General features: G+C 74.5%; 59 protein-coding genes and 1 pseudogene (1 of these 60 running past the window's edge). 32 read left to right on the top strand and 28 right to left on the bottom strand.

All coding sequences use genetic code 11. The annotated features are described in order from the left end of the window. Positions 1–302, bottom strand: partial view of a DUF4230 domain-containing protein gene (locus tag Sya03_RS15850; RefSeq protein WP_203939071.1) — the 5' portion only. It extends 466 nt beyond the left edge of the window; 302 of the gene's 768 nt are visible here — the first part of the coding sequence; it begins with the start codon at positions 300–302; its stop codon lies beyond the left edge, outside the window. A gap of 157 nt (positions 303–459) precedes the next feature. Between Sya03_RS15850 and Sya03_RS15845 the strand changes: the two genes are divergently transcribed. Beyond that, positions 460–1452: a CDP-alcohol phosphatidyltransferase family protein gene (locus tag Sya03_RS15845; RefSeq protein WP_203939070.1), complete on the top strand. Its 993-nt coding sequence runs from the start codon at positions 460–462 to the stop codon at positions 1450–1452. On the opposite strand, the gene Sya03_RS15840 is transcribed toward Sya03_RS15845, so the two are convergent. The 6 genes from Sya03_RS15840 to pdxH all read right to left on the bottom strand — a co-directional run bounded on the left by Sya03_RS15840 (position 1419) and on the right by pdxH (position 6475). Beyond that, complete coding sequence (locus Sya03_RS15840) at positions 1419–2585, bottom strand: acyl-CoA dehydrogenase family protein (RefSeq protein ID WP_203939069.1); 1167 nt, start codon at positions 2583–2585, stop codon at positions 1419–1421. The two genes, Sya03_RS15845 and Sya03_RS15840, sit on opposite strands and share 34 nt — an antisense overlap. 14 nt (positions 2586–2599) lie before the next feature. Continuing rightward, complete coding sequence (locus Sya03_RS15835; protein ID WP_203939068.1) at positions 2600–2890, bottom strand: type II toxin-antitoxin system VapB family antitoxin; 291 nt, start codon at positions 2888–2890, stop codon at positions 2600–2602. Positions 2891–2973: 83 nt separating this feature from the next. Continuing rightward, positions 2974–3591: a nitroreductase family protein gene (locus tag Sya03_RS15830; RefSeq protein WP_203939067.1), complete on the bottom strand. Its 618-nt coding sequence runs from the start codon at positions 3589–3591 to the stop codon at positions 2974–2976. Then, complete coding sequence (locus Sya03_RS15825; RefSeq protein WP_203939066.1) at positions 3592–4521, bottom strand: aldose 1-epimerase family protein; 930 nt, start codon at positions 4519–4521, stop codon at positions 3592–3594. 10 nt (positions 4522–4531) lie between these two features. Continuing rightward, entirely contained in the window at positions 4532–5815 is a 1284-nt protein-coding gene (locus tag Sya03_RS15820; RefSeq protein ID WP_203939246.1) for an MFS transporter, read from the bottom strand. 12 nt (positions 5816–5827) lie between these two features. After that, positions 5828–6475, bottom strand: a complete 648-nt coding sequence (gene pdxH, locus Sya03_RS15815) for a pyridoxamine 5'-phosphate oxidase (protein WP_239107569.1) — start codon at positions 6473–6475, stop codon at positions 5828–5830. A gap of 158 nt (positions 6476–6633) precedes the next feature. On the opposite strand from pdxH, the gene Sya03_RS15810 reads away from it, so the two are divergent. Together Sya03_RS15810 and serC are read left to right on the top strand one after the other, a co-directional pair. Next, the gene (locus Sya03_RS15810; protein WP_203939065.1) at positions 6634–7740 is read left to right on the top strand and encodes a citrate synthase 2; all 1107 of its coding nucleotides are present in this window, start codon (positions 6634–6636) and stop codon (positions 7738–7740) included. Between the two features lie 110 nt (positions 7741–7850). Continuing rightward, positions 7851–8978 carry a phosphoserine transaminase gene (serC, locus tag Sya03_RS15805; protein WP_203939064.1) on the top strand — a complete coding sequence of 376 codons (1128 nt, stop codon included), beginning with the start codon at positions 7851–7853 and terminating at the stop codon, positions 8976–8978. Between the two features lie 25 nt (positions 8979–9003). Here the strand turns inward: serC and Sya03_RS15800 are convergent, their stop codons facing one another. Further along, positions 9004–9591: a suppressor of fused domain protein gene (locus Sya03_RS15800; RefSeq protein ID WP_203939063.1), complete on the bottom strand. Its 588-nt coding sequence runs from the start codon at positions 9589–9591 to the stop codon at positions 9004–9006. A 113-nt stretch (positions 9592–9704) separates the two neighbouring features. Here Sya03_RS15800 and Sya03_RS15795 point away from each other — a divergent pair, with 113 nt between their 5' ends. The 3 genes from Sya03_RS15795 (at position 9705) to sepH (ending at position 12510) form a co-directional block, all read left to right on the top strand. After that, complete coding sequence (locus Sya03_RS15795) at positions 9705–10205, top strand: SigE family RNA polymerase sigma factor (RefSeq protein ID WP_239107568.1); 501 nt, start codon at positions 9705–9707, stop codon at positions 10203–10205. Further along, the gene (locus Sya03_RS15790) at positions 10202–11293 is read left to right on the top strand and encodes a hypothetical protein (RefSeq protein ID WP_203939061.1); all 1092 of its coding nucleotides are present in this window, start codon (positions 10202–10204) and stop codon (positions 11291–11293) included. The genes Sya03_RS15795 and Sya03_RS15790 overlap by 4 nt, the downstream gene beginning before the upstream one ends. Positions 11294–11427: 134 nt before the next feature. Further along, positions 11428–12510 (top strand): septation protein SepH, encoded by a 1083-nt coding sequence (sepH, locus tag Sya03_RS15785; RefSeq protein WP_203939060.1) that lies wholly within the window; start codon positions 11428–11430, stop codon positions 12508–12510. On the opposite strand, the gene thpR is transcribed toward sepH, so the two are convergent. Then, positions 12507–13052 (bottom strand): RNA 2',3'-cyclic phosphodiesterase, encoded by a 546-nt coding sequence (gene thpR, locus Sya03_RS15780; protein WP_203939059.1) that lies wholly within the window; start codon positions 13050–13052, stop codon positions 12507–12509. The two genes, sepH and thpR, sit on opposite strands and share 4 nt — an antisense overlap. Before the next feature lie 10 nt (positions 13053–13062). Continuing rightward, positions 13063–14106: a TetR/AcrR family transcriptional regulator gene (locus tag Sya03_RS15775; RefSeq protein ID WP_239107566.1), complete on the bottom strand. Its 1044-nt coding sequence runs from the start codon at positions 14104–14106 to the stop codon at positions 13063–13065. 50 nt (positions 14107–14156) lie between these two features. On the opposite strand from Sya03_RS15775, the gene Sya03_RS15770 reads away from it, so the two are divergent. Continuing rightward, complete coding sequence (locus tag Sya03_RS15770; protein WP_203939058.1) at positions 14157–15107, top strand: ATP-binding cassette domain-containing protein; 951 nt, start codon at positions 14157–14159, stop codon at positions 15105–15107. Further along, positions 15104–15865 carry an ABC transporter permease gene (locus Sya03_RS15765; RefSeq protein ID WP_203939057.1) on the top strand — a complete coding sequence of 254 codons (762 nt, stop codon included), beginning with the start codon at positions 15104–15106 and terminating at the stop codon, positions 15863–15865. Before Sya03_RS15770 ends, Sya03_RS15765 begins: the two co-directional genes overlap by 4 nt. 2 nt (positions 15866–15867) lie before the next feature. On the opposite strand, the gene Sya03_RS15760 is transcribed toward Sya03_RS15765, so the two are convergent. After that, positions 15868–16500, bottom strand: a complete 633-nt coding sequence (locus tag Sya03_RS15760) for a hypothetical protein (RefSeq protein WP_203939056.1) — start codon at positions 16498–16500, stop codon at positions 15868–15870. Between the two features lie 254 nt (positions 16501–16754). Between Sya03_RS15760 and Sya03_RS15755 the strand changes: the two genes are divergently transcribed. Next, positions 16755–17201 (top strand): MarR family winged helix-turn-helix transcriptional regulator, encoded by a 447-nt coding sequence (locus Sya03_RS15755; protein ID WP_203939055.1) that lies wholly within the window; start codon positions 16755–16757, stop codon positions 17199–17201. A gap of 73 nt (positions 17202–17274) precedes the next feature. Next, positions 17275–18627, top strand: coding sequence for an MFS transporter (locus tag Sya03_RS15750; RefSeq protein ID WP_203939054.1), 1353 nt, complete (start codon positions 17275–17277; stop codon positions 18625–18627). A gap of 25 nt (positions 18628–18652) precedes the next feature. On the opposite strand, the gene Sya03_RS15745 is transcribed toward Sya03_RS15750, so the two are convergent. After that, positions 18653–20098 carry an NCS2 family permease gene (locus Sya03_RS15745; protein WP_203939053.1) on the bottom strand — a complete coding sequence of 482 codons (1446 nt, stop codon included), beginning with the start codon at positions 20096–20098 and terminating at the stop codon, positions 18653–18655. A 215-nt stretch (positions 20099–20313) separates the two neighbouring features. Here Sya03_RS15745 and Sya03_RS15740 point away from each other — a divergent pair, with 215 nt between their 5' ends. Next, positions 20314–20511 carry a DUF2530 domain-containing protein gene (locus Sya03_RS15740; RefSeq protein ID WP_203939243.1) on the top strand — a complete coding sequence of 66 codons (198 nt, stop codon included), beginning with the start codon at positions 20314–20316 and terminating at the stop codon, positions 20509–20511. Between the two features lie 22 nt (positions 20512–20533). Here the strand turns inward: Sya03_RS15740 and Sya03_RS31985 are convergent, their stop codons facing one another. After that, on the bottom strand, positions 20534–22156 hold the full coding sequence (locus Sya03_RS31985) for a glycosyltransferase family 39 protein (protein WP_503167689.1): 1623 nt from the start codon (positions 22154–22156) through the stop codon (positions 20534–20536). Positions 22157–22536: 380 nt separating this feature from the next. Then, positions 22537–23373: a DUF3027 domain-containing protein gene (locus tag Sya03_RS15730; protein WP_203939051.1), complete on the bottom strand. Its 837-nt coding sequence runs from the start codon at positions 23371–23373 to the stop codon at positions 22537–22539. Between the two features lie 175 nt (positions 23374–23548). On the opposite strand from Sya03_RS15730, the gene Sya03_RS15725 reads away from it, so the two are divergent. The 3 genes from Sya03_RS15725 to Sya03_RS15715 all read left to right on the top strand — a co-directional run bounded on the left by Sya03_RS15725 (position 23549) and on the right by Sya03_RS15715 (position 27198). Further along, positions 23549–25135, top strand: coding sequence for an MFS transporter (locus Sya03_RS15725; protein ID WP_203939050.1), 1587 nt, complete (start codon positions 23549–23551; stop codon positions 25133–25135). Further along, positions 25132–25761: a futalosine hydrolase gene (locus Sya03_RS15720; protein ID WP_203939049.1), complete on the top strand. Its 630-nt coding sequence runs from the start codon at positions 25132–25134 to the stop codon at positions 25759–25761. The genes Sya03_RS15725 and Sya03_RS15720 overlap by 4 nt, the downstream gene beginning before the upstream one ends. 633 nt (positions 25762–26394) lie before the next feature. Beyond that, the gene (locus Sya03_RS15715; RefSeq protein WP_203939048.1) at positions 26395–27198 is read left to right on the top strand and encodes a 1,4-dihydroxy-6-naphtoate synthase; all 804 of its coding nucleotides are present in this window, start codon (positions 26395–26397) and stop codon (positions 27196–27198) included. Positions 27199–27371: 173 nt separating this feature from the next. On the opposite strand, the gene Sya03_RS15710 is transcribed toward Sya03_RS15715, so the two are convergent. From Sya03_RS15710 to Sya03_RS15700, 3 genes are read right to left on the bottom strand one after another with little or no spacing between them, the layout of a single operon-like run. Then, positions 27372–27758 (bottom strand): cold-shock protein, encoded by a 387-nt coding sequence (locus tag Sya03_RS15710; RefSeq protein WP_203939047.1) that lies wholly within the window; start codon positions 27756–27758, stop codon positions 27372–27374. A gap of 57 nt (positions 27759–27815) precedes the next feature. Next, positions 27816–28445, bottom strand: a complete 630-nt coding sequence (locus Sya03_RS15705) for an HAD family hydrolase (RefSeq protein ID WP_275411453.1) — start codon at positions 28443–28445, stop codon at positions 27816–27818. Further along, positions 28442–28690: a hypothetical protein gene (locus Sya03_RS15700; protein WP_203939046.1), complete on the bottom strand. Its 249-nt coding sequence runs from the start codon at positions 28688–28690 to the stop codon at positions 28442–28444. The genes Sya03_RS15705 and Sya03_RS15700 overlap by 4 nt, the downstream gene beginning before the upstream one ends. A gap of 233 nt (positions 28691–28923) precedes the next feature. Here Sya03_RS15700 and Sya03_RS15695 point away from each other — a divergent pair, with 233 nt between their 5' ends. Further along, positions 28924–31347 carry a helicase-associated domain-containing protein gene (locus Sya03_RS15695; protein WP_203939045.1) on the top strand — a complete coding sequence of 808 codons (2424 nt, stop codon included), beginning with the start codon at positions 28924–28926 and terminating at the stop codon, positions 31345–31347. 47 nt (positions 31348–31394) lie between these two features. Beyond that, complete coding sequence (locus Sya03_RS15690; RefSeq protein WP_203939044.1) at positions 31395–33035, top strand: DNA repair helicase XPB; 1641 nt, start codon at positions 31395–31397, stop codon at positions 33033–33035. 19 nt (positions 33036–33054) lie between these two features. On the opposite strand, the gene Sya03_RS15685 is transcribed toward Sya03_RS15690, so the two are convergent. Continuing rightward, positions 33055–33465: a hypothetical protein gene (locus Sya03_RS15685; RefSeq protein ID WP_203939043.1), complete on the bottom strand. Its 411-nt coding sequence runs from the start codon at positions 33463–33465 to the stop codon at positions 33055–33057. 127 nt (positions 33466–33592) lie between these two features. Here Sya03_RS15685 and Sya03_RS15680 point away from each other — a divergent pair, with 127 nt between their 5' ends. Further along, the gene (locus Sya03_RS15680) at positions 33593–33955 is read left to right on the top strand and encodes a nuclear transport factor 2 family protein (RefSeq protein WP_203939042.1); all 363 of its coding nucleotides are present in this window, start codon (positions 33593–33595) and stop codon (positions 33953–33955) included. Here the strand turns inward: Sya03_RS15680 and Sya03_RS15675 are convergent. From Sya03_RS15675 to ligD (Sya03_RS15660), 4 genes are read right to left on the bottom strand one after another with little or no spacing between them, the layout of a single operon-like run. Next, positions 33949–34482, bottom strand: a complete 534-nt coding sequence (locus Sya03_RS15675; RefSeq protein WP_203939041.1) for an HAAS signaling domain-containing protein — start codon at positions 34480–34482, stop codon at positions 33949–33951. The two genes, Sya03_RS15680 and Sya03_RS15675, sit on opposite strands and share 7 nt — an antisense overlap. Then, positions 34479–34817: a PadR family transcriptional regulator gene (locus Sya03_RS15670; protein ID WP_203939040.1), complete on the bottom strand. Its 339-nt coding sequence runs from the start codon at positions 34815–34817 to the stop codon at positions 34479–34481. The genes Sya03_RS15675 and Sya03_RS15670 overlap by 4 nt, the downstream gene beginning before the upstream one ends. Positions 34818–34850: 33 nt before the next feature. After that, on the bottom strand, positions 34851–35759 hold the full coding sequence (ligD, locus tag Sya03_RS15665; RefSeq protein ID WP_203939039.1) for a non-homologous end-joining DNA ligase: 909 nt from the start codon (positions 35757–35759) through the stop codon (positions 34851–34853). Beyond that, positions 35746–36681, bottom strand: coding sequence for a non-homologous end-joining DNA ligase (gene ligD, locus Sya03_RS15660; RefSeq protein WP_203939038.1), 936 nt, complete (start codon positions 36679–36681; stop codon positions 35746–35748). Before ligD (Sya03_RS15660) ends, ligD (Sya03_RS15665) begins: the two co-directional genes overlap by 14 nt. A gap of 91 nt (positions 36682–36772) precedes the next feature. On the opposite strand from ligD (Sya03_RS15660), the gene ku reads away from it, so the two are divergent. Genes ku through Sya03_RS15645 form a run of 3 tightly spaced genes read left to right on the top strand, consistent with a single transcriptional unit; the run spans position 36773 to position 39591 of the window. Then, positions 36773–37771, top strand: coding sequence for a non-homologous end joining protein Ku (gene ku, locus Sya03_RS15655; RefSeq protein WP_203939037.1), 999 nt, complete (start codon positions 36773–36775; stop codon positions 37769–37771). A 42-nt stretch (positions 37772–37813) separates the two neighbouring features. After that, on the top strand, positions 37814–38302 hold the full coding sequence (locus tag Sya03_RS15650; protein WP_203939036.1) for an NUDIX domain-containing protein: 489 nt from the start codon (positions 37814–37816) through the stop codon (positions 38300–38302). Further along, on the top strand, positions 38299–39591 hold the full coding sequence (locus Sya03_RS15645) for an MFS transporter (RefSeq protein WP_239107557.1): 1293 nt from the start codon (positions 38299–38301) through the stop codon (positions 39589–39591). The genes Sya03_RS15650 and Sya03_RS15645 overlap by 4 nt, the downstream gene beginning before the upstream one ends. A gap of 4 nt (positions 39592–39595) precedes the next feature. On the opposite strand, the gene Sya03_RS15640 is transcribed toward Sya03_RS15645, so the two are convergent. Both Sya03_RS15640 and Sya03_RS15635 read right to left on the bottom strand, forming a co-directional pair. Continuing rightward, on the bottom strand, positions 39596–40159 hold the full coding sequence (locus tag Sya03_RS15640) for a type 1 glutamine amidotransferase domain-containing protein (protein ID WP_203939035.1): 564 nt from the start codon (positions 40157–40159) through the stop codon (positions 39596–39598). A gap of 57 nt (positions 40160–40216) precedes the next feature. Continuing rightward, on the bottom strand, positions 40217–40759 hold the full coding sequence (locus tag Sya03_RS15635) for a DUF2231 domain-containing protein (protein WP_203939034.1): 543 nt from the start codon (positions 40757–40759) through the stop codon (positions 40217–40219). A gap of 291 nt (positions 40760–41050) precedes the next feature. Between Sya03_RS15635 and Sya03_RS15630 the strand changes: the two are divergent. The 10 genes and pseudogenes from Sya03_RS15630 to rox all read left to right on the top strand — a co-directional run. After that, positions 41051–41989, top strand: a pseudogene (locus Sya03_RS15630) (glycoside hydrolase family 16 protein); the annotation flags it as partial. A 63-nt stretch (positions 41990–42052) separates the two neighbouring features. Next, on the top strand, positions 42053–42403 hold the full coding sequence (locus Sya03_RS15625; protein WP_203939032.1) for a DUF1304 domain-containing protein: 351 nt from the start codon (positions 42053–42055) through the stop codon (positions 42401–42403). A 209-nt stretch (positions 42404–42612) separates the two neighbouring features. Then, on the top strand, positions 42613–43062 hold the full coding sequence (locus Sya03_RS15620; protein WP_203939031.1) for a DUF6232 family protein: 450 nt from the start codon (positions 42613–42615) through the stop codon (positions 43060–43062). A gap of 245 nt (positions 43063–43307) precedes the next feature. Beyond that, entirely contained in the window at positions 43308–43748 is a 441-nt protein-coding gene (locus tag Sya03_RS15615) for a DUF6232 family protein (protein WP_203939030.1), read from the top strand. A gap of 142 nt (positions 43749–43890) precedes the next feature. After that, positions 43891–44796 (top strand): helix-turn-helix domain-containing protein, encoded by a 906-nt coding sequence (locus Sya03_RS15610; protein ID WP_203939029.1) that lies wholly within the window; start codon positions 43891–43893, stop codon positions 44794–44796. A gap of 65 nt (positions 44797–44861) precedes the next feature. Further along, a complete protein-coding gene (locus tag Sya03_RS15605) occupies positions 44862–45071 on the top strand; it encodes a DUF397 domain-containing protein (protein ID WP_239107554.1) in 210 nt (69 codons plus the stop codon). A gap of 106 nt (positions 45072–45177) precedes the next feature. After that, on the top strand, positions 45178–45378 hold the full coding sequence (locus Sya03_RS15600) for a DUF397 domain-containing protein (protein WP_203939028.1): 201 nt from the start codon (positions 45178–45180) through the stop codon (positions 45376–45378). Positions 45379–45517: 139 nt separating this feature from the next. Further along, the gene (locus tag Sya03_RS15595; protein ID WP_203939027.1) at positions 45518–45748 is read left to right on the top strand and encodes a hypothetical protein; all 231 of its coding nucleotides are present in this window, start codon (positions 45518–45520) and stop codon (positions 45746–45748) included. Between the two features lie 20 nt (positions 45749–45768). Then, positions 45769–47382: a methyl-accepting chemotaxis protein gene (locus tag Sya03_RS15590; protein ID WP_203939026.1), complete on the top strand. Its 1614-nt coding sequence runs from the start codon at positions 45769–45771 to the stop codon at positions 47380–47382. Between the two features lie 119 nt (positions 47383–47501). Next, the gene (gene rox, locus Sya03_RS15585) at positions 47502–48941 is read left to right on the top strand and encodes a rifampin monooxygenase (protein ID WP_203939025.1); all 1440 of its coding nucleotides are present in this window, start codon (positions 47502–47504) and stop codon (positions 48939–48941) included. Here the strand turns inward: rox and Sya03_RS15580 are convergent. From Sya03_RS15580 to Sya03_RS15565, 4 genes are read right to left on the bottom strand one after another with little or no spacing between them, the layout of a single operon-like run. Beyond that, on the bottom strand, positions 48919–49710 hold the full coding sequence (locus Sya03_RS15580) for an ABC transporter permease (RefSeq protein WP_203939024.1): 792 nt from the start codon (positions 49708–49710) through the stop codon (positions 48919–48921). The genes rox and Sya03_RS15580 overlap by 23 nt on opposite strands. After that, complete coding sequence (locus Sya03_RS15575; protein ID WP_203939023.1) at positions 49707–50675, bottom strand: ATP-binding cassette domain-containing protein; 969 nt, start codon at positions 50673–50675, stop codon at positions 49707–49709. The genes Sya03_RS15580 and Sya03_RS15575 overlap by 4 nt, the downstream gene beginning before the upstream one ends. Before the next feature lie 26 nt (positions 50676–50701). Then, complete coding sequence (locus Sya03_RS15570; RefSeq protein WP_203939022.1) at positions 50702–51547, bottom strand: DUF4097 family beta strand repeat-containing protein; 846 nt, start codon at positions 51545–51547, stop codon at positions 50702–50704. 44 nt (positions 51548–51591) lie between these two features. After that, positions 51592–52104, bottom strand: coding sequence for a ribbon-helix-helix protein, CopG family (locus Sya03_RS15565; RefSeq protein WP_203939021.1), 513 nt, complete (start codon positions 52102–52104; stop codon positions 51592–51594). Positions 52105–52258: 154 nt separating this feature from the next. Here Sya03_RS15565 and Sya03_RS15560 point away from each other — a divergent pair, with 154 nt between their 5' ends. Beyond that, the gene (locus Sya03_RS15560) at positions 52259–52777 is read left to right on the top strand and encodes a SigE family RNA polymerase sigma factor (RefSeq protein WP_203939020.1); all 519 of its coding nucleotides are present in this window, start codon (positions 52259–52261) and stop codon (positions 52775–52777) included. Further along, a complete protein-coding gene (locus Sya03_RS15555; RefSeq protein WP_203939019.1) occupies positions 52770–53927 on the top strand; it encodes a hypothetical protein in 1158 nt (385 codons plus the stop codon). Before Sya03_RS15560 ends, Sya03_RS15555 begins: the two co-directional genes overlap by 8 nt. Positions 53928–54014: the final 87 nt, after the last annotated feature.

The raw sequence follows: 54014 nt of genomic DNA, 5'->3' as shown, positions 1-54014 counted from the left end.
AACCGGCTCAGGTCGCGCATCGACTGCAGCAGCACGGGCTGGCTGCGGTCGGTGCGTTCCGACGAGAACGGGTTGTCGAAGTTCGGCACGATCAGCCGGAAGCCGACCACGGCGGCCGCGATCAGCGCGGCGACCAGGCCGAGCGCGACGAGCAGGCGCACCGGGCCGGAGCGGCCGGGCGGCGGTGGCGCGACGGCGTCCTCGGGCGGGTCGGCGGGTTCCGGCGCGCTCGCACCGGCGCGGCCCGGCGCGTACGCGGGCCACTCCTTGGTCGGGTCGTCGACGTCCCCGGGCTTGGTCATCGCCGCTCACCTCTTCACCGACGTCGTTACCCACCACCGTACGGACCGCAAACGACCGCCGCCCGCCACGCGCGGGTCCTTGGCGCGGCCTGTGCCCCTACCGGTACCCTCGGCGGACGCCGGAAGGCTTCTGCATGAACTAGAGGTGGGACCGTTGGTGACACGTACGCCGATCGCCGAGATCCGCGAGCGCACCTACAAGAGCCGTGACGCCTGGTGGACGGTCGTCGTCGTCGACCCGATGGCGGTGCACCTGGTCCGCTGGGTGGCGCCGTACCGGGCGATCACGCCGAACCGGATCAGCCTGTTCGCGTTCGTGCTCGGCCTGGGCGCCGCCGCGTGCTTCGTCGCCGCCGACCCGCTGTGGCTGGTGGTCGGGGCGCTGCTGTTCCACATCGCGTTCGTCGCCGACTGCGTCGACGGCAAGGTGGCCCGGCTCAACGGCAGCGGCACGGCGTTCGGCGCGTGGCTCGACTACATGCTCGACCGCATCCGCGTGGTCACCTGCACCGTCGCCCTCGTCGGCACCCAGTGGGTGCTGACCGGCGAGGACTACTGGCTGGTGCTGGGCGGCGTCATCGCGTTCCTCGAGATGTTCCACAACCTCAACGCGCTGGAGATCGCCCGGGTCAAGGGCGGCATGCGGCGCAAGCTGGCCGCCGCGCACAAGCGCGCCGCCGAGGCGGACGGCCGCCAGGTCGGCCTGGGCCCGCGCTTCGTCGAGGAGGTCATGAAGGAGGTCCCCAAGGGGGAGGCCACCGAGGAGCACCTCGCCGACGTCAACCGCACGGTCGTCGACCTGAACGAGGAGTTCCGCTCGAAGTTCGGCGCGTTCGTGCACTTCCGCAACGCGCTGCGGCGCAGCCGCATCCGGCCGAACCTGGTCAGCACGATCGAGTTCGCGATGGGCTGCTTCATCTTCGCGCCGATCGCCGGGGCGATCTTCGGCAGCGGGGCGATGGCGCTGACCATCGTCATCACGTCGGTGCTGATGCTGGTCTTCGACCTGGCGATCATCTACAAGCTCTACCTGTCGACCAAGGGCTTCGAGAAGCAGTACGCGAAGGCCCTGGCGAAGGCGGAGGAGGCCGAGGCGCGCGCCGCCGAGCGCGACGCTCAGGCGAACGCGGACACCCCGGTCAGCGCCTGACCCAGCACCAGCTGGTGGATCTCCGAGGTGCCCTCGTAGGTCAGCACGCTCTCCAGGTTGTTGGCGTGCCGCATGATCGGGTACTCGGCGCTGACCCCGTTGGCGCCGAGGATCGTGCGGCACTGCCGGGCGATGGCGATGGCCTCCCGCACGTTGTTCAGCTTGCCCGCACTGACCTGTTCGGGCCGCAGCCCGGCGGCGTCGTGCCGGCGGCCCAGGTGCAGGGCGAGCAGCCAGCCCTTCTGCAGTTCGAGCGCCATGTCGGCGAGCTTGGCCTGGGTCAGCTGGAAGCCGGCGATGGGCCGGCCGAACTGCTCGCGGCTGGTCGCGTACGCGATGGCGGTGTGCAGGCAGTCGCGGGCGGCGCCGAGCGAGCCCCACACGATGCCGAACCGGGCCTCCGTCAGGCAGGACAGCGGGGCGCGCAGCCCGCGCGCCTCCGGTAACCGGGCGTCGTCGCCGACGCGCACCTCGTCGAGCGTGATCTCGCCGGTGGCGGAGGCGCGCAGCGACATCTTGTTGCGCACCTCCCGCGCGGTGAAGCCGGGGGTGCCGGTGGGCACCGCGAACCCGACGACGCCCTCCTCGGCCCGCGCCCAGATGACCGCCACGTCGGCCACCGGCGCGTTGGTGATCCACATCTTGCCGCCGGTCAGCACCCAGCCGTCGCCGTCGCGGCGGGCCCGGGTGGCCATGCCGGCGGGGTCGGAGCCGTGGTCGGGCTCGGTCAGGCCGAAGCAGCCGATCAGCTCGCCCGCGGCCATGCCGGGCAGCCAGCGCTGCTTCTGCTCCTCGGAGCCGTAGCGCCAGATCGCGTACATGGCCAGCGAGCCCTGCACGCTGACCAGCGAGCGCACCCCCGAGTCGGCGGCCTCCAGCTCCAGGCACGCCAGCCCGTACGCGACCGCGGAGGCGCCCGCGCAGCCGTAGCCGGTGAGGTGCATGCCGAGCAGGCCGACCTCGCCGAAGGTGCGGGTCAGGTCGCGGACGGGGGCCTCGCCGCGCTCGTACCAGCCGGCGACGTGCGGGCGGACGGCGTCGTCGGCGACCCGGCGGACCAGGTCGCGCATCGCGCGCTCCTCGTCGGTCAGCAGGTCGTCGAGGTCGAGGAGGTCGAGCGGGGCGACGGGCATGCCGCCCAATCTAGCTAGAGCGTCAGCACCCGGGCGTGGATCTGGTTGCGCTGCTGCAGGGCGGCGCGCAGCGCCCGGTGCAGCCCGTCCTCCAGGTAGAAGTAGCCCTGGTACTCCACGACGTGCGGGAACAGGTCGCCGTAGAACGTCGAGTCCTCGGCGAGCAGCTTGTCCAGCGCGAGCTCGCGTTTCGTGGTGATCAGGTCGGCGAGCCGGATGGGCCGGGGCGGGATCTCGGCCCACTGCTTGAGCGTCGTGTGGTGATCGGGGTACGGCCGACCGTCCCGAACGCCCTTGAAGATCACGACGGCACGCTCCCCTCCCGCTGGCTGCCGCTGGACCGTGCCAGCCTAGCGACCCGGGCCAACCGGCCGCCCGTCACCCTTGGTCATGCTCCGGGGGCGGTGCGCCATCGGCCGCGGTGCACGACGTCGTCGACGGGCCGCCGGCCGCGGCGCAGCGACGGCGAGCGCCGGTCCGGGGCCGGGTACCCGACCGTGATCGCGCCGACCGGGGTGAACGCCGCCGGCACCCCGAACGCCGCCCGGTAGTCGCCCAGCCGCTGCGGCGGGATGCCGAAGAAGCACGCGCCCAGCCCGGCGTCGACGGCGGTCAGCAGCATCAGCAGCGCCGCGAACCCGGCGTCGACGTGCCAGTACGGCACCGGCCAGCGCGCGGCGTCCCGGTCGGTCCAGCCCTTGTCCGGCTCGGCGTAGCGGTCCAGGTACGCCTCCCGGTTGCCGTGCGGGACGACGATCAGCGGCGCCCGGCGCATGCCGTCCAGCCACGCCGAGCCGCCCGCCCCGGCCGGGGTGGTCGCCGACCAGAACAGCTCCCGGTCGGCGGCCGACTCCAGCACCAGGAAGCCCCAGCCCTGGGTGAACCCGGCCGACGGGGCCCGGGTGGCGTGGTCGAGCAGCCGCTCGACGGCGGCGGCGGGCACGGGCCGGGTCTCGTCGTAGGCGCGGACCATGCGCCGCCGGCGGACGACCGAGTCGAAGTCCATCTACAGCGACGGGCGGATGCCCCAGGTGCCGGTCCAGGTCTGGCCCGGCTCCAGCACGATCAGGTCCCGGCCGGAGCGGAACGCGTCCGGCGGGCAGGTCATCGGCTCGATGGCGACCGAGCGGCGGCGGCGCTCCCCGCCGAGGGTGTCGGCGCTGAACACCTGCCAGTAGGAGAACTGGCCGTCGGCCCACACGTCGAGCGACGGCCCGCCCGGCGCGGCCAGGGTGACGGCCGAGCCGCCGTCCGGGCCGGCCACGACGTCGCCGAACGTGGTGTCGAGCACGGCGGCGCCGATCCGGCGGGGCTCGGCGTAGTCGTAGTCGGTGCCGGCGACCTTGACCGCGCCGATCGGCAGCAGCCGGCCGTCGAACAGCACCCGGCTGCGGGCCGGGACGGTCAGCTCGGCGTCGTCGACGGCCACGCCGGGCAGCCGCAGGTACGGGTGCACCGAGAACCCGAACGGGCACGCCTCGGTGTCGGTGTTGGTGGCGGTGTGCACGGCGCGCAGCCCGTCCGCCCCGACGGTCCAGGTGCTGCGGATCACCAGCGACCACGGGTAGCCCGGCATCGGCGGCAGGTCGTACTCGACGGTGACGGTGTCGGCGGCGTGCTCGACCAGCGTCCAGCGGCCCCACAGCACCAGGCCGTGCAGGGCGGTGCGGGAGGCCGCCTCGGTCAGCGGCAGCTGGTGGGCGGTGTCCCGGAACGTGTACTGCCCGTCGCGGATGCGGCTCGGCCACGGGGCGAGGATCGCGCCCGCCATCGCCGGCGCGATCTCGTCCTCGGCGAAGCCGTCGACGACGTCCCGCCCGCCCACGCTGTAGTGCCGCAGGTTGCCGCCCACCTCGACGACGACGGCCCGGTGGCCGTCGGCTTCGATGGTCCACTGGGTGCCCGACTTCGGTCGCGCGGCGGTGTCGAGGTTCATGCGCGCGACCCTATCGGGTGGCGGGACCGTCACTCTCCGGCCGGTAGCGCCACAGCGCGGGGAACACCGCGACCAGCGCGATCGCCACCGCGGCGGCCGCGAACCCGCCGCCCGCCCAGGACAGCGTGGGCCCGCCCCAGGCGGCGGTCGCGCCCGCGCGCAGGTCCCCCAGCCGCGGCCCGCCGACGACCACCACCGAGTGGACGCCCTGGAGCCGCCCGCGCAGCCGGTCGGGGGCGTACGTCTGCAGGATCGACTGCCGGTAGACGGCGCTGACCAGGTCGGCGGCCCCGGCGACGGCGAGCAGGGCGACGGCCAGCCACAGCGAGTGCGCGAGCCCGGCCACCCCGACGGCCACGCCCCACGCGACGACGGCGGCGGTGAGCGCGACGCCCTGCCGGCGGACCCGGCCGATCCAGCCGGACGTCAGGCCGCCCAGCACCGAGCCGATGGCGATGGCGGCGCTGAGCCAGCCGACGGCCGCGCCGCCGCCGAACCGCTCCGCCGCCACCTCGGGGAACAGCGCCCGCGGCATGGCCAGCACCATCGCGACGATGTCGATGCCGAACGACAGCAGCAGCACCGGCCGGGTGGCGAGGAAGCGCAGGCCGTCGAGCACGCCGCGCAGCCCGGCGGTCGGCCGGGGCCCGTCGTCGGACGGCAGCGGCGGCAGCGGGGGCAGCCGCCACGCCGTCCACAGCAGGACCGTGAACAGCACGGCGTCGACCGCGTACGCGATGGTCACGCCGGCGCCGGTGGACCACACGGCGAAGATCAGGCCGGCGGTCAGCGGCCCGAGCACGCCGCCCGCGGTCTGGGTGGTGTAGCCGAGGGTGTTGGCCGCCGGGACCAGCTCGGGGCCGACCAGGCGGGGGATGATCGCGTTGCGGGCGGGCGCGCCGGCCGCGAACCCGGCCGCCTGCACGGCCGTGATGGCCAGCAGCAGCGCCGGGCTGCGCACGTCGAGCAGCGCCTGGGCGAACAGCGCGCACGTCGCCACCCAGGCCAGCAGGCTGCTGGCCAGCAGCAGCCGGCGCCGGTCCAGCACGTCGGCGGCCGCGCCGCCCCACAGCCCGAAGATCAGCAGCGGGACCAGCGCCGCGACGCCGAGCAGGCCGACCCAGGCCGACGAGCCGGTCAGCTCGTACATCTCGACGGGCACGGCGACGGCGGTGAACTGGATGCCGTAGAACGAGACGCCGTTGCCGACCCACAGCCGCCGGTACGCGGGCACGCGCAGCGGGCGGGTGTCGATCACCCAGGAGCGCCGGGCCGTCTCGGTCACGGCCCGAATCTAGTGGGCTCCTTACGGCGCGAGCCGCTCCACCGACCAGTTCCCTGCATCACACACGTACCGCAGCCGGTCGTGCAGGCGGCTGGACCGGCCCTGCCAGAACTCCACGGTCACCGGCACGACCCGCAGGCCGCCCCAGTGCTCCGGCGTCGGCACGTCCTCGCCGAACCGCTCGGCGGCGCGCTCGTACGCGGCGTCCAGCTCCTCGCGGCCGGCGATCACCGCCGACTGCCGGCTCGCCCAGGCGCCCAGGCGCGAGCCCAGCGGCCGGCTCGCGAAGTACTCCTCCGTCTCGGCCCGGTCCACCCGCTCGACCGACCCGCACACCACCACCTGCCGCTGCATGGCGAACCACGGGAACACCAGGCTCGCCGCCGGGTTCGCCAGCGCCTCGGCGCCCTTGCGCGAGCCGTAGTTGGTGAAGAAGACCAGGCCGCGCTCGTCGTACCCCTTCAGCAGGACGGTGCGGGCACTCGGCCGCGCGTCGGGGGCCGCGGTGGCGACGATCATCGCGTTGGGTTCCGGCAGGCCGGAGGCGGCCGCGTCGGCGAACCAGCGCGCGAACTGCTCCACCCAGGTGGGCGCCAGGTCCGCGCGCCGCAGCTCGGCACGCCGGTAGTCCTCGCGCATCGCGGCCGGCGCCGGTGTGTCGGGCGTCACGGTGTGCCTCCTCGTGCCGCTTCGGGTCGACCTGTCGCTTACCCAACGGGCAAGATGACAAGACATCGCCTCTCGGCCCACGGGTCTTCTCGACAATGAACGGCAAGGCCGGACCGGGGCCCGTCAGTGCGGACGAACCATATCCAGGAGAGCGAGACATGTCCGACTTCAAACCGGGCCTGGAGGGCGTGGTCGCCTTCGAGACCGAGATCGCCGAACCCGACAAGGCCGGCGGGGCCCTGCGCTACCGCGGCGTCGACATCGAGGACCTGATCGGCCAGGTGTCCTTCGGCAACGTGTGGGCCCTGCTCGTCGACGGCCGCTTCGGCCCGGGGCTGCCCCCGGCGGAGCCGTTCCCCGTGCCGGTGCACTCCGGCGACATCCGCGTCGACGTCCAGTCCGCGGTGGCCATGCTCGCCCCGTACTGGGGCCTCGACCAGCTGCTCGACATCAGCGACGAGCAGTGCCGCAGCGACCTGGCCCGGGTGTCGGTCACCGCGCTGTCGTTCGTCGCGCAGGCCGCCCGCGGCCTCGGGCTGCCCGCCGTGCCGCAGAAGGACATCGACAAGGCCACCACCATCGTCGAGCGGTTCATGAAGCGCTGGCGCGGCGAGCCCGACCCGCGGCACGTCAAGGCCGTCGACGCGTACTTCATCTCGGCCGCCGAGCACGGCCTGAACGCCTCGACGTTCACCACCCGCATCGTCGCCTCCACCGGCGCCGACGCCGCGGCCTGCATCTCGTCCGGCATCGGCGCCCTGTCCGGCCCGCTGCACGGCGGCGCGCCGTCGCGCGTGCTGCACATGATCGAGGCCGTCGAGCGCAGCGGCGACGCCGAGGGCTACGTCAAGGGCGTCCTCGACCGCGGCGAGCGCCTGATGGGCTTCGGCCACCGGGTCTACCGCGCCGAGGACCCGCGCGCCCGCGTGCTGCGCCGCACCGCCAAGGAGCTGGGCGCGCCCCGCTTCGAGGTGGCCGAGGCGCTGGAGAAGGCCGCCCTGGCCGAGCTGCACGCCCGCAAGCCCGACCGGGTGCTCGCCACCAACGTCGAGTTCTGGTCCGCGGTCGTCCTCGACTTCGCCGAGGTCCCCGCGCACATGTTCACGTCGATGTTCACCTGCGCCCGCGTCGCCGGGTGGAGCGCGCACATCCTCGAGCAGAAGAAGCTCGGCCGCATCGTGCGCCCGTCGGCGCTCTACGTGGGGCCGCAGCCGCGCAAGCCGCAGGACGTGGAGGGCTGGGACGCCGTCCCGCACAACGTCTGATGTGTCGAGCCTGACAGGGGCCGATCGCTGCACTGATGGGAGGATGGGCGTCGGCAACGGCGCCCGTCCCCCGCCACGCCCCTGCGTCCCGGAAGGAACCACCGATCACCGTGGTCGACCCAACCAGCATCCGGATCCCCGACGAGCTCAAGCCCGCCGACGGCCGCTTCGGCGCCGGACCCAGCAAGGTCCGCCCCGAGTCCGTCGAGGCGCTCACCGCGGTCTCCAAGACCTTCCTGGGCACGTCCCACCGGCAGAAGACGGTGAAGGACCAGGTCGCCCGCCTGCGCCGCGGCATCGCCGAGTTCTACTCGCTGCCCGACGGCTACGAGGTGATCATCTCCAACGGCGGCACCACCGCGTTCTGGGACGCCGCCACGTTCGGTCTCGTCCGGCAGAAGGCCCTGTTCGCCTCGTTCGGCGAGTTCGGCGCCAAGTTCGTCAAGGCCGTCAAGGACGCCCCGTGGCTGGACGAGCCGTCGGTGCGCAAGGCCGACCCGGGCACCGCGCCCGAGCTGGTCGCCGAGGCCGGCGTCGACGTGTACGGCACCCCGCACAACGAGACCTCCACCGGTGTCAGCGTGCCGGTGAAGCGCGTCGCCGGCGCCGACGAGGGCGCGCTGCTCCTCGTCGACGCCACCAGCGCCGCGGGCGGCCTCGACGTCGACGTCGCCGAGACCGACGTCTACTACTTCGCCCCGCAGAAGGCGTTCGCCTCCGACGGCGGCCTGTGGATCGCGCTGTTCTCGCCCGCCGCGCTCGCCCGCGTCGAGGAGATCAAGGCGTCCGGCCGCTACATCCCGGCGTTCCTCGACCTGCAGACCGCCGTCGAGCAGTCGCGGCTGGAGCAGACGTACAACACCCCGGCCCTGGCGACGATCTTCCTGGCCGCCGAGTCCACCGACTGGATGAACGCCCAGGGCGGCCTCGCGTGGGCGGCCAAGCGCACCGCCGAGAGCGCCCAGGCCATCTACGGCTGGGCCGAGCGCTCCGCGGTCGCCACCCCGTTCGTGACCGACCCGGCGCTGCGCTCCAACATGGTCGCCACGATCGACTTCGCCGACAGCGTCGACGCCGCCGCGATCGCCAAGGTGCTGCGCGCCAACGGCATCGTCGACACCGAGCCGTACCGCAAGCTGGGCCGCAACCAGCTGCGCGTCGCGCTCTACCCGGCGGTGGACCCGTCGGACGTCGAGGCCCTCACCGGCTGCATCGACTACGTGCTCGGCCAGCTCTGACGCACGCTCCGCGGGGCGTCGCCGGTCACTCCGGCGGCGCCCCGTCGCGTACGGCGGCCAGCGAGGCGCGGCCCAGGTCGGTCAGGTCCGGGTCCTCGGCGACCAGTGCCCGCTCGAACGCCTGCCACCCGCGCGCCGCCACGAACGCCGCCTCCGCCGCCGTGATCGGCACCAGCCAGGTCAGCACCACGGTGCGCGCCGGCATGCGGCACACGCCGAAGCCGTCCGGCACGTAGCCGGGCGCCGCCGCGTACAGGGCGGTCACGGTGCCCGTGCCGAACACCGGCCCGTGCGGCCCCAGCACCTCGCCGCGCAGCAGCCCGCGCCCGGAGCGGACCAGCTGGCCCGCCACCTGGAACAGCACCGCGGCGGCGTTGCGGGGCGGGTCGGCCGCGGGCAGGTGCAGCACCAGCTCCTGGTGCAGCCCGGCGCCGCCCGGCTGGGCGAGGTGGTGGTTCGACAGGCCCAGCGTGGTCAGCGTGAGCGCGCCGTCGAACGGCCGGTCCGGCCCGTACCGCAGGACCTGCACGCCCTCGGGCGTGCGCTCGCCGCCCCCGCTGCCGGCCACGATCGGCCCGAGGTAGGACTCGAGGTGGACGACGAGATCACTCACCGGTCGATCCTGCCCCGGCGGCGGCCCCGCCGCTCGGCCGGGGTGCGCGACAATTCCCCCGCCCGCGTGCAGGGTCCGGGGCGTCCCCCGCCTCGACAGGGGTGGAGGTGGCCGTGAGACCGAGCACCGAGCAGGAGTTCCTGGCATTCGTCGCCGCCGCGACGCCGGCGCTGTTCCGGGTGGCGTATGCGCTGACCGGCCAGCAGCAGGCGGCGGAGGACCTGTTGCAGTCCGCGCTGGAACGGGTGGCGGCCCGCTGGCGCCGCATCGACGACCCCGGCGCGTACGCCCGCACGGTCATGTACCACGAACAGATCTCCTGGTGGCGGCGCTGGAAGCGGCGCGAGGTCGTGGTGGCGCGGCCGCCGGAGCGGGTCGCCGACGACCCGGCGGCGGGCGTGGCGCTGCGGCTGAGCCTGCGCGCCGCGCTGGACCGGCTGGGCCCGCGGCAGCGCGCCGTGCTGGTGCTGCGCTACCTGGAGGACCGGCCGGAGGCGGAGGTGGCCCGGCTGCTCGGCTGCTCGCCGAAGACGGTCGCCAGCCAGGCGTCGCGCGGCCTCGCCCGGCTCCGCGAGCTGTGCCCGGAACTCGGTTCCCTGGAGGAGGCGCGATGAACGACGTCCGTACCGCCCTGCGGGACCTCGCCGACGAGGGCCGCCCGGTCGACCTGGGCGCGGCGGCGCTGCGCGGGCTGCGCCGCCGGCGGCGCCGGAACGCGGCGCTCGGGGCGGCGGCGGTGGCCGTGCTGGTCGCCGTGGCGGCGCTGCCGTGGTCGGGCCTGCGCCGCCCGGCGCCCCCGCCCGCCGCCCCGGCGGCCGGTCAGCACGTGGCCGCCGCGTACGCCGACGCCGACGGCGCCTGGTGGGTGCTGGACCCGGCGACGGGCCGGCACCGGCGGACGGCCGCCGACGTCCTGGCCGTCTCCCCCACGCTGGACCGGGTGGCGGTGCGGCCGCCCGAGCGCGAGCGGACCCTGCTGGCGGTGGAGGCGACGGCGCTCACCGGGCCCGCGACCGTCCTGGTGCGGCTGCCCGCCGAGCCGCGGTCGGCGCAGTGGTCGCCGGACGGCTCCCGGCTGGTGGTGGCCCTGGAGCCGGGCCCGGTGGGCGACGAGTTCGTCGACCCGGGCTTCACCGACGTGGCCGTGGTGGACGCGGTGACCGGCGCGGTCGACCGGTTCGGCCTGGGCCTGGGCGAGCTGCGCCGCGCGCTGCGGGTCTGGTGGGGCGACGACGGCACCCTGCTCGCCGCGGTGGCCACGGTGGACGCGGTCGAGGTGCCGCGGGAGTTCGAGGTCTACTCCGCCGAGGGGTCGCTGCGGCGCCGCGACCCGGCCCCGCGCGGGCAGTCGTGCTCCGGCCGGCTGAGCGCCGCGGCCGTGCCGCCGGTGCTGGCGGGCCGCCCGCTGGCCTGCACCCGCGGCGCCACGGAGATCACCCTGTGGACCACCGGCGAGGGCGGCCCGGCGGTCGCCGGGCGGCTGCCGGTGGAACCCGGCCAGACCGTCGCGCCGGTCGGCTGGTCCGATCCGGACACCGTCGCGGTGCTGCGCGAGACGCCCGCCGGGGTGTCGCTGCACAGCGCCGACCTGCGCACCGGCCGCCTCGGCCCGGCGGCCCCCGGGCTGCCCGCGGATGCCACCGAGGTGGTCGTCGGACCCGCCGACGGCCTCTCGGCTGCGGCCGCGGACCTGGCGTTCTAGCCTGGACCGACGTTTGGACATTGACGGCGTGGCTTACCCCCATCGGGTGAGTCGTCAGCGTACGGTGGTTGGCAACGCGCCCGGGTGTGGCTCACTCTCGGGAGCACAGGCCAGCACGGGACGGAGGCACCGCGATGCGGCCAGTACGCTTCGTCGCCCTCTCCGAGGACGGCCAGGCCTTGGTGCTCGCCGACGAGGTCGGCCGGCTCCTCGCGCTCCCCATCGATGAACGCGTCAGCGGCGCCATGGGCGGTGACCACGCCGGCGCTCCGGCGAGTTCGCCCACGTCGCACGCCCACGACATGGTGCCGTCGCTGTCGCCCCGCGACATCCAGGCGCGCATCCGCTCCGGCGAGAGCGCGGAGGAGGTCGCCCGCATCGCGGGCGTGCCGGTCGACCGCGTGCTGCGCTACGCGGGCCCGGTGCTGCAGGAGCGCGCGATGCTCGCGCAGCACGCCCGCCGCACCCGGCTGAAGACGTCCGACACCGGCGCCCCGCTGGCCGAGGTCGTCGACAGCCGCCTCGCCCAGCACGGCATCGACACGGAGAAGATCTCCTGGGACGCGTTCCGCCGCGAGGACGGCACCTGGCGCATCGTCGCCACGTGGCCGTCCGGCAAGGCGACGGCGCAGGCCGCGTGGGATCTCGACAAGACCCGCCAGCTGGTGGCCCCGCACGACGACATGGCGCAGTACCTGTGCGCCGAGCGCCCCACGCCGATCCTCGGGCAGGAGCCGGTGGAGCCGCCGCGCGGGCACGGCCTGCCGGTGCGCGGCGAGCCCGCCCGCGGCGGCCACGGCCTGCCCGCGGCCGCGGCGGAGACGACCACGGCCCCGCGCCCGGGCCGCGACCCGATCCGCGCCGGGCGCGACGCGCTGCTGGCCTCGCTCGACCGGCCGCTCGGCCAGTCGTCCGGCCGCGGCCTCGACACCAACGAGCCGGTACGCCGCTCGCAGCCGGTCTCCGGGGGCGCCGCGGCGCTGCTGGGCGGCGGCGCCGGTTCCGCGTTCGACGACGACGCCGACCTGCCGAAGGAGGTGCCGGCGGTGCCGTCGCTCGCGGTCCTGCGCCCCCGGCGCACCCCGAGCAGCGGCGGCCAGGGTCAGCAGCAGGGCGCCGGCGAGGCGTCCGGCGACCCGGCGAAGGCCCGCAAGCGCCTGCCGAGCTGGGACGACGTCCTGTTCGGCGGGGGTCCCGCGGCCCGCGAGTCCAGCTAGCCCGACAGCCGTCCGACGGCCCGCACCTCGTAACCGGGGTGCGGGCCGTTGCGGCTCTCCACCAGGGCGATCTCGCCGGCCGTCCACGGCGGACCGGCGTAGCGGCCGAGCGCGTCGCGGTCGGCGTCGACCTGCTCGCGGGTGAGCCGGTCGCCGGGCCGGGCGAGGGTGAGGTGCGGCCGGAACGGCTTGCGGTCGAACGGCAGCCGGGCCCGGCGCAGCGCCGCCCGGACCGCGCCGGCGAGCGGGTCGAGGTCGCCGTCGACGCCGGCCCACAGCAGCGTGAACCGGCCGCGGCCGAACCGCCCGCCGCCGGCGATGCGCAGCTCCGGCGGCTCGACGGCCACCCCGGTCAGCGCGTCGGCCGCGGCGGGGAGCCGGTGCTCGTCGACCTCGCCGAGGAACGCCAGCGTGACGTGCCGGCGCTCCGGCGGGACGAGCCGGGTGTTGACCGCGGCGGTGGCCACGTGCAGGCCGGCGACGGCCCGGGCCAGGTCGTCCCGGGCCGCGGGCGGCGGGAACACGCCGACGAACAGCCGCACAGAGCGGACCCTACGCGGACGCGGCGGCGTGCGCGGCGCCGTAGCCGTCGGCGCGGGCGACGACCCGGCCGCCCGCGACCCGCACCGCGGTCTGGGTGCCGTCGCCGGCCGGGACGCCCGCCGCGGCGGCCACGGCCCCGGCGTCGTCGAGCACGACCGCGAGCCGGGGCCAGGCCCGGCGCGGGAACGCGGCCCGCACGCAGGCCATCAGGTCGTCCACGGCGAACCGGACCAGCCGGCCCAGTTCCCCGGGGTCGCCGGAGACGACGGCGACGGTGACGGCGTCGCCGGGGCGGGCGGCGCGCACGGCCTCCTCGGCGGCGCCGAGCCGGTGCGCGCCGAGGACGGCGACGACGCCGTCGCGGCCCAGGTCGGACGGCTCGCCGGTGACGGCGTCGTGGGCGGCGGGCGGCTCCCACGGCGCGTCGGCGGCGGTGGCGGGCGGCACGAACGGCAGGTGCGGCGGGTCCCAGGTGTCGCCGGGGTGGGCGGCGAGCGCCCGGCACACGCCCACCATGTCCCACGGGTCGGCGAAGCCGGGCGCGGCGGCGGCGAGCTGGCCGGCGCCGTGCAGCACGGTGAGCGCCTGCTCGGCGGCCCGGACCTGCCGGGTGGCGCTGAGCCCGACCTCCTCCAGGGCGAGCCCGAGCAGCACCGCGTCGAGCTGCATGGCCTGGGCGAACGCCTGCCGCAGCCGGTCGTCGGCGAGCGCCTCGGCGAGGACGAGTCCGCGCAGCCCGGCGGGGGTGCGGGACTCCTGCGACAGCGGCAGCCGGCCGATCCAGGCCCGGGCGAACGCGCCGAGCGCCGCGGCGGGCGTCTCGCCCGGCGGGCCCTGCGGCGGCTCGCCGGGCCGGTCGACGAGCACGGCCAGGAACAGCCCGAGCTTGCTCGGGAAGTTGGAGTAGACCGCGCCGCGGGTGAGGTCGGCGCGCTCGGCGATGCGGTCGACCTTGGCGTCGCGGAAGCCGAGCTCGGTGAACTCGTCCTGCGCGGCGGCGAGGACGCGCGCCCGGGTGAGGGCCTGCTGTTCGGCCCGGTTCAGTCTTGCCACGCGCTCACAATACTGGCTTGCCACGCGGGCGCGATACTGACAACATCCGAATGGTGACATCATCTGAGTTCGGTTTTGAGGCTTTCGGCCTCGTCAAACGGTTCGGGCGGACCACCGCCCTCGACGGCGTCGACCTCGCCGCCCCGGCCGGGACGGTCCTCGGCGTCCTCGGCCCGAACGGCGCCGGCAAGACCACCGCCGTGCGCGTCCTCGCCACCCTGCTGCGCCCCGACGCCGGGCGCGCGGCGGTCGGCGGCCACGACGTCGTGCGCGACGCCGCCCGCGTCCGCCGCCTCATCGCCCTGGCCGGCCAGCACGCCACCGTCGACGACGAGCTGACCGGCCTGGCCAACCTCGTCCTCGTCGGACGGCTGCTCGACCTGCGCCGCGCCGACGCCGTCGCCCGCGCCCGCGAGCTGCTCGACCGCTTCGACCTCACCGAGGCCGCCGGCCGCCGGGTCGCCACCTACTCGGGCGGCATGCGCCGGCGCCTCGACCTCGCCGCCAGCCTCGTCGGCCGCCCCCGCGTGCTGTTCCTCGACGAGCCGTCCGCCGGGCTCGACCCCGGCCGCCGCGACGAGCTGTGGCGCACCGTCCGCCGGCTGCGCGACGACGGCGTGACCGTCCTGCTCACCACCCAGTACCTGGAGGAGGCCGACGCGCTCGCCGACACCGTCGCGGTCGTCGACCGGGGCCGGGTCGTCGCCTGCGACACCCCCGCCGCCCTCAAGCGCGTCGTCGGCGGCCAGACCCTCGCGGTACGCCCCGCCGACCCGTCCGACGCGCCCGCGGTCGCCGACCTGCTGGCCCGCGTCGCCGGGCGCCCCGCCGACCGCGCCGGCGGCGAGCTCGTCGTCCCCGTCGACGGCGACGCCGTCCTGCTCGACGCCGCCCGGGCCCTGCGCGACCGCGACATCACCGTCGCCGAGTTCGCCCTGCGCCTGCCCAGCCTCGACGAGGTCTTCCACGCCCTCGTCGGCTCCACGAAGGAGGCCGCATGACCACCCTGGCCCGGCACGGCTGGGTGCTCGCGGGCCGCAGCCTGGCCAAGTCCGCCCGCAACCCCGGCCCCGCCGTCAACGCCATCGTCACGCCGACGCTGTTCCTGGTGCTGTTCCTGTACCTGTTCGGCGGCGCCGTCAGCGGCTCCACCGGCGACTACCTGCAGTACCTGTTCCCCGGCATCCTCGTCATGGGCGCCGGCCTGGCCGGGCTGCTGTCCACCGGCGCCGGCCTGGCCGCCGACCTGCGGAACGGCGTCACCGACCGGCTGCGCAGCATGCCGATCGCCCGGGTCGCGCCGCTGCTCGGCTCGGTGCTCGCCGACGTCGCCCGCTACCTGGTCGCCGTCGCCGCCCTGTTCGCCGTGGCGTCCCTGCTCGGGTTCCGCCCCCAGGGCGGGCCCGTCGCGGCGCTCGCGGCCGCCGGGCTCGCCGTCACCTTCGGCTTCGCGCTGAGCTGGGTGGCGGTCTGGATCGGCGCCCTGGCCCGCAACGAGAGCGCGGTCCTGGCGTTCAGCTTCATCGCCCTGCTGCCGCTGCAGCTCGGCACCAGCCTGGCCGCGCCCGTCGCCACCCTGCCCGGCTGGCTCGGCGCCTGGGCCGGCGTCAACCCGGTGACCCACGCGATGGACGCCTGCCGGGCCCTGCTCGCCGGCGCGCCCGCGGCCGCGCCGGTCACCGCCACGCTGCTGTGGTCCGCCGGGCTGGTCGCCGTGTTCTGCCCGCTGGCCGTGCTCGCCTACACCCGCGAGGGCTGACGCTACGGGGCCTGCCGGTCGGTGGCGGTGCGCAGCACCAGGCCGGCGGCCTCCAGCTCACCCTCGACCCGCACCCGTTCGATCTCGCGGTCCAGCCCGTCCAGCTCGTTCAGGTGCTCCGGCACCCCGAGGCACGAGCAGGCCAGGCACAGCCGGTCGTCGTACGCGCGGCGCACCGCCAGCAGCCACGCCGTCGACTCGGTGGTCGGGCCCGCCGACCGCTGCCGGTGCAGCCGCCGCAGGTCCGCGGCGATCTGCTCGATGGACGGGGTGCGCGCCGCCGCCGACCAGTCCTGGGTGTCGCCGGGCGTGCGCGGCTGCGGCGGCGTCCCGGTGATGCCGGGCACCACCACGCCGGTGATCTCCACCGTCGGCTCGTCACCGGACGGGGTCTCGGCGGCGGGTCCGGGCACCACGGGCGGCGCCGGCTCCTCGAAGCGGGGCAGCGGCACCGGGCGGTCGTTGTCGAGGTGCCGGTCCAGCCGCCGTAGCGCGCGCCGCGCCCGTCGCCCGTGCCAGCGGCGGGCGGCCCGCTCGAGCAGCTCGTCCGCGCAGAGGATGACGGCCACGACGCACGGCAGGCAGAGCAACGCGAAGAGCGTCACCGTCAGCACCACCACGTGCGAAAGGGCCATCACCCGACGCTAGGCCGTCCATGGCAGCGACCGCCACCTATTCGGCCCGTTCGGACGACCCCCAACCGGTCGGTGTGCCGACAGTGCCCGCGAGCGGCGGATGGCGGGGGTTCAACGCCTGCCCGAAGAGGCGCGCGATCCCGTCCGATCCGGCGGTCCTTGAGTGCGCCGCACGGATGCGGCACGGTAGCGGTGACCGTGGTCATACGGGATTCGAATGTCGTTAGCCAAGCTCATTAGTTAGGCTAAGGACCGTGACGGAGCGGACGGTGATGGAGTCGGCAACCGAGGCGCAGTTGGCCCACGTGCTGCGCGACGCCATCCTCCGGTTCAACCGGCGGGTCCGGCAGGCCCGCCCGGTCGGTGATCTCACCTTCAGTCAGCTCTCCGCCCTGACCAGCCTCCAGCTGGCCGGCGCGCTGACCCCCCGGGAGCTCGCCGACACCGAACGGGTGCAGCCCCCGACGATGACGAAGATCGTCGGGAAGCTCGAGGAGCGCGGCCTGGTGGCGCGCACCCCGCACCCCACGGACCGGCGCCAGGTGATCCTGGCGGCCACCGAGCAGGGCCGGGAGGTCTACGCCCAGTTCGAACGGGTGCGCGACGAGTGGATGGCCCAGCGGCTGGCCGCGTTGACGCCCGCCGAACGGGAGACCCTGCGGCAGGCCGCGGAGATCCTCCAGCAGCTCGCCCGGTCCTGAAGCGCCGCCCCGCCCGGGGTCCGCGTCGTCACGCGACGATGACGCGTACCACCGAATCGGAGGCGCAACCCGAGTGCGGGCGAGGCTGAGCACGACGTTCCGGTCCCTGACGGTCCCCAACTACCGGCGCTTCGCCGTCGGCCAGCTCGTGAAGCTGCTCGGCGTGTGGATGATGTTCACCGCGCAGGACTGGCTGGTCCTGGAGCTGTCCGGCAACTCGCCCGCCGCGCTCGGCATCGTCACCGCGCTGCAGTTCCTGCCGGTGCTGCTGCTGACGCTGTGGGGCGGCAAGCTCGCCGACCGGTACGACAAGCGGCTGCTGCTGATCATCTCGAACGCGGCGTTCGCCGTCACCGCCGTCGTGTTCGCCGGGCTGGTCGCCGCGGGCGTGGTGGAGCTGTGGCACGTGTTCCTGTTCGCCGGGCTGCTCGGCATCGCCAGCGCCATCGAGACGCCCGTGCGCCAGGCGTTCGTGTCGGAGCTGGTGGAGCTGCCGCTGCTGCCGAACGCGCTCGCGCTGTCCGCCGCCACGTTCAACACCGCCCGCATCGGCGGGCCCGCCCTGGCCGGCGTGGCGATGGCCACCCTGGACATGGGCCCGGTGTTCCTCATCGCGACCGCGCTCAGCGTGGCGCCGGTGGTCAGCTACTGGCGGATGCGCGCCGCCGAGCTGTACCGCGAGGACCGGGGCGCCCGCAACGCCGCCGACACCCGGGTCAGCGACGGCCTGCGGTACGTGTGGGCGCGCAACGACCTGCTGCTGCCCATCGCCCTGATGGCCGTCGTCGGCATGATCGGTTTCAACTTCCCGGTCACCCTGGCCGCGCTGGCGAAGATCGAGTTCGGGGCGGGGCCGTCGTCGTTCGGCCTGCTCACCACGGCGCTCGCGGCGGGCGCGCTCGGCGGGGCGCTGGCCGGCAGCGGGCGGCGCAAGCGGCCGTCGGCGTACGTGGTGCTGGGCGCGGCCGTCGTGTTCAGCGTCTTCGAGGTGGCGGTGGGCTTCGCGCCCACGTTCTGGGCGGCCATGCTGCTGCTCGTCCCCACCGGATTCTTCTCGATCTACCTCGCCCAGGCGGCCAACCACCGGGTGCAGATGGGCGTCGACGCCGCGTTCCGGGGCCGGGTGATGGCCCTGTACGTGCTGGTCTTCCTCGGCACCACGCCGATCGGGGCGACGCTGGCCGGCTGGTGGGGCGAGCACCACGGGGTGCCGTCGAGCATCTGGGCGGCCGGGCTGATCTGCCTGGCGGCCTCGGGCACCGCGCTGGTCTGGCAGCTGCGCCGCACCGGCTCGCGGCTGCGGCTCGCCGTGCGCCCGCGGGTGCGGCTGACCGTGGTCGCGGCGGCGGCTCCCGCGGCGGCCGCGGCCGGCGCGGCGGCCGCCACGGCCGCGGTGGGCCAGGACGAACCGCGGGTGGCGGCCTGAGCCGCGCCGCCACCCGCGTTCGCGCCTAGAACAGCACGGCCTCGATGGGGCCGCGCAGGAAGTAGATCAGGAACAGGACCGCCACCGCGTACAGCAGCGGGTGCACCTCGCGGGCCTTGCCCTTGACCAGCTTGATGAGCACGTACGTGATGACGCCGGCGCCGATGCCGTTCGAGATCGAGTACGTGAACGGCATCAGCACGATCGTCAGGAACGCCGGGACGGCGATCTCGTAGTCGTTCCAGTCGATCGTGCGCACCGCCGTCAGCATCAGGAAGCCGACGACCACCAGCGCGACGGACGCCGCCTCGAACGGCACGATCGTGACCAGCGGCGACAGGAACATCGCCAGCAGGAACAGCACCCCGGTGACGAGGTTCGCGACGCCGGTGCGCGCTCCCTCGGCCACCCCGGCCGCGCTCTCGATGTACGAGGTGTTGCTGGACACGCTGGCCGCACCACCGGCGGCCGCGGCGACCGAGTCGACGAGCAGGATCTCCCGCGTCCGCGGCGGCGTGCCCGACTCGTCGAGCAGCCCGCCCTCCTGGCCGACCGCGACCATCGTGCCCATCGTGTCGAAGAAGTCGGTCAGCAGCAGCGTGAACACGAACATGCCGGCGACCAGGACGCCCGCCCGCTGCCACGACCCGAGCAGGTCGAAGTTGCCCAGCAGCGACAGGTCGGGCGTGCCGACGATCGTGTCGGGCAGCGTCGGCACGTTCAGCGCCCAGCCCTTCGGGTCGGCGGTCGGGCCGCCGCCGGCCGGGCCGACGTTCGCGATGGCCTCGACGATGATGGCCAGCACCGTGGACGCCACGATGCCGATCAGGATGGCGCCCTTGACCCGGCGCACCACCAGCACGATCGTCAGCAGCAGGCCGAGCACGAACACCAGCGCCGGCCAGCTGACCAGCACCCCGCCGATGCCCAGCCCGACGGGCGGGCTGGCCGTGCCGCCGCGCACGAAGCCCGCGTCGACGAAGCCGATCAGCGCCAGGAACAGGCCGATGCCCACCCCGATCGCCGTCTTCAGCTGCGTCGGCACCGCCCGGAACACGGCCGTGCGCAGCCCGGTGAGCACCAGGATCGCGATGATCACACCCTCGATGACGACGAGGCCCATCGCGTCGGCCCACGTCATCTGCGGCGCGATCTCGTACGCGATGAGGGCGTTCACCCCGAGACCGGCGGCGAGCGCCAGCGGGAACCGGCCGACGACCCCCATCAGGATCGTCATCACGCCGGCCACCAGGGCGGTCGCGGCGGCGAGCGCGGCGACGGGCAGCTTCGCCCCGTCGGCGTCCGCGCCGCCGGCCAGGATCAGCGGGTTCAGCACGACGATGTACGCCATCGTGAAGAACGTCGCCAGGCCACCCCGGACCTCCCGGCCGACCGTGGACCCGCGGGCGGAGATCTCGAAGTACCGGTCGAACGAATTCCGGGCCTCCGTGGCGGCGGGGGCTGCGGTCATGTGCACACACCTCGATCAGTCGTAGCTGCGGGCATGGTGTCAGAGCAGGGGTTTCCGGCGGAAGATGTCCTGTGTAACAACCGTGCGGCCACCGCCGGGATGATCGCGGGTCGTACGCTGTCGAGGTGCCCGAGCCCGAGGAACCCGCCCTGAGCGGGGAGGTGTTGCGCGCCGGCGAACAGCCCGACCGGCGGCCGCGCCCGATCGACCCGCCGATGGTTCCCTTCGCGCTCGGCGGCATGCTCGGCTTCGCGATCGCCGGCCTGGTGCTGCTGCTCAACCGCGACACGCTCGCCGCCAACGGCCACGAGAACTGGCTGTGGATCTGCCTCGCCGGCTTCCTGCTCGGCTTCCCCGGCCTGGCGACGATGATCGTCCACGACCGCAACCGCCGCCGTCGCCGCGAGGGCTGACCCTTTTCGCCGCCACCCGGCGTCACCCGCCTGCGCGCTCCATCAGCGTGATGCTCAGCAGCGGAAAGGACCACCGCTGCACCGGCCGGTACGCCCCGCCGATCCTGGCCCGCTTGGCCGCCCCCATGTCCCGCAACGGGTCGGCGGCGTCGTCGGCGCGCACCACCCACACCCGCGCCGGCGCCCCCAGGCAGACCGCCCCCGGACACTCCCGCGCGAGCAACCGCCCGTCCACCCGCTGCGGGACGACCGCCAGCACGTCCGGCGGCCGCGGCGTCGGCAGGTACCGCTCGTAGATGTCGCGCGCCGCCCACGGGATGCTGCGATGGGTGTCGGGAAAGACCACCACGTCACCCGGCGCCCGCCGCGCCCCGATCACCTCGGCGATCCGCGCCGAATCCTGCGCATGCCCGGCCGGCCCGCGCAGCTCCACCTGCACCGGCCAGGACAGCAGCACGGCCAGGAGGACCACACCACCCGCCCGGGCCCTTGTTGCTCGGGCCCTTGTCGCTCCGGCCCTTGTCGCTCCCGCCGCGGCGAGCACGGCCAGCGCCGGCACCGCCACCAGCACGTACCGGCCCACCCACACCGGGACGACCGTGCCTGCGGCCAGCAGCAGGGTCGGCGGGACGAAGCCGGCGGCGGCCAGGCAGATGGCCGGTGAGGTGCGGCGCACGCCTGTTGCCGCCAGGGCCAGCACGATGCCGCCTATGGCCGCGGAGCCGAACACGTTCTGCGGCAGGCCCTGGAGGGTGTCCAGGTTGGCGAGGGGGATCCAGGCGACCTGGGCGGTCTGGTGCGCGCCGCGCAGGGCGAGCAGGACCGCGGGCATGCTGCCGACGACTGCGGCGAGGGCCCACAGCCGGGATGCCGCCCACCCTCTAGGCCACCGGCTCGGGCGGTCATCGTGCGGCCGGGCCGGCCTCGGCCGGGCCTCCGGCCCGTCTCCCGGCCCGTCCCCCAGCCCGTGTCCCGACCCGTCTTCCGGCCAGTCGCCCGGCCCGTCTCCCGGCCCGTCTCCCGGCTCGTCTCCCGCCCAGTCGCCCGGCCCGTCTCCCGGGTCGTCTCCCGGCCTGTCTCCCGGCCAGTCGCCTGGTCCGTTTCCCGGCCCGTTCCCTAACCCGTTCCCCGGCCCGCTGCCCGGCCCCCTCTCAGCCCCATTCCCGGGCCCGCTCGCGGCCCGGTTCCCCGCCCCGTTCTCCTGCCCCGGGCTTACTGCTTGCGCGTTACCGCCAGGTCGGCCATGTCCACTCCTGAATTGGAGTGCCATCGGCCCCACCGCCATCGCGACCCCATGGCCCCCGACCACCAGCAGGCCGCCGAGCGGGTGGCACCCACCCGCGAACGCCAGCGCCCCCGCATACCCCGCCGCCCGTCCCACTCCGGGCCGCTCGACCAGGCGCAGCAGGCACAGCACCGCCAGTGCGGCGCCCAGCATCGCCGGGGCGTACGGCCGGGCCTCCTGCGCGTATCGCGCGGTCGCCGGGATGACCGCGAAGATCAATCCCGCCACCAACCCGGTCGCCGGCCCGCCGACGCGGCGGCCGAGCGCCACCACTACCGCCGTCGTGGCGACGACGGCCAGCAGCGACGGCAGCCTCAGGGCGGCGGTGCCGGTGCCGGCCAGCGCGGTCCACACCTTCATGGCGGCGTAGTACGGCGTCAGCACCGCGTCGACCGAGCCGGACAGCCGCCACAGCTGCGCCCACGACAGCCGAACCACACCCCAGGTCGCCAGCTCGTCGGCCCACAACGCGGCCCCGGTCAGCCGCCACGCGCCCAGCCCCGCCGCGGTCAGCACCGGCAGCGCCCACACCAGCACCGGGCCCACAGGGAACCGCCGCGGCCCACCATCCCGAACCGTTACCGGCCCGGTGATTACCGCCCGGTCGAGGGTGTCCGGGCGCATGGCGGTGGCGGGCTCCTCGTCGGCGGGTGTCGCGGCAGACCGGGAAGCCTAGGCACCACGATGGGCACGCCCAAGGCCCAGCGGTCGAACACTGGGCGACGAGAAGGTTGCCGGGCCTAGCTGTGGCCGTACTCCTCGCCCGGCTCCGTGGTCTCGACGCTGCCGGGGGCGCGGCTGACCGCGACCTCCTCGACCTCCGAGTCGTCGTACACGGTGGGCAGCTCGTCGACGGGCGGCTCGGCCACCCCGACCAGGGCCTCCGAGTGCGCGCCGCACCCGTGGTCGGCGCTGACGGCGCGCCCGTCGTCGGGGGCGTAGAAGTTGCCGCACACCCCGAACATCTGGCGCAGCTGCCCGGCCAGCGGCAGGTAGAACCCGCAGCCGCCGCAGCGGGCGTTGCGCGGGGCCGCCGTCGAGATGGGCGCCTCGGGACCGTGGTCGCCGTCGTACCAGCGCTGCGCGGTGTCGGCCCGGCCCTCGCGGGACATCACCCGCGGCCGGCCCAGCCCGAGCTCCCACGACGTCTCCTCGACGGCGGGGTCGTCGCTGAGCACGTACCCCGGCGCGAGCCGCTCGTCGTCGGGCGAGGTGGCCAGCAGGTCGCCGACACCGAGGTCGCCGGCCTGCAGCCGCTCCGACCACGGCAGCCACCCGGGCGCCAGCAGCGCGTCGGGCCCGGGCAGCAGGACGGTCTCGCACACGGTGACGTGCCGCGACCGCGGCACCCGGGTGACGGTGACCGCCCAGCGCCAGCCGCGGTACCCCGCCAGCAGGCTCTCGAAGAAGTGCGTGACGACCCGGTCGCCCTCGGGCACGACCTCGAGGTGCTCGCCGATGTCGGCCGCGTCCACCTCCGTGATGGCGCCGCGCGCGACACCGATCGCGTCGGCACACACCTGATCGATCTTGGCGGCACGGGTGGTCGTCCTCGTCACCGTCCCATTCTCCCCCATGCGCCCCGTCCCGCGACGCCGAGGTCCACAAACCGCCTCTCCGCACCGCCCACCACGCCCATGTGGACCCACGAACCACCTCCCGCATCCCGTGTCGCGACCTCAGCACCTACCCTTTCGACCCGCCGCGGCGGGCGGGCTGCCACCGCGAGCGCCGATCCGTCAGGATGGGGGCATGCCGCTGCTGCCCACGCTCGGACGTGTCGTCGGCACCGGGGTGCGCTCGGTGCGGGCGCTGGCGCGCGGCTCGTGGCGCGGCAGCCGCTGGGTCACCCGCCAGGTCGGCGACGCCCGCACCCGCGGCGCCGCCGGCGAGACCGGCATGGTGCGCCTGTTCGACCTGCACGCCGCCTCCTGCGCGGGCGACACCCTCATCGCCATCGGCCTGTCCGGCACCATCTTCTTCGCCGCCACGCCGGGCGAGGCCCGCAGCAACGTCGCCCTCTACCTGCTCGTCACGATGGTGCCGTTCGCGCTGCTGGCGCCCATCGTCGGCCCGCTGCTCGACCACTTCCGCCACGGCCGCCGCTACGCCCTGGCCACCACCATGCTCGGCCGCGCCTTCCTGGCCTACCTCATCGCCGACAACCTGGGCGGCTGGGCGCTCTACCCGGCCGCGTTCGGCGTCCTGGCGCTGTCGCGTGCGTACGGCGTCGCCCGCTCCGCCGCCGTCCCCCGCCTGCTGCCCGAGGGCATCGGCCTGTCCCAGGCGGGCGCCCGCGCCAGCGTGTACGGCACCTTCGCCGGCGCCGTCGTCGCCCCGGTCGGCCTGGCCGCGTTCTGGTTCGGGCCGCAGTGGTCGCTGCGCGTCGCCGCCGTCATCTTCCTCATCGGCATGGTCATCTCGCTGCGCCTGCCGCCCCGCGCCGACTCGGACCCGCCGGAGACCGTCCCCACCCCCTTCCGCGCGATGCTGCGCCTGCGCCGCCCGCCCGAGGACCGCCCGATCACCGGCCGCCTCGTCGTCGCCACCCTCATCGGCAGCGCCGGCCTGCGCGCCATGTACGGCTTCCTCCTGCTCTTCCTCGCCTTCGCCATCAAGGCCGGCACCCTCAGCACCACGGTTCTCGGCTGGGACGCCGGCAGCCAGGGCGCCGTGGCCCTCGTCGGCGGCGCGCTCGTCGTCGGCACCTTCCTCGCCACCGCCATCGGCACCCGCCTGCGCATTCACCGCCCCGCCGCCGTGCAGGGCAGCGGCCTGCTCGTCGTCGCGCTCGTGGCCGTCGCCACCGCCGTCTTCTACTCGCTGCTCACCGTCGCCCTGCTCTGCCTCGTGACGGCCGTGGTCAGCGGCATCGCCAAGCTCGCCATCGACGCGTCCATCCAGGAGCGCGTGCCGGAGCGCCTGCGCGCCAGCGCCTTCGCCCACTCCGAGACCGTCCTCATGCTCGCCTGGGTCGCCGGCGGCGCCATCGGCCTCATCCCGCTCGACGGCCACCTCGGCGTCTGGGTGCTGGCGGTCTTCGCCGCGGCGGCGGCCGCCCGCGGCCTGCACGCCGCCACCACCCTGCGCCGCGAACGCCTCCACGGCCGCTCCGACACCCCCGATCCCACGCCACCCCCCGCTCCCACCCCGGCCGAGGACCCACCCACCCTTCCTGACCTCGACGAGCCGCCCACCGTCCGCGTCACCCCGTCGTCGGCCCCCGTCTCGCCCGCGACCGGCCGCCGCACCGACGACGACACCCTCGCCCCGCCCGGCTTCCACATCTACCGCCCCACCTCCGCCACCGACCCCAGCCAGGGCCGCCCCACCCCGTGAGCCGCCTCCTCGTCGTCACCGCCGTCGCCGCGGAAGCCACCGCCGTCCGCGCCGGCGCCGACCCGTCCCGCGCCGACGTCGCGCCCGTCGGCGTCGGCCCCGCCGCGGCCGCCGCCGGCACCGCCCGCCTCCTCGCCCTCGCCGAGGCCGCCGGCCACCCGTACCGGGCCGTCGTCAGCGCCGGCATCGCCGGCGGCTTCCCCGGCCGCGCCCCCGTCGGCGCCACCGTCCTCGCCGCCCGCAGCATCGCCGCCGACCTCGGCGCCGAGACCCCCGACGGCTTCCTGCCCGTCGACGACCTCGGCTTCGGCACCTCCACCGTCGCCGCCGACCCGGAGCTGCTCGCCGCCCTGACCGCCGCGCTCCCCCAGGCCGTCGTCGGCGACATCCTCACCCTGGCCACCGTCACGGGAACGGCCGCGACCGCCACCGGGCTCGCCGCCCGCCACCCGGCCGCCGTGGCCGAGGCCATGGAGGGGTACGGGGTGGCGTGCGCGGCAGCGACAGCGGGGATCCCGTTCGCCGAGGTCCGCACGGTGTCCAACCCGATCGGCCCCCGCGACCGGGCGGCGTGGCGCATGGCCGAGGCCTTCGCGGCCCTGACGGAAGCCGCCAGAGCCTTCTGACCGCCGGCGTGTGTAGTCGCGCCGCCCCTGCGGGCACAGTCACGGCACCGACCCACCCCTCACGTGCGCACGACGCTCGGGCATCGCGGACCGCACGGCGACGGCACCCGCGACCGGGTCCGCGCGCGCGTCGACGGCGGAAACTGCGCCGGGACTGCATCCGATCGCGTGTTGACGGCGACACCCGTGGCCGCGACCGCGTCCGAACGCCTGTCGACGGCGACACCCGTGGCCGCGACCGTGTCCGAGCCCCTGTCGACGGCGACACCTGTGGCCGCCCGCCTCGCACGCCGCGCGAGGCGCCGCCCCCGCCGACCGGCCGGACCCCGCAGCGCATGACGCCGGCCGCCCCCCGCACCGGCCGCCGCCCGCGCCCCATCACCCAGCCCGGCACCCGGCGGACCGCCACCCAGCAGCTCGGACCCGCCCAGCCGCCGCCGCACCATCACCAGCAGCTCGCGCAGCCGGACCGGCCCACCCCGCGGCTCGCAGGGCGCCGCGGCGGACGTACCCGGGAATGTCGTCTCGGTCATGGCGTCGATCCTGGCGAGCCGGCCGGCCCCCGCGACAGCCCTGTGGACAGCCCTGTGGATAACTTTCTGGGCGTCGGGCGGGCGGACTACGGTTGACCGCGTGGCGCTCTCGATCGCATTCTCGCCGTGTCCCAACGACACGTTCGTCTTCCACGCGCTGGTGCACGGCCTGGTGCCCGGCGCGCCCGAGTTCGACGTCACGTTCGCGGACGTCGACGTCACCAACACGGCCGCCGAGCGTGGCGAGTTCGACCTGGTCAAGGTCAGTTATGCGGCGCTGCCGTGGCTGCTCGACCGCTACGAACTGCTGCCGTGCGGCGGCGCGCTCGGCCGCGGCTGCGGCCCGCTCGTGCTCACCCGCGACTCGCTCGACGGCGACCTGACCGGCCGCACGGTCGCGGTGCCGGGCGACCGCACCACGGCGTACCTGCTGTTCCGGCTGTGGTCGGCGGACCGGCCGCCGGCGCGCATCGAGGTCGTGCCGTTCCACCGCATCATGCCGGGGGTCGCGGCGGGTGAGTACGACGCCGGGCTCGTCATCCACGAGGCCCGGTTCACCTACCAGCGGTACGGGCTGACCGCGCTCGCCGACCTCGGCGAGTGGTGGGAGGGCGATACGGGGCTGCCGATCCCGCTGGGCGCGATCCTGGCGCGCAGGGGCGCGGTCGACCCGGCGGAGGCGGCGGGCTGGATCCGCGAGTCGGTCCGGCGGGCGTGGGCCGATCCGGCCGCGAGCCGGGAGTACGTGCTGGCGCACGCGCAGGAGATGGAGCCGGACGTCGTGCGGCGGCACATCGACCTGTACGTGAACGAGTTCACGGCCGACCTCGGGCCGGAGGGCCACAAGGCGGTCGAGACGCTGCTCGGCCGGGCGGCCGCCGCGGGCCTGACACCGACGGTGTGACCTCGGCGGACCTGCCGATCGACGGGGGCGGCAGGCTCGCGCGGAGGCGGGCGAGGCCGGCGCGGCCGGCGCGGCACGACGGCTCGCTCCGGGCCGCAGCGCAGCACGGCACGACAGACGCGGACCGGCTCCCCTCAAGGAGAGCCGATCCGCGTCCGGGACGACCTGGCCGGTCAGACCTCGAGTTCGTTGGCCACCGCGTGCACGAGCTGGGCGATCTTCTGCGCCGTGCGCTTGTCCGGGAAGCGGCCGCGCCGCAGGTCCGGCTGGATCTTGGCCTCGAGGACCTTGATCATGTCCTCGACCATGCCGTGCAGTTCCTCGGCGGGGCGGCGGCGGAGTTCGGCGACGGACGGCGGGGCCTCCAGCAGGGTGACGCCGAGCGCCTGGGCGCCCTTGCGACTGTCGACGACGCCGAACTCGATCTTCTGACCGGCCTTCAGCTCCGCGACCCCGGAGGGCAGTGCGCCCTTCGGCAGGAACACGTCACCACCCTCGTCGCTGGTGACGAACCCGTATCCCTTCGTCGCGTCGTACCACTTCACTCGACCCGTGGGCACCGCTGACCTCAACTCTGTCACCCGCGGTCACCGTGACCGCACTGCCCTCCAGGCTAGTCATCGCCGTGGGGCTTCCCCAACCGCAATCCCACCCAGGACGCCGGGCAGCTCGGTGAGGTTCTGGACCACGGCGGAGGCGCCCGCGTCGGTGAGTTCGGCGGCGGAGCAGGGGCCCGTGGTGACGCCGATGCCGGGCACTCCGGCGCCCTGGGCGGCCACCATGTCGGCGACGTGGTCGCCGACGTACACGCCGACGCCGAAGGCGGTGAGGGCGGCGGACTTGCCGGCGGCGAACAGGTCGCCGGCGACCTCGTCGACGGCCATGCCGAGGTGGTCGAGGTGGAGCCGGACGAGCCGTTCGATCTTGGAGCTGACGACGACCACGCGCAGGCCCAGCGAGCGGACGTGGGCGATGGCCTCGACGGCGCCGGGCAGCGGCCGCGACGGGGTGATGGCGAAGTCGGGGTACAGCGACCGGTACGCGACGACCATGTCCTCGATCTGCTCCGGCGGGAACCAGTAGGCCAGCTCCGTGCGCAGCGGCGGGCCGAGGCGGTTGACGGCGGCGTCGGCGTCGACGTGGACGCCGGTGCGGGCGGTCAGCTCACGGAAGGCGGCGTGGATCCCCGGCCGCGAGTCGACCAGCGTCATGTCCAGGTCGAACCCGACGGCGGCCGGGCGGCTCACCGCGGGGTGGTCGAGTGCGTGTAGCGCAGCTCGTCGACGGGCAGCGGGAACTCGATGTCGTCGCCGAACGGGGAGGGGCCGCCGGGGCGGTCGGAGGCGATCTCGGACACGGGCAGGTGGCCGGCCTTCACGGTGACCCCGCGGCCCTGGCTGTCCGCCGGGGCGAGGTCGGGCTCCGACGGGCCGGTGGGTCCGCCTTCGCGCACGGACGTGCCGGGGACGACTCGCTGCTCGGAACGCGCCATGACTCTGTTACTTCCTCCCACGAAGCCGGCCAAACACAGCCCATCGTCCCATGACCATCCGCCCGCCCGCGGACCGACCGCACGGAGCGTGGGCACCGCCACCCGAAGCCCGCAGGAGACTCCGCGCGAGGCCCCAAACGCCCTCGGGCGCGCGGTGCGAGGGGAAAGCCCCGAAGGGCTGCCGAGCCGCCCGGACGCCGATCCGGCCGATCGCCCGCTAGCGTGGAACGGCGATGGCCACCAACCTTGCCGATCAGCTGCGGGCGCTTCCCGACGAGGCGCTCGGCGCCCTGCTGCGCCTGCGTCCCGATCTTGTCGTGCCGGTGCCGTCGGATCTGGGGGCGCTGGCCGCCCGGGCGCAGTCCCGCGGGTCGGTGGCGCGCTGCCTGGACTCGCTCGACCAGTTCACGCTGGAGATTCTTGACGCGGTGCGGTTGAGCTGGGACGGCGAGCGGGCGTCGGAGGCGGCGGCGCTCGCGCTGGCCGGGGACACCGCCGCCGCCCGGGCCGCGCTGGACCGGCTCAAGGCCCGGTTCCTGGTGTATGGGGCGGGTGGCGACCTGCACGTGGCCGGGGCGGTCGGTGAGGTGACGTCGCCGTACCCGGCGGGGCTGGGCCGGCCCGCGGAGCAGCTGGACGCGCGGGCGGCGGCCCTGGCCGCGGACCCGGCGAAGTTGCGGCGGACGGTGCTGGCGGCGGCGGCGCCGGCGCGGGCGGTGCTGGACCGGCTGGCGGCGGGGCCGCCGCTGGGGGCGCAGACCAGCGCGGCGATGGCGGAGCCGGTGCAGTGGCTGGTCGACAACGCGCTGCTGGTGCGGGTGGCCGAGGGCAGCCGCGCCCCGCACCCGGACGGCGACCTGATCGAGCTGCCCCGCGAGGTGGGGCTGCTGTTGCGGCGGGACTCGGGGCCGCTGGGCGAGCTGCACCCGGACCCGCCGGCGCCGGAGACGGCGACGCGGACGCAGAAGGCGGTGGACAACGCCGGGGCCGGGCAGGCGATGGAGGCGGTACGGCACACGGAGGCGCTGCTGGACGCGCTGACGGCGGAGCCGGCGACGGTGCTGCGGTCCGGCGGGCTCGGCGTGCGGGACCTGCGCCGGCTGGCGCGGGCCGTGGGGCTGGACGACGGGCCGGCGGCGCTGCTGCTGGAGGTGGCGGCGGCGTGCGGGCTGCTCGGCGAGACGGACGCGCAGCCGACGGCGCGCGGGGTGCAGGCGAGCCGGGCGCTCGGGGCGGCGGAGCAGGTGTTCCTGCCGACGACCGGGTTCGACCTGTGGCGGGCGGCGGGCACCGCGCGGCGCTGGGAGCTGCTGGCGCAGGCGTGGCTGGCGATGACCCGGCAGCCGGGCCTGGTGGGGCAGCGCGACGAGCGCGACCGGCCGTTCAACGCCCTCGCGCCGGAGCTGGAGCGGGCGGCCGCGCCGCAGAGCCGGCGGGAGCTGCTGGGCGCGCTCGGCGGCCTGCCGAAGGGCGCCGCCCCCGACACCGGCGGGCTGCTGGCGCTGCTGACGTGGCGGGCGCCGCGGCGGGCGCGCGGGCGCGAGGCGGCGTACCGGGACACGGTCACCGAGGCGGCGGTGCTGGGGGTGACGGCGCTGGGCGCGCTGACCTCGTACGGCCGGGTGCTGGTGGCCGAGGCGGACCCGGACGGCGACCGCGACCCGCTGGGCATCGGGCCCGACGGCAACCGGTCGCCCGGCGGGCCGTCGCCGGCGGTGGCGGCCCTGGACCGGCTGCTGCCCGCGCCCGTCGACCACGTGCTGGTGCAGGCGGACCTGTCCGTCGTGGTGCCGGGCCCGCCCGAGCCGGAGCTGGCGAACGAGCTGGCGGCGGTCGCCGAGCAGGAGTCGGCGGGCGGCGCCAGCGTGTTCCGGGTGACGGCGGCCGGCGTGCGGCGCGCTCTGGACGCCGGGTACTCGGCCGGTGACCTGCACACCCTGTTCAAGCGCCGGTCCCGCACGCCGGTGCCGCAGGCGCTGACGTACCTGATCGACGACGTCGCCCGGCGGCACGGCGGGCTGCGGGTGGGCGGCGCCGGGTCGTACCTGCGCAGCGACGACGAGGCCCTGGTGGCGCAGGTGTTCGCGGACGCCCGGCTGGGCCCGCTCGGCCTGCGGCGGCTCGCCCCGACGGTGCTCTGCACCGCGTACCCGTCGCAGCGGCTGCTGGAGGCGCTGCGCGACGCCGGGTACGCGCCGGTGCCCGAGGACGCCGGCGGGGCCGTGGTGCTGAGCCGGCCGAAGGCCCGGCGCGCACCGGCCCGGATGCCGGCGCTGGCCCGGCTCGCCGACCCGCTCACCCCCACCGGGCTGTCCGGGCCGCGGCTGGCCGGGGTGGTGGAGCAGATCCGCAAGGGCGACGCGGCGGCGCGCACCGCGCGCCGCGCGCCCACGACGGTGCGCGCCGCGAGCGGCGGCGCCGTCGCCGGCCTCACCTCCGTGCAGGCCCACAGCCAGGCGCTGGCCGTGCTCCAGCAGGCGGTCCGCGACAAGGCGCAGGTCTGGGTCGGGTACGTCGACGCGCACGGCGCCACCCTGTCCCGGCTGGTCCGGCCCGTCTCGCTGGGCGCCGGTTACCTGCGCGCCGAGGACGACCGGACGGAGACGCTGCACACGTTCGCCCTGCACCGCATCACGGCCGCCGTGCTGGAGGAGTGAGCGTGGCAGACTGGAGGGTCGGCTTCGTGAGGTGAGGGGCATGCCGGGTGAGTGACGGACCGTTGATCGTGCAGTCGGACAAGACCCTTCTCCTGGAGGTCGACCACGCCGACGCGCAGGCCTGCCGCATGGCCATCGCCCCGTTCGCGGAGCTGGAACGCTCCCCCGAACACGTCCACACCTACCGGCTCACGCCGCTGGGCCTGTGGAACGCCCGCGCCGCCGGCCACGACGCGGAGAGCGTGGTGGACGCCCTGATCCGGTTCTCCCGCTACCCGGTGCCGCACGCGCTGCTCGTCGACGTCGCCGACACCATGGACCGCTACGGCCGCCTCCAGCTGGTCAACCACCCGCAGCACGGCCTGGTGCTGCGCGGCCTCGACCGGATGGTGCTCATCGAGGTCGCCAAGAGCAAGAAGCTCGCGGGCATGCTGGGCGGCAAGCTCGACGACGACACGATCGTCGTGCACCCGTCCGAGCGCGGCCGGCTCAAGCAGGCCCTGCTGAAGCTGGGCTGGCCCGCCGAGGACCTGGCCGGCTACGTCGACGGCGAGGCCCACGAGATCGAGCTGGCCCAGGACGGCTGGCACCTGCGCTCCTACCAGCAGGAGGCCGTGGACGGGTTCTGGGCCGGCGGCTCCGGCGTCGTCGTGCTGCCCTGCGGCGCCGGCAAGACGCTGGTCGGCGCGGCCGCCATGGCCACCGCGAAGGCCACCACCCTGATCCTGGTGACGAACACGGTCGCCGGCCGGCAGTGGAAGCGCGAGCTGGTCGCCCGCACGTCGCTCACCGAGGACGAGGTCGGCGAGTACTCGGGCGAGCGCAAGGAGATCCGCCCGGTCACCATCGCCACGTACCAGGTGCTCACCGCCCGCCGCGGCGGCGCGTTCACCCACCTCGACCTGTTCGGCGCCCGCGACTGGGGCCTGGTCATCTACGACGAGGTCCACCTGCTGCCCGCGCCGATCTTCCGGTTCACCGCCGACCTGCAGGCCCGCCGCCGCCTCGGCCTCACCGCCACCCTGGTCCGCGAGGACGGCCGCGAGGGCGACGTGTTCTCGCTGATCGGCCCCAAGCGCTACGACGCGCCGTGGAAGGACATCGAGGCCCAGGGCTGGATCGCCCCCGCCGAGTGCACCGAGGTCCGCGTCACCCTCACCGACGACGAGCGCATGGCGTACGCGGTCAGCGAGAGCGAGGACCGCTACCGGGTGGCGTCCACGGCCCGCACGAAGCTGCCCGTGGTGAAGGCCCTCGTCGACCGGCACGCCGGCGAGCAGGTGCTGGTCATCGCCTCGTACATCGAGCAGCTGCACCAGCTCGGCGAGTACCTGGACGCCCCGATCATCGAGGGCTCCACCACCAACAAGCAGCGCGAGAAGCTGTTCGACCAGTTCCGCTCCGGCGAGCTGAAGACACTGGTGCTGTCGAAGGTCGGCAACTTCTCCATCGACCTGCCCGAGGCGGCCGTGGCGATCCAGGTGTCGGGCACCTTCGGCTCCCGCCAGGAGGAGGCCCAGCGCCTCGGCCGGGTGCTGCGCCCGAAGTCCGACGGCCGCCAGGCCCACTTCTACACGGTCGTCTCCCGCGACACGATCGACACCGAGTACGCCGCCCACCGGCAGCGCTTCCTCGCCGAGCAGGGCTACGCGTACACGATCGTCGACGCCGACGACGTCCTCGCCTGACCAGCGCCCATGGGCGCGTTCAGGGCCGGGCGGTGGCGGCGGGGGGCTCCGCGTCGGGGGCCTCGCCGAGCGCGACCCGCCAGCCGTCGCCGGCGCGGGTCAGCGTGACGCTGTCGCGGACCGGCCGGCCCGCCGGGTCGCTGGCCTCGATGGTGGCGGCGGCCAGTCCGGCGAACTCGCCCCGATCCCAGCTGACCCGCACGCCGCTCCAGGGGCGGCCGCCCACCGACCTGATCTTCTCGTCGATGGCGGCGGCCGCGTCCACGTGCGGACCGGCCAGCTCGGCCAGCCGGCCGCGGTCGCCGGCCTGCACCGCGGTCAGGTACTGGTCGAGCACCCGCTCCTGCGCGGCCGTGTCCGGCTCACCGGAGGAGCAACCGGCGAGCAGCGCGACCACGACTACGGCTACGGCTACGGCGATCCGCCTCATCGATGTCCCTCCGGATCAGGTGCGGTGCGCGAGGACCAGCGTCGACGGGGACGCTAGCGAGAAGGCGGAGGCACTTGCGGCCCCGGGTGCACAAAGTGGACATCTGCCGGTGACCTAGGGTCACGGCATGGGTGTAATCGGGCGGTACTGGGCCGCCGTCGAGGGCCGCGCGTGGGACGACCTGGCGGCGCTGCTCGCCGAGGACGTCGTCTACGAGCTGCCGCAGACGCGCGAGCGCGTCACCGGCCGCGACGCCTATGTCCGCTTCAACCGGGAGTACCCGGGCGACTGGCACCTGACCGTCGACCGGGTGCACGAGGACGCCGCGGGCGGGGCGTCCTGGGCGACGTTCACGGTCGGCGGCGAGACGATGCCGGCCGTGACGTTCTTCCGCTTCGGCGCCGGCGGGTCCGTCACGCACGTGACCGAGTTCTGGCCGGAGCCGTACGACCCGCCGCCGGGCCGCGAGCACCTGGTCGAGCGTTACTGACCCGGGCGCACGAGCCCGTCCGGCAGGGCCGGCTCGGCCGGCGGCGCCGGCAGGTACGGCTCGGCGGGGGCGGGCACCGGGCCGACGCTGGAGGCGGCGTCGCCGCGGGCGACGAACATGAGCGCGACGACGCCGGCGATGAACAGCAGGCCGGTGACGATGGCCAGGCCGATGGCGACGGGCACCCAGGCGCGGCTGGGCGCCGGGGCGTACGGCTCGGCGGCGTAGGTGTCCGCCGCGTACGGGCGGGCGCCGGGGGCCGGTGGCGGCAGCGGGAAGGCGCCGGACGGGCCGGCCTCGGCGTACGCGGCGGCGGCGACCACGTCGGGGCTGCCGAGGCGTTCGAGGATCTCGAGGACCTCGCCCTCGCTGTGGGCGCCGCGGTCGGCGCGCACGGCGGCGATGTGGGTCTCGAGGTCGGTGACGAGTTCGCGGCGCTGCAGCAGGGGCAGGCCGCCGAGGCGCAGGTCGACGGCGCGCAGGTATTCGCGGACGGCGTCGTCTGAGGTGGTGTTGGTCGTCGTCATGCGTGATCAGTCCCCACGAGTCGGTCCACGGTCCGGCGGAAGTCCACCCACTCCGCGCGGAAGTGTTGCAGAGCCGAGCGACCCTCGGCGGTGAGCGAGTAGTAGCGCCGCGGCGGGCCGGTCGGCGACTCGGACCATTTGCTGTCGAGCCAGCCGACGCGCCGCAGCCGCGACAGCAGCGGGTAGATGGTGCCTTCGCTGGCGGCGAGGCGTTCGTCGCCGAAGCAGCGGACGATCTCGGTGCCGTAGCGGTCCTCGTGCTCGACGAGCGCGAGCACGCAGAACTCCAGCGTGCCGCGGCGCAGGCCGGTCGAGAGCTGGGAGACGTCCGCCATGCCAGACACGGTACCTTGCGACGCAAGTATCCCTCAAGGGAGCGCGGGGCCCGGCTCCAGCAGGGGTTCCAGCAGGTCGCCGTGGGCGTCCACCCGGTCCAGCACCTCGGCCGGCGAGAACTGCCGCGGCGGCTCCGCGCCCGTCGCCCACCGTTCGACCTCGTCCCAGGTCAGCGGGGTGGACACGGTCGGGGTCGGCTGGGCGCGCAGCGAGTACGGCGCGACCGTCGTCTTGGCCGCGTTGTTCTGGCTCCAGTCGATGAAGATCTTGCCCGGGCGCAGCTTCTTCGCCATCTGCGCCGTGATCGACCCCGGCACCCGCTTGGCCAGCTCCTCGGCGACCCGCTTGGCGTACGCGGAGACCACGTCGGCGGACTGGGTGCCGGAGATGGGGCAGCACAGCTGCATGCCCTTCTTGCCGGACGTCTTCGGGTACGCGTCCACGCCGTCGTCGGCGAGGCGGTCGCGCATGAGCATCGCCACCGCGCTGCACTCCACCAGGCCCGCCGGGGCGCCCGGGTCGAGGTCGACGACGAGCAGGTCGGGGTCGTGGCCGACGCGCCACTGCGGGGTGTGCAGCTCCAGCCCGGCCAGGTTGGCGGTCCAGACGAGGGTGGACAGGTCGTCCACGACGACGAAGTCGATCGTCTCGCGGGCCTTGGTGCTGCCGGGCACGGGCAGGGTCTCCAGGCGCACCCAGGACGGCGTGCCGGCGGGGGCGTTCTTCTCGAAGAACGAGCCGCCGTCGACGCCGTTCGGGAACCGGATGCGGGTCAGCGCGCGGTCCTGCAGGTGCGGCAGCAGCGCGGGCGAGATGCGCGTGTAATAGTCGATGATCTCGCCCTTGGTGAAGCCGGCCGCCGGGTAGAGCACCTTGTCGATGTTGGACACCTCGACGGCGCGCCCGTCGATCTCGACGGCGAACCGGTCAGTCTTCTTCAAGGCACTCCCCCGGGGTCTTGTCCGGCCGCAGCCGCAGGAAGCGCGGGAACCGCAGCCGCTTGTCGGGTGTCCGGTTCCCGTATTTGACCTCGACAACCAGCTCCGGGCGGACCCAGTGCGCGCCGCGCGCGTCCTCGCGCGGCACGCCGGTGCCGCTGAACGGCGAGCGCGGGTACGCCAGCGGGCCGAGCACGGCCAGCAGCTCGCGTTCGGCGTCGCCGCCGATGCCGCCGCCGACCCGGCCGCGGAAGTGCAGCAGGCCGGCCTCGTCGGGCACGCCGACGAGCAGGCCGCCGAGGCGGCGGGCGCCGGGGCGCCAGCCGCCGATGACGTAGTCGCCGGTGCGGTCGAACTTCACCTTGATCCAGTCGGGGGTGCGCAGACCCGCCAGGTACGGGGTGTCGAGGCGCTTCGCCATCACCCCCTCCAGGCCGTTCTCCCGGGCGGCGGCGCTGGTGGCGGGGCCGTCGGTGAACGCGGGCGGCGTCATCCAGCACGGCCCGTTGACGTCCAGCCGCTCCAGGGCGGCCCGCCGCTCGGCGTACGGCCGGTCCAGCAGCGGCTCGCCGGCGACCCGGAGCAGGTCGAACGCCATGTACGTGATGGGGGTGGCGACGACGAGCCGGGCGGCCTTGGCCTCGTCGCGCACGTGCATGCGCTCGGCGAGCCGGGTGAACGACGGCCGCCCGTCGACCAGCGCCACGACCTCGCCGTCGAGCAGGGTGTCCGGGGGCAGGCTCGCGGCCATGGCGGCCAGTTCCGGGTACGCCCTGGTGACCTCGGCGCCGCTGCGCGCCCACAGGTGCCCGGACGACGAGGCGAGCACGCGCACCCCGTCCCACTTGAACTCGTAGCTCCAGCCGGGCCCCGCGGGCAGCCCGCCGGCCGTGGCGAGCATCGGGATCAACGGCGCACCGGGCACGCCACCCACCATAAGCAGCGCGAAGACCTCGCGCGGCCGTCCAGGTCAATGCCATTCTTGACGGGAGGCACAAGCGACGAGGGGAACCAGGATGCGAGCCATCTGGAAGGGCGCGGTCTCGTTCGGCCTGGTGTCGATCGCGGTCAAGCTGTACTCCGCCACGGAGGAGAAGGACATCCGCTTCCACCAGGTGCACCGCACCGACGGCGGGCGGATCCGGTACAAGCGGACCTGCCAGATCGACGGCGAGGAGGTCACCTACGACGACATCGCCAAGGGCTACGACGTGGGCGGCGGCGAGATGGTCATCCTGACCGACGAGGACTTCGCCGACCTGCCGCTGAGCACGTCCCGCGCGATCGACGTGCTGGAGTTCGTGCCGGCCGACCAGGTCGACCCGATCATGTACGCGAAGACCTACTACCTGGAGCCGGAGGGGCAGGCCGGCAAGCCGTACGTGCTGCTGCGCGAGGCCCTCGGCGACGCCGACCGGGTGGCGATCGTGAAGGTGGCGCTGCGCCAGCGCGAGCAGCTCGCCACGCTGCGGGTGCGCGACGACGTGCTGGTCATGAACACGATGCTGTGGCCGGACGAGATCCGCCAGCCGGACTTCGGCTTCCTCGACGAGGACATCACCGTGCGGCCGCAGGAGGTCGCGATGGCCGCCTCGCTGATCGACTCGATGGCGGGCGACTTCGACCCGGAGGCGTACACGGACAACTACCGGGCGGCGCTGCAGGAGGTCATCGACGCGAAGGTCGAGGGCCGCGAGGTCGTGCAGCCCGAGGAGGAAGAGGAGGCGCCGGCCGCCGCGGTCGACCTGATGGCCGCGCTGAAGGCGTCCGTGGAGCGGGCGAAGGCGGCCCGCGGCGAGGGCGGGGCCACCCCGATCTCGGCGGCGAAGTCGGCGCAGAAGAAGGCGGCCCCGGCCAAGAAGGCCGCCCCGGCGAAGAAGGCGGCCGAGCCGGCCACCAAGACGACGGCCGCCAAGAAGACCACCGCAGCGAAGAAGGACGCCGAGCCCGCCAAGAAGACGACGGCCGCCAAGAAGACCACCGCAGCGAAGAAGACCACACGCAAGTCGGCCTGATACGGGTGGTCGCCCGCCGGACGCGCCGCATAGGGTGGCGCGGTGGGCATCCCGTGGGCTGAGTCGTATCTGGGCAGGGTCCGGGCGAGCGCGGGGGACGCCGCGACGCTGCTGTTCGTGGGCGCGCGCGGCCTGGTGTTCGACGACGCCGGCCGGCTGCTGCTCATCCAGCGCTCCGACAACCACCGGTGGGCGCTGCCCGCGGGCGCGATGGAGCTGGGTGAGTCGATCACCGACTGCGCGATCCGCGAGGTGTGGGAGGAGACCGGCCTCAAGGCCACCTCGCTGACGCCGTTCTCGCTCTACACGACGCCCGACCACACGTACACGAACGAGTGGGGCCACACCTACCAGCACATCGTCACGACGTTCAAGATCGACGCCTGGGAGGGCGAGCTCCAGCGGGTCACCGACGAGACCGTCGACGCCCGCTGGCACGAGCGCTCCGAGCTGCCGCCGTCGCCCGTCCTGGACGAGGTCCTGCGCGACCTGGCCCAGTTCGAGCGGACGGGCACCATGATCGTCCGGTGAGGCGCTGGGCGCTGGACGTCACGCCGCTGCGGACGTCGAAGGACTACCGGTTCCTGTTCGCCGCCGGCGCCGTCTCCGGGTTCGGGTCCTTCATCACGTACGTGACGATCCCGTACCAGGTCGCGAAGCTGACGAACGACCCGCTGCTGGTGGGCCTGATCGGCGTCGCGGAGCTCGTACCGCTGCTGTTCATGTCCTTCGTCGGCGGCGCCCTGGCCGACTACCTGGACCGGCGGCGGCTCGTGCTGTTCGGCGAGGCCATGCTGACGGTCCTGTGCGGGATCCTGCTGCTCAACAGCCTGGCCGACGAGCCGCACCTGTGGGTGCTGTACCTGGTCGCGGCCCTGACGGCGGCCACGGCGGGCCTGATGCAGCCGGCGCTGGAGGGCCTGACGCCGCGCATCGTCACGCCGGACGAGATCCCGGCGGCGTCGGCGCTGAACTCGCTGCGGATGCAGGTCGCGCAGCTGGGCGGCCCGGCCGTCGCCGGCATCCTCATCGCCTCGGTCGACCTGGCCTGGGTGTACGCGGTCGACCTGGCCACGTTCGCGATCAGCCTGCTGTGCCTGTTCGCGATCCGCGCGGTCCCGCCGCCGCCGGACGCCGAACGCCCGTCGCTGCGCTCGGTCGCCACCGGCCTGCGGTACGCGAAAAGTCGCCCGGAGCTGCTCGGCACCTACCTCGTCGACATCAACGCCATGTTCTTCGGCATGCCGCAGGCGCTGTACCCGTTCATGGCGGACCGGCTCGGCGGCCCGAAGGTCCTCGGCCTGCTCTACGCCGCCCCGGCGGTGGGCTCGCTGCTGGCCACGATCGGCTCCGGCTGGACGAACCGGGTGCACCGGCACGGCCTGATGGTGGTGATCGCGGCCGGCGTGTGGGGCCTCGGCATCGTCGGGGTGGGCCTGTCGAACGCGCTGTGGCTCACCCTGGCGTGCCTGGTGGTCGCGGGCGCCGCCGACATGGTGTCCGGCCTGTTCCGCATGATCATCTGGAACCAGACCATCCCGGACCACCTGCGCGGGCGGCTGGCGGCGATCGAGATGCTGTCGTACTCGACGGGCCCGCTGCTGGGCCACGTGCGCTCCGGCCTGATGGCCCGCACCAGCCTCGGCATCGGCGGCTCGATCCTGGCGGGCGGCGTGCTGTGCGTCGTCGGCACCGTCGCGCTGGCCGCGGCCCTGCCGAAGTTCCTGCGCTACGACGGCCGCAACGGCCTGGCGCAGAAGAAGGCCGAGGACGAGGCGTGGGCCGCGCGCGCCGTGGCGGCACGCGAGCCCACGCCCTGACCCACTACTCCTGCTGTTGCCCGCTCGGGCCCGCGGCGACCTGCTCGATCAGCTGCGCGCAGAACGCGGGCAGGTCGTCCGGCTTGCGGCTGGTGACCAGCCCGTTGTCGACGTAGACCTCCTCGTCGACCCAGGTGGCGCCGGCGTTGGCGAGGTCGGTGCGCAGGCTCGGCCACGACGTGAGGGTGCGCCCCTCGACGACGCCGGCCTCGATCAGCGTCCACGGCCCGTGGCAGATCGCCGCGACGGGCTTGCCGGCGGTGAAGAAGTCCCGCACGAACTGCACCGCGTCGGGGTCGGCGCGCAGGAAGTCGGGGTTGGCGACACCGCCCGGCAGCACCAGCGCGTCGTAGGCGCCGGCGTCGGCGTCCTTGACGGCCCGGTCGACCGGGTACGTGCCGGCCTTGTCCATGTGGTTCACGGCCTGGATCTTGCCCGTCTCCAGGGAGATCAGCTCCGCGGTGCCACCGGCGGCCTCGACGGCCTTGCGCGGCTCGGTGTACTCGACCTCCTCGACCCCGTCGGTGGCGAGGAACGCGATCGTCTTGCCCTTGATGGATGCTGTCATCGGTTGTCAGGCCTCCTTCCGTGATCCGGGTGCCCGGACCGCGGAGACCGAAACCGGTCAGGCGCGCTCGGCGGTCGGCCGGCGCATCACGACGGTCTGCGCGGCGCTCAGCGCGGAGTCGACCGCGTCCGTGCCGGCCCGGCGGGCGGCGGCCCGGTGGGTGCCGCGGCGGGCCGAGGCGAGGGCGCGGTCGAGCAGCCGGTCGCCGAAGCGGGCCAGCAGCACGCCGGAGGCGAGGGTGAGCAGTTCCAGCAGGAGCAGCGCGCCGCCGGCGGCGCGGTGCGGGTCGCGCATCCGGACCATGAGGACGACGGCGAACAGCATCAGCACGCCGAAGGCGACCAGCCCGTACGTGACGGCGGTGCGGCGGGCGCGGCTGCCGTAGCGGGTGGCGAGCAGGTCGACCATCCCGGCGAGGCCGGCGCAGACGCCGCCGACGAGCCCGGCGGCCACGTGCCAGTACGCGACGGTGCCGAGCAGCGCGGGGCCGCCCGCCAGATCGGCGATGTCGAAGATCGTCGCCGTGACCAGCAGGCCGAGCGGGAACATGACCAGCATGGGGTAGATCGGGTTTCCCGCAACGTTGAGCCTGCTCTCCATCGGGGATCCCCCTCCTCGACCCTGCCTCCAGGGTGCACCTTCGGGCGCTCGGGCGCACCGGCGGTCGGCGCGTCGTCCCGAAAGCGGTACCCGGGCGCACCGGGCGCTAACCGACGCGCCATCGAAAGAAATCTCCGCCACAGCAGACAAGATCGTTTCCCCAGGTCGCGGGGCGATCGACGGACGTCACCTGGTGGTGCAACAACTACGGCTGCTGTTGACAAGATCGCGTCACAGGCGTTGGCTCGTTTGCGCACCTCAGGAGCCCTCAGCAGACCGAGGAGGCAATGAATGGGAAACAACCGAACCTGGCGCCGGGCCCTCCTGGCGGCCGCCGCTGCGGCGACCGTCACCGGAGCCACGATCGGCGTGACGAACGTCGCGAGCGCCGACGTCCCGGCGCCGCAGGACGGCTGGACGCAGATCTGGGCCGACGACTTCGACGGCGCCGCCGGCTCCCTGCCGTCGGCCGAGAACTGGATCATCGACACGGGCACGAGCTACCCGGGCGGCGCCCCCAACTGGGGCACGGGCGAGATCCAGACGTACACGAACAGCACCGACAACGTCGGCCACGACGGCGCCGGCAACCTGATGATCACCCCGCTGCGGGACGGCTCCGGCGGCTGGACGTCGGCGCGGATCGAGACCACCCGCACGGACTTCAAGCCGCCGGCCGGCGGCACGCTGCGCATCGAGGGCCGGCTGCAGGTGCCGGACGTGACCGGCGCCGAGGCGATGGGCTACTGGCCCGCCTTCTGGGCACTGGGTGCGCCGTTCCGCGGCGTGCACACGAACTGGCCGGCGGTCGGCGAGTTCGACGTCATGGAGAACGTCAACGGCACCGACACCGTGCACGGCGTGCTGCACTGCGGCGTCGCGCCGGGCGGCCCGTGCGACGAGTTCAACGGCATCGGCGGCAACCGGGCCTGCCCGGACACCACCTGCCAGTCGGGCTTCCACACGTACGCGTTCGAGTGGGACGACAGCGGCCCCACCGGCGAGCTGCGCTGGTACGTCGACGGCCGGCAGTACCACTCGGTGAGCGAGACCGACCTGACCGCCGAGGCGTGGGCGAACATGACCGACCACGAGGGCTACTTCCTGCTGCTGAACGTGGCGATGGGCGGCGCCTTCCCGAACGGCGCATCGGGCACCACGACGCCGACGGCCGACACGGTCCCCGGCAAGCCGATGCGCGTGGACTACGTGGCGGTGTCGGCCCGCGGCTGACGCGACCGGCCCGCCCGGACGGCCGTCGCCCCCGTGGCGGCGGCCGTCTAGGCTGCGATCATGAGCGTGCTGGCGGGAGTGCTGGTCGGGCTGGTCGCCGCCGTCCACGTCTACATCCTGGTGCTGGAGATGTTCCTCTGGCAGACGCCCCGCGGCCGGGCCGCCTTCGGCACGACGCCCGAGTTCGCCCGGCAGAGCGCGGCGCTGGCCGCCAACCAGGGCCTGTACAACGGCTTCCTCGCCGCCGGCCTGATCTACGGCCTGGCCACCGGCAGCACGGCCTTCCAGGTGTTCTTCCTGATCTGCGTCGTCGTCGCCGGCGCGTACGGCGCGGCCACCGCCTCCCGCCGCATCCTGGTCGTCCAGGCGCTGCCGGCCGCCGTGGCGCTCGCCGCCGTCCTGCTCACCTGACGGCTTCACCGCAATCTGCAATATGGCAGATGGAGACGTAGCGATCGGGCAGGTGTCTGTGCTGCACTGAGTGCAGTCGGGAACCCACGGATTCAGAGAGGTCACACCGACATCGCCACCGGCGGCAACCGGTGGCGATGTCGTCTCCGGGGAGTGGGGCCGTGCTCCTCACGCTTCCCCCTCCCCACCGACGCGGGAAGGGAGAAACCGTGCCCACCACCTACTACCGCAGCCACGAGGTCCTCGTCACGAGCGACGCCTTCGTCTGGCGCACCGACCCCATCCGGGTCTACCGCATCAAGCACCTGCGGGACGTCGGCATCGTCCGGGGCGCGCCCGCCCCGGCCGGCCTGACCGCCACCCACACCGCCGCCCTGGCCACCGGCGCCGTGGCGACCGCCACCTGGCCGGTCATCCACTCCCCGGTCGCCGTCGCCGCGGGGCTGACCCTGGCGGCCGCCCTGACCGCCGCCGCGTTCACCACCGGCCGCGACCACCGCCGCGTCTGCGAGCTGCGCGCCACGTACGGCGACCGCCGGGTGGTGCTGTTCGCCTCCGCCGACGGCCAGGTGTTCCGGCAGGTGACCCGGGGCCTGCTGCGCGCCATGGAGGCCGCCGCCGAGCCGGGGTCCACCTGGTACGAACTGGCGGGCGGCTGACAGCCTTCAATCTGCAACATGGCACTTAGATAACTAGCGATCAGGATGGTGGACGTGTTCCACTGTGTGCAGTCGGATTTCCAGCGGCAACTGGAGGCACGGCGGCACGAGTGGCCGCACACAGAAATCGCCACCCGGCGGCAACCGGGTGGCGATTCGCCTCCAACTCCGGGGAGTGAGGCCGTGCTCCTACGGCCGATTGTGGCCCACGCTCTCCCTCCCCGCAAGGCGCGAGGAGGAAAGCCATGACCACCTATTACCGCAGCCGGGACGTCCTCATCACCGACGAGGTCTTCATCGTTCGCGGGCCGGCGCCGGCCCGCCTGCACCGCATCGCCGACCTGACGTCCGTCGGCATGGTCCGCGCCACCACCCCCGGCTTCGCCGGCGGGCCGACGGTGGCGCTGGGCACCGGGGCGGCCGCCGCCGCCAGCTGGCCGGTGATCGGCTCGACCGTGGCGCTCAGCGCCGGGATGGCACTGGCGGTGGGCGTCGGCGTCACCGCCGCCGCGCTGCGCCGCCGCCGGGGTCCCTCGTGGGAGTTACACGCCACCGTCCGGGGCATCGATGTCGTCCTGTACACGAATCCTGACGGTCAGACGTTCCGGCAGGTCACCAGGGCTCTGGTGCGGGCGCTGGAGGCGGCGGCGCCGACACCGCCGCCGTTCGAACTCGCCGGACACTGACATTGACCGATTCGCAATACCGAGTTGTTCGTTGTTTGGTTGACTTCGGCTGTAGGCTACCTCGCCGGGTGCTATGTTGCAGACTGCGAGGTAGCCCCCAGCCACGGTCCCGTCACGCACCGACTTCAACGACGAAGGAATCATGCCCACCGGTGAGAGCCCGCTGGTAGCACGGCGTCGCGTACGGCAGGCCGTACGCGAAGCCCGCGAACGGCTCGGCCACACCCAGGGTGACGTCGCTGAGGCGATGGAGTGGTCACTGTCCAAGGTGATCCGCATCGAGAACGGCGACGTCAGCATCTCGCCCAACGACCTGCGGCCCCTGCTGGCCTACCTCGGCGTCGACGACCGCGCCGTCGTCGACGACCTCGTCCGGGCCACCCGCACCGCCCGCGAGCGCCGCGCCCCCTGGTGGCACGAGCCCGAGTTCCGCGGCATCACGCCGTCCATGGGCAAGCTGATCGAGGCGGAGAACGCCGCGCAGGTGTCGTGGGCGTTCAACCCCACGATGGTCCCCGGCCGCCTCCAGGTGCTCGACTACGCCCAGGCCGTCCTCGCCAACTACAGCGAGGAACTGACCCCGGACGAGATCCACGCCCGGCAGGAGGCGCGCATCCGCCGCCGCGACGCCTTCCTCAAGAGCACCGCCCGGATGAACGTCCTCATCGACGAGTCCGTGCTGTACCGCACGATCGGCAGCCCGCCCGACGTGCTGCGCGGCCAGCTCGACGAGATCGTGCGGCTCATCGAACGCCGCCGCGTGCGCGCGCGGGTCATCCCGCTCAACTTCGACGGCCCGCTGGTGACGTTCGGCATGTTCGAACTGTTCTACCTGGCCGGCGACGACGACCCCGCGCACGCCGTCCTGTACTCCGAGGACTGGACCATGGACCAGGTGGTCGAGGACCCGGTGCGAATCGCGCGCCACCGCGCCAAGTTGGATCAGCTCTGGGACATGGCCCTGAGCGACGAGGACTCCCTGGAGCTCATCCGCACCAGGAGCAAGGAACTGGCCACCACGTCCAGCGCACGGCCCCGACAACGTTGAGGCAGGCGGTTCCGGGTCGTGCGGGTCGTGCGCCGGGAACCGTCTTCCTGGTGCATATGACAAGGATGCTGACCGACATGACGATGGAATCGCACAAGCTGGCCTGGCAGAAGGCCTGCGGCGGAGGGGCGTGCGTCGAGATCGCCCCGGGCCCTGCCGGCGCCGTCTACATTCGCGATTCGAAGGACCCCGAGGGACCGAAGCTCGCGTTCACCCGGGAAGAGTGGGACGCCTTCGCGGCGGGCGTCAAGGCCGACGTCTTCGTCCTCGACTGACCACCGCCCTTTCTGCACTGACGGTTCGCTCACTCACGTCCGGGCCCTCCCCCTCGGTGGGGGGCTCCACTTACTGTGGGTACGGGACCTGCAGCGAGGGGGAGCCATGAGCCCGGAAACCGGCCGTTTGGTGTGGCGACGGAGCCCGGCCTGCGGGAACGGGGCATGCGTCGAGGTCGCATTCGACGGTGACCGCGTGCTCGTCCGCGATTCGAAGCACCCGGAACGCGAGCCGCTGGCATTCACCACCGAGGAATGGCGTTCGTTCACCGCCGGAGTCGTGGCCGGGGCGTTCACCCAGAACTGACAGCGAAACAGATGCACCGGTGCGGCCGCGCGGCCGCACCGGTGCATCTGTCTGTCCGGCGACGGCTCCGCGACGGGGTCGACGGGAGCAGTTTCGGCAATCCCGTCTCATGATCGTTAGAGCCACTTACGGTGACGGTGTGACCCGGACGTACACCAGCCCGGCGGCGCAGGCCGTCTCCGTCGCGGGCGCCCTGGCGGTGCTGGAGCTGGGCCGCCGGCAGGCGGAACTCGTGCAGCTGCTGCACGACGACCTGGCCGGGCGCGGCGAGCACACCGAGCACCTGGCGGGCCTGCGGGCCGCGCTCGACCAGCTGAACGCCGCACTGCACCGCTGGCAGACACTGCCGGACCGCACCCCCGCCCGGTAGGGCGAGCACAGGAGGACCTGATGAGCACGAGTGTGCCCACGCGTGGCCGGTGGTCGTTCCGCGACCTCGGGGTGAGCGCGAAGATCCTGACCGCGGTGGCCATCGCGGCCGTGGTGGCGCTGGCCGTCGGCCTGACCGGGCTGGTCGCCCTGAGCAGCGTCAGCGACGCGGCCCAGCGCATCTACGCCAGCAACGTGGCCAGCACCGAGGCGGTGGGCAAGATCCGCTCGTCCATCCTGCAGTTGCGGCTCGACGTGGGCAACCACGCGCTCGCCCCGGACGCGGCGGTCAAGGCCCGCTACCGCAACGCCGTCACCGAGGAGATCCGGACCGCCGAGGCCGCCTTCGAGGAGTACCGCGGCAGTTTCCCCGCCGGCGACCCGGCGGTGCGGACGAACCTGGAGACCACCTTCGCGACCTACGCCGAGATCGTGCTCTCGAGGCAGCTGCCCACCAGTGAGCGCAACGACCTGACGACCTGGCGCACCACCCGCGACACCGAGATCGCCCCGCTGTTCCAGCAGATGGACCGGGACATCGCCACGCTGACGGCGGCCGAGGACCGCGACGCCGCCAACTCGGCGGCCTCCGCGCGCTCCGGCTACGAGACCAGCCGCACCCTGTCGATCGTGCTGCTCGCGGTCGGGCTCCTGCTGGCCCTGGCGGTCGGCCTCTACGTGGCCCGCTCGATCGTGCGGAACCTGAGCCGCGTCCAGGAGGTCTGCGAGGGCCTCGCCGACGGCGACCTGACCCGCACGGCGCAGCTGACCTCGCGCGACGAACCCGGCCGCATGGGCCGGGCGCTCGACGCCGCCGTGGAGCGGCTGCGCCGCACGGTGTCCACGATCGACGGCTCCGCCACGTCGCTGTCGACGGCGTCCGAGCAGATGGCCGGGGTGTCCGTGCAGATCGCGGCGTCCGCCGAGGAGACCTCCGCCCAGGCGCAGACCGTCTCGGCGGCCGCCGAGCAGATCTCCCGCAGCGTCGACACGGTCGCCGCCGGCAGCGAGGAGATGGGCGCGTCCATCCGCGAGATCTCGCAGAACGCCACCGAGGCCGCCCGCGTCGCCTCCGACGCGGTCACCATCACCGCCGAGACGTCCACGACGATGAGCAAGCTGGGCGACTCGTCGGCCGAGATCGGCAACGTCATCAAGGTCATCACCTCGATCGCCGAGCAGACGAACCTGCTGGCCCTCAACGCCACCATCGAGGCGGCGCGGGCCGGCGAGGCCGGCAAGGGCTTCGCCGTCGTCGCCAGCGAGGTCAAGGACCTGGCTCAGGAGACCGCCCGCGCCACCGAGGACATCTCCCGCCGGGTGGAGGCCATCCAGTCCGACACCGCCGGCGCCGTGTCCGCGATCGAGCAGATCTCGCAGGTCATCGCCCGGATCAGCGACTTCCAGACCACCATCGCCTCCGCCGTCGAGGAGCAGACCGCCACCACGTCGGAGATGAACCGCAGCGTCGCCGAGGCGGCGACGGGCTCCGGGGAGATCGCCCAGAACATCACCGGGGTGGCCGAGGCCGCCCGGCTGACCAGCGAGGGGGTCACCCAGTCGCAGCAGGCGACGGCGAACCTGAGCCGGATGTCGAAGGAGCTGTCGGAGCTGGTGTCGAGCTTCCGCTACTGAGCCGAGCTCCTTGCCACCTTCAACGTATATCGGACCCCCGGTCTTGCCGCAAGACCCGGGTGCTGCAGCAGAATCCCCAGCCGTGGCGGTGTCTCAGGCCACCTGACATGGGGGTTCGCATGATCGACGTGATCGTCGCCGGGGGCGGGCCGACCGGGCTGATGCTGGCCGCCGAGCTGCGGCTGCACGGCGTCCGGGTGGTCGTGCTGGAGAAGGACGCCGAGCCGGCCGCGTACGTCCGCGCGCTCGGGCTGCACGCGCGCAGCATCGAGGTGATGGATCAGCGCGGGCTGCTGGAGCGGTTCCTCGCGCACGGCCGGCAGTACCCGGTGGGCGGCTTCTTCGCCGGCATCGCCAAGGAGCCGCCGGCCGGGCTCGACACCGCCCACGCGTACGTGCTCGGCATCCCGCAGACCGTCACCGACCGGCTGCTGGCCGAGCACGCCGCCGGGGCGGGGGCCGAGCTGCGGCGCGGCTGCGCGCTGACCGGGCTGACCCAGGACGGCGACGGGGTGACCGCCGACCTGGCCGACGGCACCCGGCTGCGCGCCCGCTACCTGGTCGGCTGCGACGGCGGCCGGAGCACCGTGCGGAAGCTGATCGGCGTGGCCTTCCCCGGCGAGCCCAGCCGGGTCGACACGCTGCTGGGCGAGATGGCCGCGGCCGAGGACCCGGCGACCATCGCCGCCGTCGTCGCGGAGGTCCGCAGGACGCACTTCCGGTTCGGCCTCGGCCCGGTCGGCGACGGCGTGTACCGGGTCGTGGTGCCCGCCGAGGGGGTGGCCGGCGACCGCTCGGCGGCGCCGACCCTCGACGAGTTCCGCCGGCAGCTGCGGGCGTACGCCGGCACGGACTTCGGCGTGCACTCGCCGCGCTGGCTGTCCCGCTTCGGCGACGGCACCCGCCTGGCCGAGCGGTACCGGACCGGCCGGGTGCTGCTGGCCGGCGACGCCGCGCACGTCCACCCGCCGACCGGCGGGCAGGGCCTCAACCTCGGCATCCAGGACGCGTTCAACCTGGGCTGGAAGCTGGCCGCCGAGGTGAACGGCTGGGCGCCGGAGGGGCTGCTGGACAGCTACCACGCCGAGCGGCACCCGGTGGCCGCCGACGTGCTGGACAACACCCGCGCCCAGATGGAGCTGCTGTCGCCCGAGCCCGGCCCGCAGGCGGTGCGCCGGCTGCTGGCCGAGCTGATGGCGTTCGAGGACGTCAACCGGTACCTGACCGAGAAGGTCACCGCGCTCGCGGTCCGCTACGACCTCGGCGGCGGCCACGAGCTGGTCGGCCGGCACCTGCGCGACCTGCCGCTCGCCCGCGGCCGCCTGTACGAGCTGATGCGCGGCGGCCGCGGCCTGCTGCTCGACCGGACCGGCCGGCTGTCCGTGGCGGGCTGGGAGGACCGGGTGGACCTCGTCGCCGACGGCAGCGAGGACCTCGACGTGCCCGCCGTGCTGCTCCGGCCCGACGGCCACGTCGCGTGGGCCGGCGACGACCAGCAGGACCTGCTCGGTCACCTGCCCCGGTGGTTCGGCCCGGTCAGCGGGTCGACTCGCGGTTGAACAGCCGCCGCGACCAGAGGTAGCCGCCGAGCGTGATGACGGCGCACCAGCCGACGGCGAGCCAGCCGCTGGCGCCGATCGGGGTGCCCAGCAGCAGGCCGCGGATGGTCTCGATGAGCGGCGTGAACGGCTGGTACTCGGCGAACCAGCGCAGCGCCGTGGGCATCGAGTCGGTCGGCACGAACCCGCTGCCGACGAACGGCAGGAGCATCAGCGGCATGCCCACGTTGCTCGACGACTCGACGGTCTTGCTGGCCAGGCCCAGCGCGACGGCGAGCCAGACGAACGCGAAGCTCATCATCGCCAGGACGCCGGTCAGGGCCAGCCAGTCGCCGGGGCCCGCCGTCGGCCGGAAGCCGATGAGCACGGCGAAGCCGAGGACCGCGGCGATGGCGAGCATGGCCTGCAGCAGGCTGCCGAGGACGTGTCCGGTGAGGACGGACACCCGCGCGATGGCCATGGTGCGGAACCGGTCGATGATGCCCTCGGTCATGTCCATGGTCACCGAGATGGAGGTGCCCTGGATGACGGAGGTGATCGTCATGAGGATGATCGCGGGTGTCACGTAGTTGACGTACTCCGCCCGCCCGCCCGCGGGGCCGCCGATGCCGGCGCCGAGCGCGCCGCCGAAGACGTACACGAACAGCAGCAGCAGGACGACCGGCATGCCGACGAGCAGCACGGTCATGGACGGGTAGCGGATCATGCGCCGCAGGTTGCGGCGCAGCATCGTGGCCGAGTCGGTCAGTGCGTACGCCATGGTGCTCATCGGGTGGCCACCTTCTCGTCGCCGGTCTCGTGCGCGGGCCCGCCCGTGAGGGCGAGGAAGACGTCGTCCAGGTCGGGGGTGTGCAGGCTCATCGAGTCGACGTCGACCGCGCCGGCGTCGAGCCGGTCTAGCAGGGCCTTCAGCTCGCGGACGCTGCCGTCGTGCGGCACCCGCAGGGCGAGCGCGTCGCCGTCGGGGGCGGCGCCGCCCATCAGGCGGGCGGCGGACTCCAATTCGGACGGCCCGGCGAAGCGCAGCAGCACGTGCCCGCCGGGGATGCGTCGCTTGAGCTCGTCCGCGGTGCCCTCGGCGACGATCGTGCCGCGGTGCAGCACCGCGATCCGGTCGGCGAGCTCGTCGGCCTCCTCCAGGTACTGCGTGGTGAGGAAGATGGTGACGCCGTCCGCGACGAGGTCCCGCACGATCTGCCACATGCCGCGGCGGCTGCGCGGGTCCAGCCCGGTGGTCGGCTCGTCGAGGAAGATCACCTGCGGGGTGCCGACCAGGGTCATCGCGAGGTCGAGCCGCCGGCGCATGCCACCCGAGTAGGCGGCCACCGGCTTGCCGGCCGCGTCGGCCAGGTCGAACCGGTCGAGCAGGTCGGCCACCCGGCGCCGGCCCGCCGCCCGGCCCAGGTGGTGCAGGTCGGCCATCAGGGTCAGGTTCTCCCGGCCGGTCAGCAGGTTGTCGACGGCGGAGAACTGGCCGGTGACGCCGATCGCCGCGCGGACCGCGTCGGGCTCGGCGGCCACGTCGTGGCCCGCGACGCGTGCGCTGCCCCCGTCGGCGGCGATGAGCGTGGACAGGATCTTGACGGTGGTGGTCTTGCCGGCGCCGTTCGCGCCGAGCAGCGAGAAGACGGTGCCGCGCGGCACGTCCAGGTCGATCCCGTCGAGGACGAGCTGGTCGCCGAACGACCGGCGCAGCCCGGTCGCCGTGATCGCCGGCTCGGATGGCGTACTCATGGGGGTGCCTCCGTCGTGGGTGGTGGTCAGGAGCGGCGGACGGTGATGTCGCCGAAGGAGGTCTGGGCGCGGACCTCGACGGTCCGCTCGGCGTTCTCCGGGGCCTGGCCGATCTCGTCCAGCGCGTTGTGCACCCGGCCGAACGAGGTCTTCAGGTCGAGCCACGCGGCGGTGCCCGCGGCCACGCCGACCTCGACGTCGCCGGCGGCGGTGTGCAGCGACACCGCGTCGCGGGTGACCCGGCCGACGCGCACGTTGCCGTTGGAGGACCGGACCTCCACCGCGGCGTCGGCCCGGTCGACGGAGATGGCGCCGTTGGCGGTCCGCGCCCGCAGGTCGCCGGTGACGGTGCCGATGTCGATGGCGCCGTTGGCGTTCTTGATGACCGCTGGGCCGGCGACCTCGCCGATCCGCACCCGGCCGCTGCCGGTGGCGGCGTCGGCGCCGCCCGCGACCGCCTCGACGTCGATGTCGCCCGTGGTCTTCACGCGCAGCGGGCCGGTCCGGTCGAGCTTGACCTGCCCCACGGACGTCTTGATCCGGCACTCGCCGAGCACGCCGGTGCCGCGGACGTGCCCGACCATCAGGTCGCCCTGCACCGCCGAGCCGGCGGGCAGCTCGATCAGCACGTCCACCGACCGGGACTTCCTGGTGAAGTTCAGCGCGACGGACCTCGGGTTGCGCAGGGTCAGCACGCCGTCGGCGTACTCGACGCGGGTGGCCTGCGCGGCCTGCACGTCGGAGTCGTCGGCGGGGTTGCTCGGCGACACCTCGACGTGGGTGTCGGCGCGGTCGCTCGCGACGATGCGCACGGCGGCGACGTAGAGCTCGAGCGTGACGGAGATGGGTTCCGGGGTGGCGTAAACAGGCATGGTTGTCCCCTCGAGTCGGGTCGGAAGCGGAAGAAAGGCGGGGCTCAGCGCGCCCAGCCGGTGTAGCGCTGCGCGCCGGCCGTGCCGCGCCGCTCGGGTCCGGGGCTGCAGTCGGATGCCCGCAGCGCGCTCGACGCGGCCCGCACCAGCCACGCGTTGACCGACCGGCCCTCCCGGCCGGCGGCCTCCTCGACGGCCGCCTTGAGCTGTTCCGGCAGCCGGACGTTGATCCGGGCGGTGGCGCCGTCCTCGAAACCGGGCGCGTCGTCGGCCGGGGCCGGGGCGGTCTCGGCCGCGGCCGGCGGCTGCTCGGCGGGGGGCCGCGCCACGACGAACTCCGGGTCGCGGCCCCGCAGGCGCAGCTGCACCGACCCGGGGGCCAGCTCGGCGGTGATCTCGTCGGCGGCCGCCGACAGCGCTTCGAGCAGCGCGAGCCGGATCGCGGAGTCCATCGACACGGTGAGCCGGTCGACCACCGCGGCGCCGTGGTCACCCCCGGCCTCCACGGCGGTGAGCAGCTCGCGCCCCAGCGCGGCGACGTACGGGTTCAGGTCCATGGCACCACTATGGCACACCGTGGTGCCACTGCCAAGGCCATATGGCTCAGGATGGCACCACTGTGATGCCACGTCACATCTGGTAGACAGCGGGCTCAACCTTTGGCGGTGTCCGGCCCGTCGGTGGGGTGAGCGGCTACCGGAGGGGACGAGGATGCGGGGAGACTCCCGGGCCGGCGACGACCCCTACGTCGGCTACGTGACGGCGCGGCTGCCCGCGTTGCAGCGCGCCGCGTTCCTCCTGTGCGGCGGCGACGCCTACCGCGCCGACGACGTCGTGCAGGCCACGATCACCCGCCTCTACCAGCACTGGAAGCGCGTGTCGCGCAGCGACAACATCGACGCGTACGTGCACCGCATGCTCGTGCACGCGGCCGTCGACGAGCGGCGCCACCCCTGGTCGCGGGTGCGGCTGGACGGGCGGCCGGTCGAGGTAGCCGCGGGCGACCCGCACGCCGGCGTGGACGAGCGCGGCAGCCTGGTCGCCGCCCTGCGCACCCTGCCGCCGCGGCAGCGGGCCGTGCTGGTCATGCGGTTCCTGCTGGACCGGCCGATCGACGAGGTGGCCAAGGCGCTCGGCTGCTCGGTGGGCACGGTGAAGAGCCAGAGCTCGCGCGGGCTGGACGCGCTGCGGTCGATGCTGGCGACGACGGAGGAGCGCGACCATGGATGAGGACGAGCTGCGGCACCTGATGCTGGCCGCCGAGGTGCCACCGGGCAACGCCGACGTGCGCCGGGCCATGGCCGCCGGCCGGCGCCGCAACCGCCGGCGGACCCTGGCCGCCGCCGGCGCCGGCGTGGCCGTGCTCGCCGCCGTCGGCGCGGTCGTGGCGTTCGAGCCGTTGCGCGCCGGACCCGACGCCCCCGCGGGACCGCCGGCCCCCACCGCCACCGCGCCGGCGCCCGGCCGGTGCACCCCGACGCTGCTGGACACCCCCGGCGGGGCGACCGGCACGGTCACCGCCATCGACCCGGGCGGCACGATCGCCGGCGGCGGGCTGGCCGGGCAACCCCCGCGCGCGATCCTGTGGCGCGACGGCGCCGTCGCCGACCTGCCCGCGGACGCGACCGGCACCGTCGCCGACGTGGCCGGCGACACCGTCGTCGGCTACACGGCGCCAGGTCCCGGGCAGAGCACCGGATGGGTGTGGCGCGGCGGCGCGGTGACCACGCTCGCCGCCCTCGACGGCCACCCGTGGACCCGCCCGCACGCCGTCAACGCCGCCGGGGTCGTCGCCGGCTGGGTGCAGGGCACGGCACCGGACGACACCGCCCCCGTGACGTGGTCGCCCGACGGCACCGTCCGCCGCCTGACGCTGCCCCCGATCCCGGGCGTCACCGGCCCGTCGACCGCCCGCGACATCGCCGACGACGGCACGATCGCCGGCGAGGCGCACGGCATCCCCGTCGTCTGGTCGCCCGACGGCACCCCGCGCCTGCTCCCCCTGCCGGACGGCGCCCGGACCGGCACGGCGTGGGCGGTCGCGGGCCCCTTCGTGTACGGCAGCGCGGGCGGCGTCGAGGTCCGCTGGGACCTGTCCGTCCCCACCCTGACCAAGACGTCCACCCTGCCCGACACCGGCCCCCTCGGCGCCCGCGCCGGCACCGCCGACGGCACCGCCCTGCTGCCGGGCGACGGCCTGCAGCGGACGGCGATGCGCATCGGCCTGGACTACGGCGGCCCCGTCCCGGCCGACCGGCTGCTCGGCCCCGACGGCGAACTGGCGATCGCCACGGCGATCAGCGCCGACGGCACCACGATCGCCGGGACGGTGCTGGACGGGGACCGCGGCCGCCCGGCGATCTGGCACTGCACGGACTGAACCGGCCGTCCCCTCTTCGCGGCCGCCGGCGGGTTGGCGGGCTAGCTTCCGCCGCGTCGCGGCCGGCTGCTTACGGCCGCGTCGCGG

The organism is Spirilliplanes yamanashiensis, from assembly GCF_016863475.1.
Taxonomy (GTDB): domain Bacteria; phylum Actinomycetota; class Actinomycetes; order Mycobacteriales; family Micromonosporaceae; genus Spirilliplanes; species Spirilliplanes yamanashiensis.
Note: the sequence above shows the minus strand (reverse complement) of the source record. Positions and strands in the feature narration are given on the sequence as shown.

What these genes read in the sequence shown, in the direction of transcription:
- Sya03_RS15590 (WP_203939026.1), top strand. Translation starts at nt 45,769, where the DNA reads ATGAGCACGAGTGTGCCCACGCGTGGCCGGTGGTCGTTCCGCGACCTC.
- Sya03_RS15685 (WP_203939043.1), bottom strand. Translation starts at nt 33,465, where the DNA reads ATGAGGCGGATCGCCGTAGCCGTAGCCGTAGTCGTGGTCGCGCTGCTC.
- Sya03_RS15555 (WP_203939019.1), top strand. Translation starts at nt 52,770, where the DNA reads ATGGATGAGGACGAGCTGCGGCACCTGATGCTGGCCGCCGAGGTGCCA.
- Sya03_RS15830 (WP_203939067.1), bottom strand. Translation starts at nt 3,591, where the DNA reads ATGGACTTCGACTCGGTCGTCCGCCGGCGGCGCATGGTCCGCGCCTAC.
- Sya03_RS15765 (WP_203939057.1), top strand. Translation starts at nt 15,104, where the DNA reads ATGACCACCCTGGCCCGGCACGGCTGGGTGCTCGCGGGCCGCAGCCTG.
- Sya03_RS15810 (WP_203939065.1), top strand. Translation starts at nt 6,634, where the DNA reads ATGTCCGACTTCAAACCGGGCCTGGAGGGCGTGGTCGCCTTCGAGACC.
- Sya03_RS15560 (WP_203939020.1), top strand. Translation starts at nt 52,259, where the DNA reads ATGCGGGGAGACTCCCGGGCCGGCGACGACCCCTACGTCGGCTACGTG.
- Sya03_RS15700 (WP_203939046.1), bottom strand. Translation starts at nt 28,690, where the DNA reads ATGGCGCGTTCCGAGCAGCGAGTCGTCCCCGGCACGTCCGTGCGCGAA.
- sepH (WP_203939060.1), top strand. Translation starts at nt 11,428, where the DNA reads ATGCGGCCAGTACGCTTCGTCGCCCTCTCCGAGGACGGCCAGGCCTTG.
- Sya03_RS15670 (WP_203939040.1), bottom strand. Translation starts at nt 34,817, where the DNA reads ATGGCGGACGTCTCCCAGCTCTCGACCGGCCTGCGCCGCGGCACGCTG.
- ku (WP_203939037.1), top strand. Translation starts at nt 36,773, where the DNA reads ATGCGAGCCATCTGGAAGGGCGCGGTCTCGTTCGGCCTGGTGTCGATC.
- Sya03_RS15825 (WP_203939066.1), bottom strand. Translation starts at nt 4,521, where the DNA reads ATGAACCTCGACACCGCCGCGCGACCGAAGTCGGGCACCCAGTGGACC.
- Sya03_RS15725 (WP_203939050.1), top strand. Translation starts at nt 23,549, where the DNA reads ATGCCGCTGCTGCCCACGCTCGGACGTGTCGTCGGCACCGGGGTGCGC.
- Sya03_RS15760 (WP_203939056.1), bottom strand. Translation starts at nt 16,500, where the DNA reads ATGGCCCTTTCGCACGTGGTGGTGCTGACGGTGACGCTCTTCGCGTTG.
- Sya03_RS15610 (WP_203939029.1), top strand. Translation starts at nt 43,891, where the DNA reads ATGCCCACCGGTGAGAGCCCGCTGGTAGCACGGCGTCGCGTACGGCAG.
- Sya03_RS15745 (WP_203939053.1), bottom strand. Translation starts at nt 20,098, where the DNA reads ATGACCGCAGCCCCCGCCGCCACGGAGGCCCGGAATTCGTTCGACCGG.
- Sya03_RS15695 (WP_203939045.1), top strand. Translation starts at nt 28,924, where the DNA reads ATGGCCACCAACCTTGCCGATCAGCTGCGGGCGCTTCCCGACGAGGCG.
- Sya03_RS15575 (WP_203939023.1), bottom strand. Translation starts at nt 50,675, where the DNA reads ATGAGTACGCCATCCGAGCCGGCGATCACGGCGACCGGGCTGCGCCGG.
- Sya03_RS15605 (WP_239107554.1), top strand. Translation starts at nt 44,862, where the DNA reads ATGCTGACCGACATGACGATGGAATCGCACAAGCTGGCCTGGCAGAAG.
- Sya03_RS15580 (WP_203939024.1), bottom strand. Translation starts at nt 49,710, where the DNA reads ATGAGCACCATGGCGTACGCACTGACCGACTCGGCCACGATGCTGCGC.
- Sya03_RS31985 (WP_503167689.1), bottom strand. Translation starts at nt 22,156, where the DNA reads ATGAAGGTGTGGACCGCGCTGGCCGGCACCGGCACCGCCGCCCTGAGG.
- Sya03_RS15790 (WP_203939061.1), top strand. Translation starts at nt 10,202, where the DNA reads ATGAACGACGTCCGTACCGCCCTGCGGGACCTCGCCGACGAGGGCCGC.
- Sya03_RS15740 (WP_203939243.1), top strand. Translation starts at nt 20,314, where the DNA reads ATGGTTCCCTTCGCGCTCGGCGGCATGCTCGGCTTCGCGATCGCCGGC.
- Sya03_RS15635 (WP_203939034.1), bottom strand. Translation starts at nt 40,759, where the DNA reads ATGGAGAGCAGGCTCAACGTTGCGGGAAACCCGATCTACCCCATGCTG.
- Sya03_RS15600 (WP_203939028.1), top strand. Translation starts at nt 45,178, where the DNA reads ATGAGCCCGGAAACCGGCCGTTTGGTGTGGCGACGGAGCCCGGCCTGC.
- Sya03_RS15675 (WP_203939041.1), bottom strand. Translation starts at nt 34,482, where the DNA reads ATGACGACGACCAACACCACCTCAGACGACGCCGTCCGCGAATACCTG.
- Sya03_RS15565 (WP_203939021.1), bottom strand. Translation starts at nt 52,104, where the DNA reads ATGGACCTGAACCCGTACGTCGCCGCGCTGGGGCGCGAGCTGCTCACC.
- Sya03_RS15625 (WP_203939032.1), top strand. Translation starts at nt 42,053, where the DNA reads ATGAGCGTGCTGGCGGGAGTGCTGGTCGGGCTGGTCGCCGCCGTCCAC.
- Sya03_RS15680 (WP_203939042.1), top strand. Translation starts at nt 33,593, where the DNA reads ATGGGTGTAATCGGGCGGTACTGGGCCGCCGTCGAGGGCCGCGCGTGG.
- Sya03_RS15730 (WP_203939051.1), bottom strand. Translation starts at nt 23,373, where the DNA reads ATGGGGGAGAATGGGACGGTGACGAGGACGACCACCCGTGCCGCCAAG.
- Sya03_RS15840 (WP_203939069.1), bottom strand. Translation starts at nt 2,585, where the DNA reads ATGCCCGTCGCCCCGCTCGACCTCCTCGACCTCGACGACCTGCTGACC.
- rox (WP_203939025.1), top strand. Translation starts at nt 47,502, where the DNA reads ATGATCGACGTGATCGTCGCCGGGGGCGGGCCGACCGGGCTGATGCTG.
- Sya03_RS15570 (WP_203939022.1), bottom strand. Translation starts at nt 51,547, where the DNA reads ATGCCTGTTTACGCCACCCCGGAACCCATCTCCGTCACGCTCGAGCTC.
- Sya03_RS15615 (WP_203939030.1), top strand. Translation starts at nt 43,308, where the DNA reads ATGACCACCTATTACCGCAGCCGGGACGTCCTCATCACCGACGAGGTC.
- Sya03_RS15770 (WP_203939058.1), top strand. Translation starts at nt 14,157, where the DNA reads ATGGTGACATCATCTGAGTTCGGTTTTGAGGCTTTCGGCCTCGTCAAA.
- Sya03_RS15640 (WP_203939035.1), bottom strand. Translation starts at nt 40,159, where the DNA reads ATGACAGCATCCATCAAGGGCAAGACGATCGCGTTCCTCGCCACCGAC.